54 protein-coding genes and 4 pseudogenes (1 of these 58 running past the window's edge) are annotated in these 57671 nt (G+C 34.1%); 30 read left to right on the forward strand and 28 right to left on the reverse strand.

What is annotated here, in order from left to right:
• Together IPK14_08925 and IPK14_08930 are read left to right on the forward strand one after the other, a co-directional pair.
• A partial coding sequence (locus IPK14_08925) for a hypothetical protein (GenBank protein ID MBK7993534.1) occupies window positions 1-387 on the forward strand: 387 nt, incomplete at its 5' end.
• 109 nt (window positions 388-496) lie between these two features.
• Window positions 497-1996, forward strand: a complete 1500-nt coding sequence (locus IPK14_08930) for a TonB-dependent receptor (protein MBK7993535.1) — start codon at window positions 497-499, stop codon at window positions 1994-1996.
• 58 nt (window positions 1997-2054) lie between these two features.
• On the opposite strand, the gene IPK14_08935 is transcribed toward IPK14_08930, so the two are convergent.
• A complete protein-coding gene (locus IPK14_08935) occupies window positions 2055-2672 on the reverse strand; it encodes a gliding-motility protein MglA (protein ID MBK7993536.1) in 618 nt (205 codons plus the stop codon).
• A gap of 171 nt (window positions 2673-2843) precedes the next feature.
• Window positions 2844-4148 carry a serine/threonine protein kinase gene (locus tag IPK14_08940; GenBank protein MBK7993537.1) on the reverse strand — a complete coding sequence of 435 codons (1305 nt, stop codon included), beginning with the start codon at window positions 4146-4148 and terminating at the stop codon, window positions 2844-2846.
• 364 nt (window positions 4149-4512) lie between these two features.
• Here IPK14_08940 and IPK14_08945 point away from each other — a divergent pair, with 364 nt between their 5' ends.
• The 6 genes from IPK14_08945 (at window position 4513) to IPK14_08970 (ending at window position 10807) form a co-directional block, all read left to right on the forward strand.
• The gene (locus IPK14_08945; protein ID MBK7993538.1) at window positions 4513-5172 is read left to right on the forward strand and encodes a hypothetical protein; all 660 of its coding nucleotides are present in this window, start codon (window positions 4513-4515) and stop codon (window positions 5170-5172) included.
• A gap of 69 nt (window positions 5173-5241) precedes the next feature.
• A complete protein-coding gene (locus tag IPK14_08950; GenBank protein MBK7993539.1) occupies window positions 5242-5757 on the forward strand; it encodes a prepilin-type N-terminal cleavage/methylation domain-containing protein in 516 nt (171 codons plus the stop codon).
• Between the two features lie 29 nt (window positions 5758-5786).
• Window positions 5787-7004, forward strand: coding sequence for a DUF1669 domain-containing protein (locus IPK14_08955; GenBank protein ID MBK7993540.1), 1218 nt, complete (start codon window positions 5787-5789; stop codon window positions 7002-7004).
• A gap of 3 nt (window positions 7005-7007) precedes the next feature.
• Window positions 7008-7781: a thermonuclease family protein gene (locus IPK14_08960; GenBank protein MBK7993541.1), complete on the forward strand. Its 774-nt coding sequence runs from the start codon at window positions 7008-7010 to the stop codon at window positions 7779-7781.
• A gap of 14 nt (window positions 7782-7795) precedes the next feature.
• Window positions 7796-9538: a hypothetical protein gene (locus tag IPK14_08965; GenBank protein MBK7993542.1), complete on the forward strand. Its 1743-nt coding sequence runs from the start codon at window positions 7796-7798 to the stop codon at window positions 9536-9538.
• A 69-nt stretch (window positions 9539-9607) separates the two neighbouring features.
• On the forward strand, window positions 9608-10807 hold the full coding sequence (locus IPK14_08970; protein MBK7993543.1) for a hypothetical protein: 1200 nt from the start codon (window positions 9608-9610) through the stop codon (window positions 10805-10807).
• Between the two features lie 6 nt (window positions 10808-10813).
• On the opposite strand, the gene IPK14_08975 is transcribed toward IPK14_08970, so the two are convergent.
• Window positions 10814-12262 (reverse strand): oligosaccharide flippase family protein, encoded by a 1449-nt coding sequence (locus tag IPK14_08975; protein MBK7993544.1) that lies wholly within the window; start codon window positions 12260-12262, stop codon window positions 10814-10816.
• Between the two features lie 328 nt (window positions 12263-12590).
• Between IPK14_08975 and IPK14_08980 the strand changes: the two genes are divergently transcribed.
• Complete coding sequence (locus IPK14_08980; GenBank protein MBK7993545.1) at window positions 12591-14267, forward strand: alkaline phosphatase family protein; 1677 nt, start codon at window positions 12591-12593, stop codon at window positions 14265-14267.
• A gap of 58 nt (window positions 14268-14325) precedes the next feature.
• Here IPK14_08980 and IPK14_08985 read toward each other — a convergent pair whose 3' ends face one another.
• Window positions 14326-16809 carry an SBBP repeat-containing protein gene (locus IPK14_08985; GenBank protein ID MBK7993546.1) on the reverse strand — a complete coding sequence of 828 codons (2484 nt, stop codon included), beginning with the start codon at window positions 16807-16809 and terminating at the stop codon, window positions 14326-14328.
• Between the two features lie 180 nt (window positions 16810-16989).
• Here IPK14_08985 and IPK14_08990 point away from each other — a divergent pair, with 180 nt between their 5' ends.
• The 3 genes and pseudogenes from IPK14_08990 (at window position 16990) to IPK14_09000 (ending at window position 19533) form a co-directional block, all read left to right on the forward strand.
• The gene (locus tag IPK14_08990) at window positions 16990-17658 is read left to right on the forward strand and encodes a hypothetical protein (protein ID MBK7993547.1); all 669 of its coding nucleotides are present in this window, start codon (window positions 16990-16992) and stop codon (window positions 17656-17658) included.
• A 20-nt stretch (window positions 17659-17678) separates the two neighbouring features.
• Window positions 17679-18650 (forward strand): NAD-dependent epimerase/dehydratase family protein, encoded by a 972-nt coding sequence (locus IPK14_08995; GenBank protein MBK7993548.1) that lies wholly within the window; start codon window positions 17679-17681, stop codon window positions 18648-18650.
• A 14-nt stretch (window positions 18651-18664) separates the two neighbouring features.
• Window positions 18665-19533, forward strand: a pseudogene (locus IPK14_09000) (alpha/beta hydrolase).
• Here IPK14_09000 and IPK14_09005 read toward each other — a convergent pair.
• On the reverse strand, window positions 19510-20037 hold the full coding sequence (locus IPK14_09005; GenBank protein ID MBK7993549.1) for an O-acetyl-ADP-ribose deacetylase: 528 nt from the start codon (window positions 20035-20037) through the stop codon (window positions 19510-19512). The pseudogene IPK14_09000 and the gene IPK14_09005 overlap by 24 nt on opposite strands.
• Window positions 20038-20167: 130 nt before the next feature.
• Between IPK14_09005 and IPK14_09010 the strand changes: the two genes are divergently transcribed.
• The 3 genes from IPK14_09010 to IPK14_09020 all read left to right on the forward strand — a co-directional run bounded on the left by IPK14_09010 (window position 20168) and on the right by IPK14_09020 (window position 21976).
• Window positions 20168-20620, forward strand: a complete 453-nt coding sequence (locus tag IPK14_09010) for a ribonuclease HI (GenBank protein MBK7993550.1) — start codon at window positions 20168-20170, stop codon at window positions 20618-20620.
• Window positions 20621-20975: 355 nt separating this feature from the next.
• Window positions 20976-21665, forward strand: a complete 690-nt coding sequence (locus tag IPK14_09015) for a pyridoxal-phosphate dependent enzyme (protein ID MBK7993551.1) — start codon at window positions 20976-20978, stop codon at window positions 21663-21665.
• Window positions 21626-21976: a pyridoxal-phosphate dependent enzyme gene (locus IPK14_09020; protein MBK7993552.1), complete on the forward strand. Its 351-nt coding sequence runs from the start codon at window positions 21626-21628 to the stop codon at window positions 21974-21976. The genes IPK14_09015 and IPK14_09020 overlap by 40 nt, the downstream gene beginning before the upstream one ends.
• Before the next feature lie 22 nt (window positions 21977-21998).
• Here the strand turns inward: IPK14_09020 and IPK14_09025 are convergent, their stop codons facing one another.
• The 4 genes from IPK14_09025 to IPK14_09040 form a co-directional block, all read right to left on the reverse strand.
• The gene (locus tag IPK14_09025; GenBank protein ID MBK7993553.1) at window positions 21999-23030 is read right to left on the reverse strand and encodes an asparaginase; all 1032 of its coding nucleotides are present in this window, start codon (window positions 23028-23030) and stop codon (window positions 21999-22001) included.
• A gap of 131 nt (window positions 23031-23161) precedes the next feature.
• Window positions 23162-25693, reverse strand: coding sequence for a serine/threonine protein kinase (locus IPK14_09030; protein MBK7993554.1), 2532 nt, complete (start codon window positions 25691-25693; stop codon window positions 23162-23164).
• Window positions 25694-25727: 34 nt separating this feature from the next.
• Window positions 25728-25979 carry a hypothetical protein gene (locus IPK14_09035; GenBank protein ID MBK7993555.1) on the reverse strand — a complete coding sequence of 84 codons (252 nt, stop codon included), beginning with the start codon at window positions 25977-25979 and terminating at the stop codon, window positions 25728-25730.
• Between the two features lie 192 nt (window positions 25980-26171).
• Window positions 26172-26885: a 3D domain-containing protein gene (locus tag IPK14_09040; GenBank protein ID MBK7993556.1), complete on the reverse strand. Its 714-nt coding sequence runs from the start codon at window positions 26883-26885 to the stop codon at window positions 26172-26174.
• Between the two features lie 369 nt (window positions 26886-27254).
• Here IPK14_09040 and IPK14_09045 point away from each other — a divergent pair, with 369 nt between their 5' ends.
• Window positions 27255-27782, forward strand: a complete 528-nt coding sequence (locus IPK14_09045; protein MBK7993557.1) for a rod shape-determining protein — start codon at window positions 27255-27257, stop codon at window positions 27780-27782.
• Window positions 27733-28281, forward strand: coding sequence for a rod shape-determining protein (locus IPK14_09050; GenBank protein ID MBK7993558.1), 549 nt, complete (start codon window positions 27733-27735; stop codon window positions 28279-28281). Before IPK14_09045 ends, IPK14_09050 begins: the two co-directional genes overlap by 50 nt.
• Here IPK14_09050 and IPK14_09055 read toward each other — a convergent pair.
• The 13 genes and pseudogenes from IPK14_09055 to IPK14_09115 form a co-directional block, all read right to left on the reverse strand.
• Window positions 28278-29456, reverse strand: a complete 1179-nt coding sequence (locus IPK14_09055) for a GAF domain-containing sensor histidine kinase (protein ID MBK7993559.1) — start codon at window positions 29454-29456, stop codon at window positions 28278-28280. The two genes, IPK14_09050 and IPK14_09055, sit on opposite strands and share 4 nt — an antisense overlap.
• Window positions 29457-29661: 205 nt before the next feature.
• A complete protein-coding gene (locus tag IPK14_09060; GenBank protein ID MBK7993560.1) occupies window positions 29662-30261 on the reverse strand; it encodes a hypothetical protein in 600 nt (199 codons plus the stop codon).
• Complete coding sequence (locus IPK14_09065; GenBank protein MBK7993561.1) at window positions 30246-31799, reverse strand: hypothetical protein; 1554 nt, start codon at window positions 31797-31799, stop codon at window positions 30246-30248. Before IPK14_09065 ends, IPK14_09060 begins: the two co-directional genes overlap by 16 nt.
• Window positions 31800-32016: 217 nt before the next feature.
• A pseudogene (locus IPK14_09070) lies at window positions 32017-33001 on the reverse strand (electron transfer flavoprotein subunit alpha/FixB family protein).
• 30 nt (window positions 33002-33031) lie between these two features.
• Window positions 33032-33814, reverse strand: a complete 783-nt coding sequence (locus IPK14_09075; protein MBK7993562.1) for an electron transfer flavoprotein subunit beta/FixA family protein — start codon at window positions 33812-33814, stop codon at window positions 33032-33034.
• Window positions 33815-33818: 4 nt separating this feature from the next.
• Complete coding sequence (fabF, locus tag IPK14_09080; GenBank protein ID MBK7993563.1) at window positions 33819-35060, reverse strand: beta-ketoacyl-ACP synthase II; 1242 nt, start codon at window positions 35058-35060, stop codon at window positions 33819-33821.
• Window positions 35061-35132: 72 nt separating this feature from the next.
• The gene (gene acpP / locus IPK14_09085) at window positions 35133-35381 is read right to left on the reverse strand and encodes an acyl carrier protein (GenBank protein ID MBK7993564.1); all 249 of its coding nucleotides are present in this window, start codon (window positions 35379-35381) and stop codon (window positions 35133-35135) included.
• Between the two features lie 55 nt (window positions 35382-35436).
• A complete protein-coding gene (fabD, locus tag IPK14_09090; GenBank protein MBK7993565.1) occupies window positions 35437-36393 on the reverse strand; it encodes an ACP S-malonyltransferase in 957 nt (318 codons plus the stop codon).
• A gap of 24 nt (window positions 36394-36417) precedes the next feature.
• Window positions 36418-36684 (reverse strand): hypothetical protein, encoded by a 267-nt coding sequence (locus tag IPK14_09095; protein ID MBK7993566.1) that lies wholly within the window; start codon window positions 36682-36684, stop codon window positions 36418-36420.
• A gap of 28 nt (window positions 36685-36712) precedes the next feature.
• Complete coding sequence (locus IPK14_09100; GenBank protein ID MBK7993567.1) at window positions 36713-37438, reverse strand: hypothetical protein; 726 nt, start codon at window positions 37436-37438, stop codon at window positions 36713-36715.
• Window positions 37432-38421, reverse strand: coding sequence for a ketoacyl-ACP synthase III (locus tag IPK14_09105; protein MBK7993568.1), 990 nt, complete (start codon window positions 38419-38421; stop codon window positions 37432-37434). The genes IPK14_09100 and IPK14_09105 overlap by 7 nt, the downstream gene beginning before the upstream one ends.
• 22 nt (window positions 38422-38443) lie before the next feature.
• Window positions 38444-38623: a 50S ribosomal protein L32 gene (rpmF, locus tag IPK14_09110; GenBank protein ID MBK7993569.1), complete on the reverse strand. Its 180-nt coding sequence runs from the start codon at window positions 38621-38623 to the stop codon at window positions 38444-38446.
• A gap of 27 nt (window positions 38624-38650) precedes the next feature.
• Complete coding sequence (locus tag IPK14_09115) at window positions 38651-39139, reverse strand: DUF177 domain-containing protein (protein ID MBK7993570.1); 489 nt, start codon at window positions 39137-39139, stop codon at window positions 38651-38653.
• A gap of 371 nt (window positions 39140-39510) precedes the next feature.
• Between IPK14_09115 and IPK14_09120 the strand changes: the two genes are divergently transcribed.
• The 8 genes and pseudogenes from IPK14_09120 to cydB all read left to right on the forward strand — a co-directional run bounded on the left by IPK14_09120 (window position 39511) and on the right by cydB (window position 47693).
• Window positions 39511-40068, forward strand: a complete 558-nt coding sequence (locus IPK14_09120) for a rhodanese-like domain-containing protein (protein MBK7993571.1) — start codon at window positions 39511-39513, stop codon at window positions 40066-40068.
• A gap of 2 nt (window positions 40069-40070) precedes the next feature.
• Window positions 40071-40832, forward strand: a complete 762-nt coding sequence (locus IPK14_09125) for a sulfite exporter TauE/SafE family protein (GenBank protein MBK7993572.1) — start codon at window positions 40071-40073, stop codon at window positions 40830-40832.
• Window positions 40833-40853: 21 nt separating this feature from the next.
• Window positions 40854-42254, forward strand: a complete 1401-nt coding sequence (locus IPK14_09130; protein ID MBK7993573.1) for an MBL fold metallo-hydrolase — start codon at window positions 40854-40856, stop codon at window positions 42252-42254.
• 203 nt (window positions 42255-42457) lie between these two features.
• Window positions 42458-43465: pseudogene (locus IPK14_09135) on the forward strand (transposase).
• Window positions 43466-43540: 75 nt separating this feature from the next.
• A complete protein-coding gene (locus IPK14_09140) occupies window positions 43541-44734 on the forward strand; it encodes an NAD(P)/FAD-dependent oxidoreductase (GenBank protein ID MBK7993574.1) in 1194 nt (397 codons plus the stop codon).
• A gap of 27 nt (window positions 44735-44761) precedes the next feature.
• Window positions 44762-45223 carry a thioredoxin gene (trxA, locus tag IPK14_09145; protein ID MBK7993575.1) on the forward strand — a complete coding sequence of 154 codons (462 nt, stop codon included), beginning with the start codon at window positions 44762-44764 and terminating at the stop codon, window positions 45221-45223.
• A gap of 83 nt (window positions 45224-45306) precedes the next feature.
• Window positions 45307-46632 carry a cytochrome ubiquinol oxidase subunit I gene (locus IPK14_09150; GenBank protein ID MBK7993576.1) on the forward strand — a complete coding sequence of 442 codons (1326 nt, stop codon included), beginning with the start codon at window positions 45307-45309 and terminating at the stop codon, window positions 46630-46632.
• A gap of 17 nt (window positions 46633-46649) precedes the next feature.
• A complete protein-coding gene (gene cydB / locus IPK14_09155) occupies window positions 46650-47693 on the forward strand; it encodes a cytochrome d ubiquinol oxidase subunit II (protein ID MBK7993577.1) in 1044 nt (347 codons plus the stop codon).
• 107 nt (window positions 47694-47800) lie between these two features.
• On the opposite strand, the gene IPK14_09160 is transcribed toward cydB, so the two are convergent.
• On the reverse strand, window positions 47801-48628 hold the full coding sequence (locus tag IPK14_09160; protein MBK7993578.1) for an ABC transporter substrate-binding protein: 828 nt from the start codon (window positions 48626-48628) through the stop codon (window positions 47801-47803).
• 21 nt (window positions 48629-48649) lie between these two features.
• Window positions 48650-49753, reverse strand: a complete 1104-nt coding sequence (gene mqnE / locus IPK14_09165) for an aminofutalosine synthase MqnE (protein ID MBK7993579.1) — start codon at window positions 49751-49753, stop codon at window positions 48650-48652.
• Between the two features lie 223 nt (window positions 49754-49976).
• On the opposite strand from mqnE, the gene IPK14_09170 reads away from it, so the two are divergent.
• Both IPK14_09170 and IPK14_09175 read left to right on the forward strand, forming a co-directional pair.
• Window positions 49977-50441 carry an Lrp/AsnC family transcriptional regulator gene (locus IPK14_09170; protein ID MBK7993580.1) on the forward strand — a complete coding sequence of 155 codons (465 nt, stop codon included), beginning with the start codon at window positions 49977-49979 and terminating at the stop codon, window positions 50439-50441.
• Between the two features lie 22 nt (window positions 50442-50463).
• Window positions 50464-51360 carry a hypothetical protein gene (locus IPK14_09175; protein ID MBK7993581.1) on the forward strand — a complete coding sequence of 299 codons (897 nt, stop codon included), beginning with the start codon at window positions 50464-50466 and terminating at the stop codon, window positions 51358-51360.
• 68 nt (window positions 51361-51428) lie between these two features.
• Here the strand turns inward: IPK14_09175 and IPK14_09180 are convergent, their stop codons facing one another.
• Complete coding sequence (locus IPK14_09180) at window positions 51429-52811, reverse strand: MBL fold metallo-hydrolase (protein MBK7993582.1); 1383 nt, start codon at window positions 52809-52811, stop codon at window positions 51429-51431.
• 260 nt (window positions 52812-53071) lie between these two features.
• Here IPK14_09180 and IPK14_09185 point away from each other — a divergent pair, with 260 nt between their 5' ends.
• Window positions 53072-53839 (forward strand): CHRD domain-containing protein, encoded by a 768-nt coding sequence (locus IPK14_09185; protein ID MBK7993583.1) that lies wholly within the window; start codon window positions 53072-53074, stop codon window positions 53837-53839.
• Window positions 53840-53984: 145 nt separating this feature from the next.
• Here IPK14_09185 and IPK14_09190 read toward each other — a convergent pair whose 3' ends face one another.
• Together IPK14_09190 and IPK14_09195 are read right to left on the reverse strand one after the other, a co-directional pair.
• The gene (locus IPK14_09190) at window positions 53985-55052 is read right to left on the reverse strand and encodes a hypothetical protein (protein MBK7993584.1); all 1068 of its coding nucleotides are present in this window, start codon (window positions 55050-55052) and stop codon (window positions 53985-53987) included.
• 17 nt (window positions 55053-55069) lie between these two features.
• The gene (locus IPK14_09195) at window positions 55070-55816 is read right to left on the reverse strand and encodes a hypothetical protein (protein ID MBK7993585.1); all 747 of its coding nucleotides are present in this window, start codon (window positions 55814-55816) and stop codon (window positions 55070-55072) included.
• A 318-nt stretch (window positions 55817-56134) separates the two neighbouring features.
• Here IPK14_09195 and IPK14_09200 point away from each other — a divergent pair, with 318 nt between their 5' ends.
• Window positions 56135-56644, forward strand: a complete 510-nt coding sequence (locus tag IPK14_09200; GenBank protein ID MBK7993586.1) for a DinB family protein — start codon at window positions 56135-56137, stop codon at window positions 56642-56644.
• Between the two features lie 23 nt (window positions 56645-56667).
• Here the strand turns inward: IPK14_09200 and IPK14_09205 are convergent, their stop codons facing one another.
• Window positions 56668-57261 (reverse strand): HD domain-containing protein, encoded by a 594-nt coding sequence (locus IPK14_09205; protein ID MBK7993587.1) that lies wholly within the window; start codon window positions 57259-57261, stop codon window positions 56668-56670.
• 168 nt (window positions 57262-57429) lie between these two features.
• Here IPK14_09205 and IPK14_09210 point away from each other — a divergent pair.
• A pseudogene (locus IPK14_09210) lies at window positions 57430-57671 on the forward strand (WGR domain-containing protein) (it continues 1257 nt past the right edge of the window).

Raw genomic sequence — 57671 nt, forward strand, 5'->3', positions numbered from 1 at the left:
TTTGGTGTTGGTACAACATCGGTTTTAGCTAGAGTTGATGCCCAAGTAACACCTAGTGATCGGCTAACTGTACGATATAACTTTGGTGGTGGCTATAATGGGCAGTTTGAACCCTTTGGCGGGCGTTTTGGACAAACTAATAGTGCTATTGAACGTGTTAGGGACAACTCTATAGCCATCAATAATACTTATATTAATACAGGGTTAAATTTAACTAATGAAACTCGCTTTTTATATGGCAATCGTAGCCAACGAGTTGCTGCTATTGATAACGGGCCTACGGTTGATATTGTTGATTCTGGTACTAGTAATGTTTTGGACGTAATGTATTTACTCCACAAATTAGAGAAGAAAGAATCTATCAAATTGTTAATAATGTCACCTTAAACCGAGGCATTAACCAAATAAAATTTGGCGTAGATTATAACTACATTGGCGCACCTGAAGGGAAATCAAGTTTTAGTTTACTAATTCTGGAATTGCTTTTTCCAACCACTTGATTTTCTGCTCTTGCAGGAATCACTCAGGACTGCCTAGTTTTACCCCTATAGAAGCCTTAGATCCCACTGCTCGTAGTCCTCAACAACAAGCTTTTCTTCAACTAGCAGCGGCTCAAGCCCCTTTATTGTTTCCAGGTTTTCCAAGTAATTTTCCTCTTACTAGTAGTTCTTTGCCTATAGCCTTTGCTCAAAGTTTTGGTAATTTAAGACAATCTGTTCCTGCTTCTTTATTTGCTGCTTTTGTTCAAAATGACATTAAAATAAGCTCAAATCTCTTGATTAAAACAGGTATACGCTATGACATAAATCGTATACGTTTTACCCCTAATAATAATGGGAATGTCAGCCCTAGGTTAGCAATTTCTTATCGCCCAAGTAAGATTGAAAAATTAAATCTACGAGCATCTTATGGTCTTTATTTTGGAAGTGCTGTATTTGGATCAGCAGTAATTGCTGGTCAAAGCCAAAGAGGTCAATTTCAGTTACCAGTATCTCTATTTCCTTTTTCAATTATTCCTTTTTCTCAACCTGGCAACCGTTTCCCTATTTCAGATACTATTCCTTCAAACTTCCAATTTATTCCACAATTAGCACTTTCTTTTCAATATGACCCAAATTTACGTAATAGCTATAGTCAACAAGTTAGTGCAGGATTTGATTATTTAATTAATAATCAGACCTTATTTTCTGCTAATTATAATTATGTAAGAGGGTTAAAATTATTTGCTGCTCGTCGTATTAATCCAGTAGTGCGACCAGTGCCAAATTCAGTTATTGAAAGCCGCGTGACAGGTAGAGTTGACCCAACTCGTGGAGATGTCACTGAGTTTCAATCTGCTTTTGATAGCTATTATCATGGATTAACTATCCTATTTGAACGTAGGTTTACTAGTAAAGTAGGGATATTTATGAGTTATACTTTGTCTAAAACTATAGATAATTTATTTGATATTCGTACAGATACAGCAGATACAGCAGTAGATACATTAAGCCCAGGTAATGAACGCGGTCTTTCTATTCAAGATGTCCGAAACCGTTTTATACTCTCTGGAAATTGGAAACTAGATTACACTAAAAATCCACTCCTAAGAGATTTCCAAGTTTCTAGTATTATTACTTTAGAATCTGGAAGACCTTATAATTTATTGGCTGGTACAGACTTAAATATGAATGGTGATCAAGGAGATCGTCCTTTAGTTGGCGGTGTACCTATAGGACGCAATCAAGGTATTACCCCGGGTTTTACTAATGTTGATCTACGGTTATTTCGTAGTGTAAAAATCAAGGAAAACTACCAAGTCCAAGCATTTATTGAAGGATTTAATATATTTAACCAATTTAATGTTGCTCGATTTGGCAATCTTTTTCTGCCTGATTCTAATGGTAATTTTAACTTACCAGCAAAAGATGGTCGTCGGTTTAGTTTACCTAAAGAAAGATTTTTAAGTGCTTTTTCTCCTAGACAATTTCAATTTGGAGTTAAACTACTCTTTTAAAACATAGCTAAATAAAACAAGCCTCAAAATATTTTGTGGCTTGTTTTAGATACTTTGTTTAAATACTAGCAAATCTTTGGACTTTTTTCTCGCTTCCTTTTTTTAGATCACCTAAAACTTGCTTAGTAATTTCTTTTAATGTGTCATAAACTCCAATCCCTTTATGGGCTACAGATTCAACAACTGGTTCACCTTTACGAACTAATTCATGTTTTAAGTAATCAACAGGTAATGCAGTTTTTAGATCACGTTTATTTAATTGAAGTACATAAGGCATAGTTGCTAAATCATATCCTTGTTGACCAAGGTTATTTTCTAGGTTCCAAATAGATTCAATATTGGCATCCATTCTCTCAAATTGACTATCTGCAACAAATACAACTCCATCTGTACCACGTAAAATCAATTTACGGGAAGCATCATAAAAAACTTGTCCTGGTACGGTATAAAGATGAAGTTTTGTTCTAAAACCTTTAACTGATCCTAATTCTAGTGGAAGAAAATCAAAAAAAAGCGTTCGTTCAGTTTCTGTAGCTAAACTAATTAATTTACCTTTGGCCTGGGGTGCTGCTGTATCATAAATATAACTAACATTTGTAGTTTTGCCCCCTAGCCCAGGCCCATAATAAATAATCTTACAATTAATTTCGCGTGCTGGATAATTTATAAATGCCATAATTTCCCCTCCCCCTTAGTTGTTTGCAAACAACTAAATTTGTTAGTGTTGAGTTAGTTAACAATTGCTAATTTTTAGCATAGTTAATAAAAAGAGCCTCTTACACCAACTTACAAATACTATTTTGAGAAGAGAAATTTCAATTCCTAAGAGTAGAAAATTTTAAGGCATTCAATGTAAAAATTTACTTTTACTAAACTGAATATAAGAAGATTGCTTATAGAGATATACAGAGTTATTTTCAAGAAACTTCTTATTTTTTATATAATTAAACTCTGCTATAACATCCTCATCACTAATATTTTCAATATCTATTTTAGTAATATCTTTTTTAGCATGTTTTTTTGTTTCTTTTTTATCTAAATTATCTAAGCTATTAACAACTACAGTTTCATTAAGACGCTTTATTTTACTAATTGTTTTTAATTTATTTATTGGTTTTCTTTCTTTTATTTTACTTTTTTTGTATAAAAACTTGTTGAGAAAAATTTTAGAGTTTAATGGTAGTGATACTAAATTATCCTTTTTAATATTAGGTGCTATATAGTTATTATTAAAATAATTTACTTTTTGGTTTTCTATTTTGCTATCAAGTTCATTACGAGTAATTAAAAGCTCATCTAAGACTTCTTGTATTGATTGAGTGCGGTTATCTGGATTTTTCTGCATTATTTTTGCTAAAAGCTGTCGCAGACGAGTAGGCACTTCTTCTGATAATTCTGTTGGATTACTAAAAACAACCTGATAGAGTGATTGCATATCATCTTCTTCATCAAAAGCTAGACGATGGCTTAAAAGTTCATAAAATACTGAGCCAAAAGAAAAAATATCTGAACGACAATCTAATTCCTTACCTCGAGCCTGTTCAGGTGACATATAACGAGGAGTTCCAATAACTAAACCTATTTTAGTTTCAAATTTGCTAAGATTTTCTTTTTCACTAACAGGTTTAGCTAAACCAAAATCTAAAATTTTTAAGTATCCATCTTTACGTAATATAAAATTATCTAGTTTTAAGTCACGATGAATAATACCTGCATTGTGCATAGCTAAAAGTCCTTGTGCTAGCTGTATAGCTATATCTAAGGCTAAAGCTAAATTCATTTTGTTATCATTAAGCACTTCTCTTAAAGTTTGTCCATCTACATACTCCATTATCAAAAATGGTTTTTCATTTTCTATAACTATATCATAAATACTTAATATATTTGGATGGTTAAGAGCCGAAGCCATTTGAGCTTCTCTAAAAAATCTAGCTTTACGCTCACTATTAAGAAAATTGCTTTGGGATAAAGTTTTTACTGCTACTAAACGATTAAGATGCAGATCTTTAGCTAAATAAACTTGTCCCATTCCTCCACAACCCAATAATTCTATAATTTCATATTTATCAACAATCACTGTTCCAAAATCAATAAAACTATCATCTTCAACATAGCCTGCATAAGTATTTCCAATATTATTAGAGTTTTTCATAAAACTTCCTTTAAGAACCTAATTATTTTTTGGAATGTTTTTTTTTAGTATGATTTTACTAAGACGCAAACTTTTTCTAAATCTATACAAATAATTAAAAAATTTTTTCCTAGATTATTTTAATCTATACAGAAGTATCTAAACTCAGTATTTACACATAGTTATTTAACTTTGCATATTTACTTATAAATTAAACAAATGATACAAAATTTTTACATAAAGAAGGTTTTTAATTCTTTATCTTGTCTATTCTATGAGTTACAATAATTTTTCCTGCAACCAAAAATTATTGCTAAAGCACAACTATATTAAAACTATTTAATCAATATCATTTTAATTTTATTAACTATATTAAGGAGTTATAATGAGGCAACTTTATTTAACCTTATTTTTAACCTTAGCCTGTATTGACATAAGCTTAGCACAAGAAAAATCCAAAAGCTTAACAATGGATGATGTATCTCCATCACAAACTAGCACTACAACAAGTTCATCAGATACTTCAACAAACAAAACAAATTCTAAAACCTCTAAAACTTCTAAAACTCCATCAAATGATCCATTAGAAAATATTTGGCAAGATAGAATGAATGAAGCTGAGTTAAAAGTTCTAACGGCTCAACTTAGAAGTGAGCTTGCTAGTAGAAGTTCAGATTCTGTAATAGAGTTAAACCGTCAAAGACAATTTATGACTGAACTTGCTAGTGAAGGTGACAAAAAAAACTATAAAGCTGAAAAATCTTTGGAAGTTACCTATCGAGAACGTTACGTTAAATTACGAATAGAAATGATAGAAGAAGCGCGTATTGATCCTAGTGCTAGTGAAACCCAGTTACTTTATGTGGATGCAAAGAAATCTCGTAAGAAAAAACTTAAAACTCCTAGAGGACAAAATATCCCAAACCTTGATACAAAAGCAGTAAAAGTTCATCAAACCAAAATGGATAAGCTAATAGCTAAAATGGAAGACCTAGCAGAAGAAGGAAGACGCGCAGGAATGCCAGCAAAAATTTTTGAAGACTAATAAAAAAAAAAATCTAAATTCTCTTAATTAAATAACTTTTAATATTTTCAATATTTTAAGGAGATACAAATGTTAAAAGCCTCATCTCAAAAAGGATTCTCTCTACTTGAAATACTTTTAGTCGTAGTTCTTTTAGGCATTCTTACAGCTATTGCTGTTCCTAATTTAATTACTGCACGAAAAGCAGCACATGAAGGAAGGGCAATTGCTCATCTTAAAACTCTAAATAATGTTCAAGCTTTGTATTATCAAAGTCATGATAAATTTGCAATTATAGATAATCTTTATAAAAGTGATTTACTGGCCCCAGGACAATTTATAAGAAATGTTAATAATAGTAATGGTGCAACAGAAATAATATCTGATGGTTTTTATGACTATAGTTTCCGCTATACGGCTGATGCTATGGCTTATACATTAGATGCTGATCCTAAAACAAATCTACGTAGTAGTTATAGATATTTTAGATACCGTGCTAGTCGTGCTACTACAGGTGGTGCAGGTGGTGTAGGAGAACTTATTTTATTTGCTTTACCAAGACCTGATTCGCCACCAACTTCAGCTTATAAAATTTTTAATCCATAAAAATTATTGAGGAATTAATCATGTCTTTTATGACTAGATTTATAGTAATTTTTTTTGCACTAATTTTTATTACTTCTGCCCAAGCTCAAATTTCTAAATCCAATAAACCTACTTCTAGCACTAGTTCAACAACAACTAATAAGCCTATTGAAGTTGATTTTGGGCAAAAAGCCACAAATGTTAATACTATCGTTTTTTATAATTTAATTCGTTTTTTTGATTCTGCAAAAACTTCTCTTTATGGTTCTGCTCATGAAATAGATATGATTGCTGTAGCAGAAAAGCTTATTGAACGTGCAGAAGCCGGTGTTGATGTCCAAGTAGTTGTTGAGTCCAGATGGCTAACTTTACCTAAAAATAGTGCTTCTGTAAATTTATTAAAAAATAGTAAAGTAAAGCTTATACCTGATACTAAAAAATCTGGCCTTATGCACAATAAATTTTTTATTGCTGATGGAAAAAGAGTTTGGACAGGCTCAACAAATTTAACAGAACATTGTTTGCTATTTAATTACAACAATGGTGTTTGGGTAGAAGATGCAAAAGTAGCTCAAAATTTCCTTACAGAATTTTATGAACAACGTGAAGGAAAATTTGGCAAAAAAGGTTCAGGTAAACCAAATACTCCTTACCCTTCACTTACAATAGGCTCTGCACGTGTATTTACTTATTTTAGCCCTGAAGATACTCCAATACCTCAAATAGTTTCGTTAATTACCCGTGCTAAAAAAAGTGTAGATATAATGTGTTTTGTTTTTTCTTCTCAAGAAATTTCTGAATCTCTGATTGCAGCACATAAACGAGGAGTTAAAATTAGGGTGCTTTTTGATAATAGCTTTAGCTCTCCTGGCTCTACGGCTCGCTGGCGTTATGTTCCATTTAAGACATTGGGCGAAGCTGGAATAACGGTCAAATATGATGATGAAGCAGCCAAAATACACCACAAATTAGTTATTGTTGATAGTATAGAAGTTCTAACAGGTAGTTTTAATTTATCTAACAATGCAGCTAAATCAAATGATGAGAATTTGTTAATAATTGCTTCTGCTGAAATAGGAGATATTTATCAAAAAGAGTTTGATCGTCTTTGGGATTTTTTTAATGGCGATCCTGGAGAAGAAGTAGTTCCAGATGAAGAAGACCTTGAAAATGGTGCAGACCCAGCACCTACAAAAACAGATGACGACGATGACGACAATAAAGAGAACAAACCAGAAACCAAAGAAAATAAGCCAAATCTGGAGTAAAAAATGTTAAGAAAAATAACAAGATTTTTAATCACTTTTTTATTAATTTTTTCAACTACTTTTACTACATTTGAAATAAATCTTTTTGCTCAAGAAACTTCTAAAAAGACAATTCAGCAGGGCTTCCAAGCAGAAGTTATTAAAGTTGTTGATGGAGATACAATTAAAATACGACGTAACGGCGCACATAAACAAGAAACTATTAGACTTATAGGTATTGAGGCACCAGAAGTTTCATCACGTGAGCAAACAGGACAAGAACCATTTGGAGTTATGGCACAACAACATTTGTCAGTTGCTATAACTCGTAGAATTATAAGAATTGAACAAGACGTTCAAAAAGAGGCTGAAACAGGGGAAATTCTTGGTTATGTTTGGCTTGATGATAAGTTGATGAATGAAGAGATGTTAAAGTCTGGTTTAGCAGTTTTAGCAACAACTCCGCCAAATGTAAAATATGTTGAGCGATTTCAAACTGCCCAAACAACTGCCCGTGAGCAAAAGAAAGCTATCTGGAATCCAGACGCACCACTAACACAAAGCCCAAGCGAGTTTCGCAGTAATAAGCGAGAAGCAACCGCCGCACAAAGTGAAAAAGAATCTGAACTAGAAATTCCTGACTATATAGCAGGTTGTATTGTTGGTAATCGCAAAACTAAAAAATTCCACGTTCCCGAAGGTCGCTATTACAATCAAGCTAAAGATTCAAAAAACAGAGTATTTTTTAAAACCGCTGCTGATGCTGAAAAATCAGGCTATACAAAGTCGGCTCGCTAAGATTTTATAAACTTATGAAAACCACAATTACTATAGACCTAAAAAAAATAATCCCTGTTTCCCTTTTTCTAGTCCTTATAATTGCTTTACTAGCAAACAAAGCTTATAAAGACACTTCTAGTGCTGCTACAAACACTTCTGTTGTAACAACTTCCACAGCTTTACAGCCAACAACTACATTTATTACTGGCACAAAATGGGTGCCAGGCACATTTGAAATTCACCATATTTATGTTGGTCAAGGTGATTCTGTGCTGTTTATTTCACCTAGTGGAAAAACCTTACTTTATGATATTGGTGAACGTGATTGGCCTTTGCATGAAAATGCTCAATTAGTTTCTGAGTATATAGAGCAAGTTACAGGAAAAAAACAGGTTGATTATCTTGTCCTAAGCCATTACCACCAGGATCACGTAGGCAATAGCAAAGTTACTGAAAACGGTGGACGTTATGATGGGGGGATTTTTTGGCTGCTTAAAAACCGGAAGCTAAAAATAGGCAAAGTAATTGATAGAGGTTTTGAACCAATACTTCCCAAAACTCCAATAGCAGTAAAATATAAAGAATTTGCAGAAAGTGAAGACGGCCAAAAACTACTTACTAGAGAAACCGCCCGTTTAGGTGTAGGTCAAATTGATTTAGGTAAAGAACTAATTGTTGATGTAGTTGCAGTTAATGGAAAAACTCATAAAGATGGCAAAGAAATCATAGTTCTTCCAGAATCAGAAATTAAAGCCGATCCTCCACCATCAGAAAACGACTTATCTTTATGCCTAAAAATATCCTGGAATGATTTTGAATATTTTATAGGTGGGGATCTCTCAGGCCAAGAACATACTTCCAAATATGGCTATAAATATCATGACGTTGAAAGCGGTATAACTGATGCTATTGGAAACGTGGAAGTTTACCGAGTAAGTCATCATGGCTCAGATCATTCAAGTAATGAAAAATTTGTAAATGCTTTAGATCCTGAAGTTTCCATTAACTCTTCTGGTACAGCTAATCGATTTGGGCATCCTCGCCAAAGCGTAGTTGATCGGCTACTTGCAACAGGAGATCTTTTTATTACTTCTAAAGAAGGTGGTGTGTCTACAGCACAATATAAACGCGCTGTAGAAGGTGGAACTTCAATTATTAGAGTGTTTAACCAAGGTTATAACTATGAAGTTTCAATGGTTAGGTCTTATCGTAGTTTTTCTGAAAAGGACGAGGAAAAACAATTAGATAAAATCCTGGATTATGAACAAGATCGGGTTCGTTATGAAGAAGCCACAGGAACACGAAAAATAGAAGAAAATGATGAAGGAATGGAATCAGGAGATGTAAAAGCTGGAACTAGTGGACTTAAAGAAAAAGGGGAAGCTATGGGAAAGGCTGCTAAAGAGCCTGACCTTAGCAATGAACCTAAAGAAAAAAATGGCTTTCCACGCCTTAGAGCTAAAGAACATAGTAAGTTACAAGAGTATATTGGTAAGAAAATTTATGTTTGGGGAAAAGTTACCTCTACATTTACTCCTGCTTCAAATAAAGTAAAATTCTTAAATATAGATACTGAAGACTTAAAACAGTCTTTTACTGTAGTAATTTTTAACAAAGACTGGCCTAATTTTTTTGAAACTCCTGGCGTAGGTGATCCTTGTAAGTATTACCAAGGTAAATGGATTGAGCTTAGTGGTTTAATAATAGCTTATGAACCTGGTGAAAAAAACAAGGAAAAAAGCAAGACAGATGAAGCAGATAAAGCAAAAAACTAGAAATGATTATTTCTAGGCCAGATCAAATAGAAGTTCTTCCTTTCCGTGAAGAAAACCGCTAGAGGCCCTATGCAAGATAATACAAAAAATAAAGTTAATGGAGCAATTATTAGCTCAAGGTTAACTTTTGTTGAAAAACGTTGGGGTAATGCTGTTAAACAAAAGCTTATTAACCAATTGCCCTTAAAAGATAGAAAATCTGTTGATAGCCCAGTTTTTGATAATATTTGGTTTGAATTTAGCACTTTAGAGCTTTTTGACAAGATAATTCTTGAAGATTTTGCTAATGGCGATTCTGCTGTACTTCGTGATTTGGGCCGTTTTAGCGCGGAATTTAATTTTTGGCGGCTTCCAGATTCAGTAACTAGCCAAAAGGCTGAAGATATTTTTAAGAATGCTCCTAGAATTAATGTAATATTTCAAAATTTTGGAGATTGTCAGGTTGAAATACTTCCAGATAAAGGCGGAATAAAACAAGTTGCTCTAATTTATCGCTATGAAACAGCAGTAAGTGAAAACTATTGCGCTAGTGCATTAGGTTATTTTGAAAAGCTTCTTGAGCAACTAGGTTTTAGCGTAGTGGAAATAAAAGAAACTGAGTGTCAATCAAAAGGTGGTTCAGCACATCGCTACGAAGTTTCTTGGGTAGCTCAACAGTTAGCAGAAAAAGTTATTACTAAAGAAGAAAGCTATAAATCCTTTAAGGGGACTAGAGAATTAAAACTTCCTTCTACAGTTACAAATATTTCCAATACATCTGAAGATTTACTTACTTCTAAATCTAGCAAGCCAGAAATTTCTTACACAACTCTTAAAGCACCTCTTACAATAGATAGAAAAGATTCTCCAAAATTTAATTGGCGAGTACCTATATTAATTGGTCTTATATTAATTACTTCTATTGTTGGACTTGCTCAATGGTTGTTTACTCCTAAAATAGAAGACCCTACCCTCAAAGAAAAAATATATACTTATAATTGTGTAGGTAATTTATCGCTCACCTTAAGATTAGATAAGCCTTATTTGCTAGTTAATTCAAAGGAAGAATTAACTAACTTAGTAACTTCTTTTGAAGATAAAGGAAAAAAATATTCTCTAAAAACAAAAACTATACCCGCTAATGCAGTTATAGAGCTAAGCTTAGGTGAGTTTATTAATACTAATAACAAAACCTTAGAAGCAGAATTAGTTCCCGATGTCGTGTCTTTATCAGCCGAAACTGTAGCAGAAAAACAAGATTGTGTTTGTAAATCTACAGGTGGAAATTAAGCAAAATTAGACGTATTTAGCTAAATATGTTTGCATTAGTTGTTTTGCTTGTTCAGTAATTTGCTTAATTTTTGATTTCTCTTTTTCATCATAAAAATTAAAAGGTATCAATAAAAAAGGTAGGATTATTGCTAAAGGAAATTTTGCAGCAAAAGAAATTATTGGTCTTTCAATAACAATTAATTTGCTGATAAAAAATAGTAAACCAGCCAATACAGCTATTTTTAGTATTCTTCCCCATTCATAATCAATGTGCATTAACCTATTGGAAACAAAATATCTTAGACAAGTAATTATCATATAAGACAGTAGTGTTGCTAGTGCTGCGCCCTTCATCCCCATTCTTGGAATTAGTAAAAAGTTTAATAAAATATTACTTATAGCTGCAATAGCAACAATAATTGGACTAAGGTAGGATTTTCTTAAAATGCTAATACCTACGCCTAAAGTCGGGTTAGCAACATCAAACACAGCAGACAAAGCCAGTAAAGGCACAATTGTAGCTGTCTCCCAATATTTAGCAGTAGCAAAAATTCTTAATACATCTTCTACAAGTATTGACAAAGACAGAGCTAAAAATGTTGAGCCATAAACTACATAAGTTAACATTCGGGCATAGTATTCTTTTGCGTCAGGGTCTTTCATTACTGACACCTGCATATTTGACCAAATCATTCCAAAAGGCATTGTTATCAATAAATTAATTGGAGTCGTTAGCTGATTAGCTAATGTATAAAGACCTATTTGGCGAAAATCTGCATAATATTTTAGAAAAAATCTATCAATCCATTGAAAACAAATAGCTGAAAGTCGGCCAAAAATCAGCGGAGTACCAAAAGCCAACATTGTTTTTAATTCAGCAAAATTAAAACCCCATTTCATTTGCTTAAGCGAAATAGAAAACATCAAAGCATTTTCTAAAATAGCTCCAACTAAATTAGCAATTAGAATTCCTTTTATTCCCATTTGCCAATAAACAATCAAGCTAATATTGGTAGATAACTGTAAGATAAAGCCTATTGTTTGACATAAAGAATACTGTATAGAAGCATTACGTATTCTTAACAGAGTTTCAGGAACTACATTAAAAATTTCTAAAAAAGCGAGTAAATAAACAATTCGTAAATGGCTTGTATAAATTTCTGTATCTAGTAAATATAAAGATGCTTGGGGAGCAAAATAATTTAATATAGCAAGTATTGGAATAGAAGTTAGCAATAGAAAAGTAAATACAGTTGTAGCTAATTCTGGCCGCTGGTCTTCCTTATAATCATACCAAGATCTAAGTAGAGCATTGCCAAGCCCCATCCTTAAAACTAGCGGAATAGCGGCTAAAACAATCATTAGTATTGCTAGCACACCATATTCTTTAGGTTTAATATAGTAAGTGTAAACAGGAATTAGAAAAAAACCTAGAGAACGGTTGATGATTCCAGTTACACCAAAAACCAACATATGTTTGAATGTTGTTTTTAACTTCTCGTAAATAGCTAAATACCCCTTTAATTTCTACCATTAACCAGCAAAAACTGGCTAATTATATAAAAGTTAATCTACAAAACAACTAAGTTTGCTATAAGAAAGCAAGAAGAGTTAAACCAATTAACAGGAAATTTGGTTAAACTTTTTGCTAAATTTTTAAGCAAAAGCGCGGCTAGTCGGCTTTGTTCTTACAAAGAAAAAAGTGTTATAATTTTTGTTTTCTAAAAATTGCTATATCTTCATTTATTTGATTTATTTAGCATAAGTTTAATTTTTTTTGCCACATAAAGGAGATAAAAACTTGAATACCAAAGTAGCCATCATTGGTCTTGATGCAGCAACATTTAATTTAATTAATCAATATATTGGTGAAGGACTACTTCCCAATATGCAGCAAATGATTGCTAACGGTTCATCAGGACTACTACTTTCTACTCCTAATATGCACAGTGCATCTTCTTGGACATCAATAATTACAGGCAAAAATCCTGGAAAACATGGTCTATTTGTTTTTTCAGACCGTTCATTTGCTAGCAATAAACAAGTAATTTTTACTGGTGGAGATCGCAAATGTCAAACAATGTACCGAATTTTAACAAGTGCAGGCTATAAAGTTGGTATGATGAATGTCCCAATGACTTACCCAGCCGAACATAGCGCGGGTAGCTTTATGATTTCTGGTCTTGATGCACCAACTTTAGATGAAAAGGCTTTTAGTCCAGCCAGTTTAAGAGAAGAAATTTTAGCTAAATTTCCAGACTATGCACCTACACCACAAAACTTGTCTAAAGTAATGGAAAATAATGATTTAGATGCTGCAATTGATATGTGGTTAAAGCTTTCCTACACTCACACTGAAGCAGCTAAATATCTAATTCAAAAATATAATCCTGATGTATTTATGATTGTTTATACTGCAACTGATTGGGTACAGCATTATTTTTGGAAATATATTGAGCCTCGACATCCTGAATATGTTGAGTCAGAAGCTATGCTTTATAAAGACACAATCAAAAGATTTTATAGCGTAATGGATGACATAATTGGTCAATTACAAGAAACCATAGGCCATCAAGCTAACACAATTATAATTTCTGATCACGGAATGGGACATAATACCCAAGGCTCTTTTCATGTTGTTGAATGGTTAGAGCAAGCTGGTTTTATGACACTTAAAGCTGATACTGCTGTAGCATCTGCATCAAAAGCCCAAGAAACCGCACAAGAATTAAGACAAAGCGTTCAACAAGTAGTTAAAAATTTTCTGCCCGCTTCAGTACGTAGCACAATAAAAAGTATGATTGGCGAAAAAGCAGCCCCAATAGCCAGCAAAGACCGTTTTTATGGTCGTATTATTTGGGAAAAAACTATTGCTTATTCTGAAGCAGGACGCAATGTTATTAACATTAACCTAAAAGGACGTAATAAATTTGGCATTGTTGAACCTGCTGATTATGACCGAGTTTGTGATGAAGTAATCGCAAAAATCAAAGAATGGCGTGATCCCGATAGCGGGCTACCTGTAGTCAAAGATGTTAAAAAACGCTCGGAAATGTATCACGGGCCTTATGCTGATCTATCTAGTGATATGTATGTACATTGGAATCCTAGCGTTATTTTACAACGCCCTACCCCAGAAATAATTCGTAAGAAAAAATTTTGGTGGAATGGAACACACCGCCCACAAGGAATAATTATTTGTGATGGGCCACAAATTAAACACAATGAACTAGAAGGAGCTTGTGTTTATGACATTGTGCCTACAGTCTTGTATTTAGCAGGTGCAACTGTTCCTGGTGATCTTGATGGAAAAGTTTTAGCAGAAGCTTTAACAACTTCTATCCCTGCTCCTACAATAAAAGTTGATAAAAATGACCAAGACACATCAGGCGGTCAAGTAGTAGAAAGCTCTACAGATTTATCAGACGATGACGAAAGCAAAGTAGCAGAAAAATTACGTGGTTTAGGTTACTTATAAAAATAAAAATAACCTAAGATAAACTAAATTTATCTTAGGTTATTTATTTATATTTAATCTATTGAATTACTAAAGTTAAGACTGCTGTTTTAGTCTTGCCGCTATCATCCTTGGCAGTAAATGTTATTGGAGATGTTCCTTGTAAGGCTTTTTTCTTAGCTTTTAAGGAAAAAGTTACTTTATCGCTAGTGCTTGATAAAACTGTAGGAGTAAACTTTAACTTTAATAACTTGGCTCTATCATTATCAGGCATAACAGTTACGTTTCCAGTAAATCCCCCTACTCTAGTAATTGTTACAGTTATGTCAAGTTTATCTCCGCGAGCAAAACTAATTTGTGTTTGGGTAAAGCTAATAGAAAAATCTGGGTTGGCTGGTGGTGGAGGTGGCAGAACTTCTTCAACAAAACTAACTACAAAACCATCACTAATTTTTTTCATAAAGTCACAACCGCAACTATTTTGCAAAGCTTTTGTCATTGGAAAATCCATAGAATTAGTAATTCCTGTCATAAAAACATTAGCCTTGCTATCTATGACAATACTTAATCCACTTTCACTTCCTATGCCTCCAAGATAAGTTGAAAAGTCAAGTGCTATGCCTAAAGCATTTAGCTTAGTCATAAAAGCATCCTGATCGCCACCAATAACTTTTTGTGTTGCATCTTTTAAGGGAAAATTTGTTGAGGTGGTGATGCCTGTTAGGTAAACATTATTATCAGCATCTAAACTTAAGCTATTTGCTTGGTCATCTCCATTTCCACCAAGGTAAGTTGAATAAACAAGGTTGCTGCCTGTTGAAGTTAATTTACTAACAAATGCGTCTAGGCTAGTGGATTTAGTTGATTGCATTGCATTTACAACTGTAAAGTCTCGTGAATTTGTTACACCTGTTAAATAAATATTGTTGGTATTATCAACAGCAATACTAGTAATATTGTCAAAACTACTTCCACCAAAATAAGTAGAAAAATTAACTATATTTCCTGTAGCAGAAATTTTTGTAATAAAGCCATCGCTATCACCAGAATTTGTTGATTGTAAAGGATTAATGGCAGGAAAATTTCTAGAATCTGTAACACCTACAAAATAAGCATTTCTATCTTTATCAATTGCTATTGCATTACCAAAATCATTATCCGACCCACCAAAATAAGTTGAATAAACTAAATTACTACCCATAGGATTAAGTTTAGCTACAAAAGCATCAAATCCGCCGTTGCTTCTGCTTTGAACTGCATTTGCAACAGGAAAGTTAGCTGAATTAGTAAACCCAGTAACATAAGCGTTATTTTGTGAATCAATAGCAATGCTGCTAGCTAGATCATCTCCCATTCCACCAAGATATGTTGAATAAACCAAGGCGTTACCTTGAGAGTTTAGCTTTAAGATAAAAGCATCTCCTCCAGTATTTGCTATCGTGTTACCGTTTTTTGGTTGAACGGCGTTAAAAACAGGAAAATCACTAGAGAAAGTATACCCGCTAACATATACGTTTCCAGCCGTGTCAACAGCTATTGAGTTACCAAAATCATTATCTAAACCGCCAATATAAGTTGAATAAATCACACGATTTCCATCGGGAGCAATTTTAGTGATAAATAAATCATTTTTTACCTTGTTGTTTTGCTGTTGAAAATTGGATACAGGAAAGTTAATGGATGCGGTATGGCCGACTAGGTAAGTATTTCCTTCTGTATCAACAGCAATAGCATTGCTAAAGTCGTTATCTGTACCGCCTAAAAATGTAGAATAGCCAATAACAGGGTCAATTACTAAGGCTTTAGTGCTGTCATAATCCCCTATTTGAAAACTAATTTGATTACTTTCTGATAGTTTATAATTACCTTTTATGGATTTTTTATTTCCATTAATATATTGATAAATATCAGGTTTTTTTTGATAAATTATTTGACCATTAACATTAATAATTAAGTCACCTTGTTGATTAATAATTAGATTTGTTGCTTCAGAAAAAGCTAATTTTATTAAATTAGGATTGGCATTTGGAGCAACAATAAAATCATATTCTAGTTGTTTTTCATTACCATAATAAATAATATCTATTCCTTTATAAATACTTTCATACTTTATTTTTGTAAAATTTTCTATATTTATTTGTGATTTATTATTGATTAAGTAATTAGTTGTTGTTACTGATTTTTCAAGAGCTATAGTTTTAGCATTACTGTTTGCATTGACTAATTCCATTGTTAATTGAGAATCTAACTTTGTGTTATTTTTTTTGTTATTAAGATTATTATTACTATTTGCTTGATCAAATATAAAATTTAATTTTGTAGCAGATAAAAACATAATTGAAGCATTACTATGAATAATAAAATCTATATTATTGTCAACTTGTCCAATATTTTTTTCAAAATTTAATAATAATTTATTATTTTGTTTAGTAAGTTTATTTATATTGTTTTTAGCGATATTTATAAAACCTTTTGTATTTGCATTAGTAAAAGTAGTAGTTAATTGAAATATTATTACAGCAAATAGCAAATATCGTAGTTTTAACCAAATATTTAGTTTCATAAATAACACTCCTAGGAAGATTCTATAAATAAATTTGCGCTAGCGTTAAAAGGCAAGAGAAAGCTAGATTTTTCTAGCATAACAAGAGTATGATCTACAAACACAAAAAAAAGTCTTTTAACTTTTTTTAGCAATTCCAAAATTTTCTCGCTAAATAAAATAACTTAAGGTAAATAAAATATGGCACATTGGGAAAATCGACCTGAAGAAGGTTGGCAGAAATTTCAATTTAACCAACCTTATGAAAAAGGCTTAAAACGCTTAAAAGAAGAAGTTTTAGCTAAAACCGACTTTGACCCTGCAACGCTTTGGCAATGGGGAACAATGCAGGCAATGGCAATTATTGAAATTCTCAAAGATTGTGAAGAAAAATTTGGTGTAGAAGGACAAAAATTAGTTTGTAATGCCCTACATAAAATAGGCTTAGATGTTGGACGACAAATCTTAAAAAACACTAAAAAAGATGAAAACACATCTGAAGCAGAGTTTATTAGTTTTTATGCTACTGTAATTAACCGAATTGTTTATGCTTCCCTAGAAGCACCTAAAATTGATCATACTGAGCAAGTTAGTTTTGATATTTTATGGTGTCCTCATCAAAATCATTATCAAGCCTTTGATTGTCGAGTCCAACGCTATTTAGTTCAAGGTATGTTAGAAGCACTTAAAGAATTTGGAGTAGCAGAAAACTTTCAAGTCAAATTTGATACAACAATACCAGCTGGTGCGCCAACTTGTCATTTTACTATTTGGAAAACTGATCAAGCTTCGGGTCAGGCTTGGAAAGAATACACTGATCTAATAGAGTTAAAAGCTTTACAAATAGCTAGCAAAAATAAATCTAAATAGCAAAATTTTGAGGGTAATTTATGCCAAAAGCTTTTGTTACTGGCGGTTCTGGCTTTGTTGGCCGTAGTTTAATAAAAATGCTGATTAGCCGTTCTTGGGAAGTTAATGCCTTGGTTCGCTCTGAAAAATCAGCCAATACAGTAAAAAAACTTGGAGCGACTCCAATAACAGGCGACCTTGACAATAAAATAGCAATGCGTGATGGGATGAAGGGCTGTCAAGCTGTCTTTCACTCTGCTGCATATGTTGGCGACTGGGGAAAATACGAAGACTTCTATAAAGATAATGTTTTAGGAACAGAAAACACGCTAGCTGCTGCACTTGAAGCTAAAGTAGCAAAATTTGTTCATGTAGGGACAGAGGCTGTTTTAGTTGGAGGCCCACCTATAATAAATGTTGATGAATCCCGACCAAAACCAGCAAAACCACTTGGTCTTTATCCTCTAACTAAAGCAATGGCAGAAGATCGCGTAATAGCAGCAAATTCCCCTAGTTTAATAACCGTAGTAGTTAGACCAAGATTTATTTGGGGAAAAGACGATACAACTATACTTCCTAGGCTAGTTAAATCCGTCAAAGATGGTCAATTTAGTTGGATAGCAGAAGGAAAATATTTAACTTCTACTTGTCATGTTAGAAATGTATGTGAAGGAATGATTTTAGCAGCAGAACGCGGACGAGGAGGAGAAATTTATTTTTTAACAGATGGAAAACCTATTGAAGTACGTGAATTTTTTACTAAACTATTGCAAACACAAGACTTAGATCCCGGCAATAAAAATCTACCTCGCTGGTTTGCTAAAATTATTGCTTCAGGAATTGAAGCTTTTTGGAAGTTTTCACATTTACAAATGGAGCCACCTATTACTAAAACAGCACTTAAATTAATGGGAGAAGAAGTAACTGTCAATGACAGCAAAGCCCGTCGTGAACTTGGTTACAATAGCCCTGTGACAATTGAAGCAGGACTAGCAGAAATGAAACAGCAATAAAACTAATAAAACTAATGAATTTAAGTAGTTGGCAAGAAACAGGAAAAGTTTTTCAATATCAAAATTACCAAATCTTTTACCAAGACTCTGGTCAAGGTGATGTTTTAGTTTGTGTTCATGGTTTTCCAACTTCGTCTTGGGACTGGCACTATCTTTGGCCTAACATAACTGCAAAATTTAGGGTTATTGCTCCTGACATGATTGGATTTGGATTTTCAGATAAACCATATAATTATAATTACTCAATCATTGACCAAGCTATTTTACACGAAAACTTACTGCAAAGCTTGAAAATAAACTCCATCCGCATTTTAGCGCATGACTATGGCGACACAGTAGCACAAGAACTTTTAGCCCGTTATGAAGACAGAAAAAAACAAAAAATCTCTGGTATAGAAATTAAATCTGTTTGTTTTCTTAATGGTGGATTATTTCCTGAAACTCATCGTCCGCGCTTAGTCCAAAAGCTATTAATTAGTCCAATAGGTTTTTTAATTCCCTACTTAATGAGTCAAAAAAATTTAATCAAACATTTAGAGATATTTTTGGTAAAGATACACAACCATCAGACAAAGAATTAAATGAATTTTGGCAAATAGTTACTAGTAAAAATGGCTTAAAAATCTCTCATAAACTTATTTGCTATATGACAGAACGTAAGCAATACCGTGATCGATGGGTAGGTGTTTTGCAAGAAACTAAAGTACCTATTAGGCTTATTAATGGCGGTGCTGATCCAGTTTCAGGGGCGCATATGGTAGAGCGTTTTAAGCAACTTGTTCCTAATCCTGACGTAGTTCTTTTACCAATAATTGGGCATTATCCACAAGTAGAAGATCCTAAAAATGTCTGGGAGTCTTTAGAAAGCTTTTGGCAGAAATGATTTTTCTACAATTCTAAGTATTTGTTTATAATCACTTTGTCCAAAACAAGCTAGAATAATTTTTTCTATAGAATCATTTTTAGCTAAAAATTTTTGAATTTCTGTCACAGCAATTTTTGTAGCTCTATCTAATGGAAAACCATAAGCACCTGTACTAATTGCAGGAAAAGCAATTGTTTTAATTTGATTTTCTACAGCTAGTTTTAAGCTATTGCGATAACAACGTGCTAAAAACTCTTCCTCTTGATGAGTGCCTCCTCGCCAAATAGGGCCTACAGTATGAATTACCCATTTAGCAGGCAATTTATAACCTTTAGTGATTTTAGCTTCTCCAGTTTCACATCCATTTAACTTTCTACATTCCTCTAAAAGTTCTGGCCCTGCTCCTTGATGAATTGCTCCATCTACTCCACCTCCGCCTAATAAAGAGCGATTAGCAGCATTAACTATTGCATCTACGGACAGTTTAGCAATATTTCCTTCAATAACAGTAATTTTATTTATCATAATAATTGTAATAAATCTTAAGTAATCAATAAATTTTCCAGCTTTAATTTCTTTCTTTAATTAAAGCAAAGTAGAATAACGCCTGCAAATAGTATGGGTTAAAAAATATATTCTAGAAAGAAGGTTTATGAAAGAGATTTCATTAGTTTGTGATGGTTGTAGCCTAGGTAATTCTAATTATCAAGCAGGTGAAAGCCGAGCAGCAGCAGTAGCAATTTTGACATATAAAGAAGTGCAAAAGATTTTTGGTGAATATTTAGGAAACGCTAGTAATCAGCAAGCAGAAATTGTTGCTGTTTGTATAGGTTTAGAACAACTGCGCGAACCTTGCAAGGTGACAGTAGTTTCTGATTCACAATATGTAATTAAAACTATGACCGGAGAATTTCGTAAGAAAGCCAATTTTGATTTTTGGGATAGGCTTAATAAAGCTTGTCAAAAGCATCAAATCACTTGGACTTGGACAAGAGGACACGCTGGACATCAATTACAAGAATGTTGTGATCGTGCAGCTAAATTAATTGCATCAACAGGAAAAGTAAGCCAAGCTGATTTAGATAAAATCTTATCGGAACAATAACTATTTTAGTTTTCAATAAATTAAAATATGTTTACTTGATTAAAAAGGCAATAACAATCCAAAATAAAACAAAGGCTATTAAAACGCTGATATTTCTCATTTGTGCAGAAGGCTCTATCATATTTTTATCCCCATTAAAAAGTTATTTAGTATTTTGTAGAGCCTTTAGGCAATGTTTATGCCAAATTTATAAAACTTTTATGCCAAATTTATCAGAAAACCCTATCTACTTCCTAAACAATAACTTTTCGTCCGCCATTAATTTTTATTTATCTTTTTTTGTTTTAATCTCTATCCCATTTAGTGTAATTGGAATACCAAATAGAAAATTGATAATTAAGGACTGTCCTAAAAAATGAAAAATTTAGTTAAAAGTTTAAAATTTAAGACAATAGAAAAAACAGTTAAAGGAATAAAAAATCATGTTTTAGAAACTCCCTGCACTAAAAATTACTGGCTAACTGATCTAGTAAGTTTAGCTACTAATAAAAATTTTCCAAACATTTATATCAAGTGGGAAAATCAACAACTTACAGGCTCTTTTAAGCTTCGAGGAGCATTTAATAAATTATTAAGGCTTAGAAAATTAGGGATAAAAGAAGTTTTGGGAGTTTCAGCAGGTAATCATGGTCTTGGAATGGCTTATGCTGCTTCTAAGTTGGGTATGCAGCCAACTATTGTTGTACCAAAAACCGCTGTAGCAACAAAAATAGCAGCAATCAAACGTTTTGGAGCTAACTTAATAATTGAAGGTGAAGATTATGACCAGGCAGAAATAATTGCTCGACAAATGGCAAAAGAAAGAAAAATAGAATTTGTTTCGCCCTACAATGATTTAGAAATTATCGCTGGTCAGGCTAGCGTAGCCGTAGAAACGCTTAAAAATCGCTCTTTTGATTTACTGCTTGTTCCTGTTGGCGGTGGAGGACTCTTAGCAGGCTGTGCCATAGTTGGAGCAAAACATAAAATAGATGTTATTGAGTACAACCAGCTAATTCAACAGCTATGCAAAGCTCTTTTCAAGCAGGTGAAATTGTTAAAGTAACAAAATTACCAACCATTGCTGATGGTCTATCAGGGAATTTAGAAGATAATACTTGCACTTTTCCAATTGTCAAAAAATATGTTAAAGATATTGTTACAGTTACAGAAGAAGAAATTGAGCAGACAATTTTTAATTTTCTCCTAAATGATCACCAAATTATAGAAGGCTCTGGAGCAGTTGCCGCTGCTGCGTTACTAGCAAATAAAGTAAATCTTGCAAAATATAAAAATATTGGTGTTATTGTTTCAGGCGGTAATATTGACTTAAGTAAAATTAAAGGAATAATTGATAAATATATCAATTATCTATAACTTAAGAATCAAAATTTTCAAATTATACACTTAATTTAAGTGTTGGCTTTATTTCCCCTACATACAAACCACGATGGTTTGTTATTGGTGGCAAATATTTAGCTTTTAAGCTTTCCATATTTGAATTAGATAAAATGCCTAGCTGCTCAACAGTAGCTAAAATAGCTGCGTTACGCGCTCGTCCAATGTCGCCATCTTCAATTTTAATTGCAATACATAAACCATAAGGATATTTTTCACTAGGCAGTAGCCCAATTGTATAAACACCTTCTGCCCCTGCTTTAGCAACTAGTTGACCAGGCAAAGCACGCATTAAATCTGTGTCAATTCTATCTGTGTCAGACGCTACCATTTCAGGAAATTCTAGCATCGCGCTAGTTATCAAATTTGCTGCTTTTTGCAACTGTGGGCTTAAATTTTCTGGATTTACTAAACGAGCATAAATCAAAGCCATTTGTCTAACGCTAATAGCAAAAGTCGCCGCGCTACAACCATCAATTGCCATAATTAAATCTTGGCGACTAATTCCAGCAAATTCAGCAACAACATTAGCTATAGCTTGTTGAACAGGATGTTCTATTTTGTAGTAGTCTTCTAAGCTATATTTTCCAATAATTGCACTAGCTAACATTCCAGCATGTTTGCCAGAGCAATTATTATGTAGCTCATTTACTTGTTTTCCTAAAACTTTAGCAGCAGTGTGACTAAAAGGCTTATGAACACCACAACATAAAGCTGTATAAGGTAAATTAATTTTAGATAAAATGCTAGCGGCACAATCAGCATGATAAGGTTCTCCGTTATGAGAGCCAGCCATTAAAGCTAATTCAGCTTTGGTAAAGCCAAAATGCTCACTAGCACCACTTAAAATAACAGAAATTGCTTGATGAGGTTTAGCAGAAGACCTTAAGTAAGTAATAAAATTTATATCTCCCAATGAGCTAATTAATTCATTTTTAGGATTAACAATTGCAATCATTCCTCTATGCCGGGATTCAACAATGCTACCTCTAGTTATTTCAACTAATACTATTGATTCATTACTATTAATCAAGATTTTATACCTACTTTAATTTAATTAATGCTTTGCCTTAAATGACAAGGCTATTATCATATGCCCCTACAGGGCATTAAGAAACATTTATTTTCAATAATTTATAAAATACCTTCAGGTAATATGCTTAATTATTGAACTGGAACTAAATCATTATTTTGATTTAACTCTAAAGATCCTATTAGCTCAATGCTATATTCTTTAATACTTTGAGGATATGTATTAGTAATACGCATTAATATATTTTGCTTCTCTTTAACTAACAAAGTTATACTTTTTTCTGAAACTTTATTACTAGTGCTACTTACAGAAAAAACTGTACTTTTATCTATGTAAGCTATAGGATTATTATCTTTATCAAAAAATTCAACAGCAATTGTGCTTCCATCAGACATTAGACCAAGTGTTAGGTCAATTTCTCCTGCTTCAGCAACAAAAGTGTAATATAAATCTTTTTCGCTACCTGTTTGAGCAGATATTTCATTGCTAGTTAAAGGTTTTGGGTTATCACGGTCATTAAATAGTTTAGACAAAGATTCAAAAGCTTTATTTGCGCTAGGATCTGGTTTAATAATTTGTATTGCTCCAGTTAAGCGCAGTCGATAAGCTTTTAAGTCTTTTGGGTAACTGTTACTAATACGCATTAAAATTGATTGGCTACGTTCATTGATTAATGAAAAATTTCTTTTTTCATGATGATCCGCAGTAGCAGCAAGGGAAAATTCACTACTATTATTGTTGAATTTAATAGGTTTATCTTGATCATCAAAAGCTTGTATTGACAATGTGCTACCGTTAGAAATTAAATCTAAAGAAAATTGCAATTCTCCTGGTTGGACTCTAAAAGTATAGTAAAGGTCTTTTTCGTTACCACGTTGAATTATTTCATTGCTAGCCAAAACAATTGGATTATCCCTAGCTTCAAACTCTTTTAAGAGTGATGCAAAATTTGTTTTTTCTTTCTCTTTGCTATATTTTATTGGCCCAGTTAAAACTAAGCGATAAGCTTTTAAGTCATTTGGATAGTTACTAGAAATTCTCATTAAAAGTTTTTGCTTACGTGTATTATTTATCGTTGTAACACTCTTTTCATTATGAAAAGCAACCGCAGCTAAAGAAAGATCTGTAGTGTTATTAGAAAATTGTATTAGATTGGCAGATTCATCAAAAATATTGACTACCACTGTTGAACCATTAGAAATAACATTTAAAGCCAATTTAATTTCCCCTGGATCAGCATCAAAATTATAGTAAAGATCCTTATCGTTGCCTTTATTAACTATTTGGCTGCTAGATAAAGGAGTTGGATTATCCCTATCTTCAAACTCTTTTGCTAGAGCAGATAATTTATTAACATCACTAACTTCTTTAGAAACAGCTAGTTCTAAATTACCATTTATTTGCAGTCGATAAGCTTTTAAGTCTTTGGGGTAGTTATTAGAGAGTTTTAAGATAATTTTTTGTTTTGCAGAGTTAATAAATGTAATTGTTTTTTGCTCATTATGATTAGATAAAGAACTTAAAGATAATATGCTACTAGGTAAAGGCTTAAGATCTTTGTCTAGGGTTTCTAAAGTAACTGTTGCACCATTAGCAATAACATTAAGGGTTAGCTTTATTTCACCTGCTAAAGCTAAAACTTCATAGTAACGAGGTTCATTTAGCCCATAACCTAAAATTACTTTTGCGGATAGTGGGGTAGGTTTACGCTCATCTTTAGAAGCTAGAGAAATATCTATAGCTTGGCTAGCTGAAAAGTTTGTTGTACTAGGTTTATTTTTTGATAAAAAGAACAATCCTACAACTATTGCAGTAGCAAAAATAAAAATACTTGCTATTGCTACTAAAAAAGGCAATTTACTAGACTTTTCTGGTAAATTATTTAGTCTATCTGCTGGTATTTGTACAGTATCATTAACCCTTGTAACTAGTTGTGTTTGTTCTGCTTTAGCTTGTGGATTTGTACCAGGGTTAGTCTGAGGTATATTATTATTACCGTCTTTTACTAATGTAGCAATATTATCATTTTCATTAAAAGGAACCGTTTTTACTTGTAAAGATGGAGACGTTTGTATTTTATCGTTTGATTTATTTGCAGCAGATAAAACTGTCATTAGCTGTGGGTCTTGAGTCTTTTTTATTGCATCGTTTAGCTCTTTTTTCATTTGAGCAATGCTAGCTGGGCGTTCATCCCGTTTCTGAGATAATGCCCTAGATAAAACTTCTGAAATAGCAATTGGGATTTGTGGACTAATTTCACAAGCTGGACGCAAAGGATCACTATTACCATTAAGTACGCTTAAGACCCTAGGCATTGCATCAGCAGGTTTTACACCTGTTAATAAATGATAAATAGTTGCTGCTAAGGCATAAATATCGCTTCGTTCATCTGTTCCTGTGCCTTCAATTTGTTCTATTGGGGCATAATGTGGGGTATAACCATAAATACTTGCATTTGTATTGCTTTGGGATTGATTGCCTTTTGCTAGTCCAAAATCTAGCAAAATAATTTCGCCACGTTCAGTTAGTTTTAGATTGCTGGGTTTAATATCTCGGTGAATTATTGGAGGGTTTTGGCTATGAAGATAATCTAAAGCATCTAGCAAGCGTTCTGACCAATTAAGTACATCAATAAGTGGAAAAACTTTTTTTTCTAATAGCAATTCCCTAAGTCTTTACCATCAATATATTGCATTATCAAATATTGCCCATCGCCTTCAAAAAATAATCACTTACAACAGGCAAGCTGGCATGTCTTAGTTTTGCTAGTAGTTTAGCTTCTCTTTCAAAAGCCTTATGTAAAGCTTCTTGGTTTACGATAGTTTCCTTAAGTGCTACAGTCACACCTAATCTTTGGTCTTTGGCTTCATAAACTGCACCCATACCGCCTTGGCCTATTTTATTTACTATTAAATAACGGTTTTGCAGCACAGTTCCAACTGCTAGCATTAAGTAAATACTCCTTAGTTACTTATAAAAATTTATAAGAATAAGCAATGATTATATTGATTAGCTATAAGAAAGAAAACCTATGCTAGTCTATTTCCTAATGCAATTTCTCAGCCTTCTAACTTACAAAATAAAATAGCTTGGCAAAGCACCAAGCTATTTTAAGTAATAGAAAATTTACTAATATAAGCTTTATTGACCTTGGGCGATTTCTTCTAATTTATTTCCATCACCCCAACCATAACGAACTATTTCCACATGTATTTTACGACGGCCAAAATTTTTAGCTTCTTTACGACATGCCATATAAATATCTAGGCGGTTGCCACGAATTGCAGGGCCTGTATCCATAACCCGATAAAGTCCCGAGTATTTACCCGCTTGAATTTTTACTATTGACCCTAAAGGCAATATTTTTGGATCTGCTGCTACTATTCCACTACGAACACGCGCACCACAAGCCGTTACACCTTTTATACTATATGCAGTAGCTTCAAAATTTTGAACCAATGAAACATAACTATCATAAGTCCCATTGATTGGAAATTTAGGGAATTTAGCAATTCCCGCGCTTTGAGATAAAAGCTGTGGGAGTTCATCTGTTACTGATTTACGTAAATTTGGTAGGGTAATAGGTTTATTCTCTGTTAGAGAATGGTTTGCATTTATTATTGATTCGCTAAGTAATAAATTAGGAACTTTACCAACATTGGGGAATTTTAAGTTTTGAGATAATTCTGGAGAAAAAGAATTATCTTTACCTCTAATAGATGCTTTTTTACTTTGCACGGACGGGTTTTGCCATCCTAATACTTTACTTTGTCCCCAACCAAATAATGCTGTAGGTAAAGCTAAAGCCATTAGAAAAAGCTTTGCTACTCTAAACCGTGAATTATCAAAAGACATTTAACCTCCAAAAACTAAGAAAATTGATCTAAGAAAATTGTTTAACTTTTGCTCGCTAGTTTATTAACTCCTTGTAATTTATAGATAAATAAAGTTTTACAAAACAATTTTTAGAAGTGCAATCTTATTAATAAAATAAGAGTTCGAGACTATAACAGAAGAAAAAATTTAGAACAAGGATAATTTGCTATTTCATAGTTAATAAACGGTTTATAGCAAAAAGTCCTGATATCCTATTTAAGTAAAATAAACAGTCTTTTAAGTTTAGCTAAATTAAAGGATCTTTTGATCGACAAAATATAACCTAATTGTTTATTATTGTTGAAGATCCAGCCACTTCCCAAGCCAATAAATTCTGAGGTATAAAGCGTGCTACAATCTGTTTTCTCTCAACTGCGAAAAGTAGTAGCAGATCCAGACATAGCTATAGATCTAGGGACAGCAAACACTCGTCTCTATGCACAGGGCCGAGGAATTATTGCTGATATTCCTTCTGCTGTTAAAATAAATTCAAATAAGGGGAATGTTGAAGCTGTTGGTAAATCTGCTTTACCACCTGTTAAAAATGATTCTGGTTCATACTCAATTCTTCCCTTACGCGGTGGAGTAATTAAAGACCTAGATGCTGCAACACACCTTTTAACCCCACTTCTACATAAAGCTAAACGCTTTGGCCTAATAAAACCTAGAGTTTTAGCTTGCGCTCCAACAAATGCAACAGATGAAGAAAGAGCAGCCATAGTTGAAGCAACTTTGCGAGCTGGAGCATCAAAAGTGAAGCTTGCTCCAGAACCTTTAGCTGCTGCCATAGGAGCAGGTTTAGACGTTTCTTCCTCCTTATGCCCAAATGTTAGTAGATATTGGCGATGGTGTAACAGATATTGCTGTTATTCGTAGTAGCTCTTTAATTTCCACGGCTGCAACTCCTATTGCTTGTAGTGATATTCATAGAGCAATACAAGATATGATGTTGGCTCATTATAATCTCTCTATATCATTATTAGAAGCAGAGCGATTAACTCAAAAAATTGGAGTATTAGCTGCAAAATCACAATTATTAGAAAAAGTATCTGCTATTGATTCTAAGACAGGAAAAAGCACTATAGCTGAAATTAAAACAGAAGTTATTTCCCAAGCAATGTCCCCTGTAATAAATAAAATAGTTACAATTATTTGTGATGTAGTTCGTGATTTACAAATAGAAGAAAGCTGTGAAGTTATAGAAAGCGGGATTTGTTTAACAGGTGGAGGTGCTTGTTTACCAGGGATGTCAGCCTTAGTTGCTAGAAAAACATCTTTAGACATTAAACTAGCTGCTAATCCAATGCATGCTGTAATTAATGGTGCATGTCAAATGTTAAGTTTTAAGGCTACTATTGGTTTTTGGGAAATTTAACTTAACTTTTCAGGAACCAACAAATGAAAACTACTGCCTTTTCCAGGGCCGTCAGACTCTGCCCAAAGTCGTCCTCCATGAATTTCTGCATAGTTTTTAGCAATAGCTAGTCCAAGACCTGTACCACGCGCCCCAAATTCATATTTCCCAGAACTATGTTGCATTGGGTCTCCACCTGTATAAAACTTATCAAAAATTCGCTCTAACTCTTTTTCCACAATACCTATACCATCATCTTTAACAGTTATATGAATAAATTCTTTTTCCCGAATTAACTCTAAACTTATTTCACCTTTATCTAGGGTAAATTTAATAGCATTTTGTAAGAGATTTAATAGTATTAACCTAATCTTTTCTTTATCTAAACATACTTCTGAAATATCACTATCAATACTCAAATGTAATTTTTGATCACGTTTTTCAATAAATCCGCTTAAATCATTTATAACTTCACTTACTAAATCTTTTAAGTTAAAACTACTAGGTTTAAGCATTGCTTTTCCTTCAGTAATTTTTAGCATTTCTAAAATATCATTAGCAATAATAACAAGCCTATCTATGGTTTTGTGACAAACAGACAAAGCTCTTTGCTGACTTTTAGTTAGCGAGCTACTTGAAGCATTAAGTAAAACATCATGATAGCCTTTTAGAATAGTTAGCGGAGTGCGCATTTCATGAGAGGCTAAAATAACAAAGTTGGTCTTCATTTTATCTAGATCTTGCAAAGTTCGTGTTATTTGCTGTTCATTTCGGTAGAGTTTTTCAAGTTCACCATAAAGAGCGGCATTTTCTATTGCTACAGCAGCTTGATTAGCTAAAGACTCTATTAGTTGACGATCTAATTTAGTAAAAAGAGGTTTACCCATACGACGGCGAATATCTAAAACTCCTACAACTTTACCCGTACGAGTAATTATTGGTACATCCATAAAACCATTCTTATAGTAAGGCTTTAGGTTATTAGGAAAATTTAGTTCTTTTTCTGTAGGCTCATTAATAACAATTGTTTCAGCTTTAGTTACAGCTTGACCAACAATGCTATCTTCAATAGAAAATTGTAGTAAGTCATTTTGCCAGTGATCTTTTAGCCATAACCGATGAAAAACAATATTGTTATCTTCAACTAAACCAATACCTCCTGGTTCAGCACCAATAAGTTTTGCACTTTGTGACACAATATCTTGTAAAACTGTCTCTAGCTCAAGTTGTGAGTTAATAACTTGTATACTCTCTAAAAGCTGTCGTAAGCTAGCAATACGGCTTTCATGCCTACGCCTAAAAGCCTCAATACGCCAAGCATAAATACCATAGGCTAATAAAGCAATTACAACTATAACTAAAAAACGAAACCACCAGGTTTGCCAATAAGGTGGAAGTACCTCAAATTTTATTGCAATGGGTTGGCTCCCAAATACCAGCGGCTGAAACAGCTTTTACTAAAAATGTATATTCTCTTGCAGGCAAATTAGTAAAGCGTGCTAATCTTTGTTCACTAGGTTCTGACCATTTATTATCAAAATTCTCTAATAAGTAACTATAGCGTATTGATGTTTCATCAGTAAAAGACAAAGCAACAAAATCAAATTTAACAGTATTTTGCTTGTAATCTACACTAAAATAATCTGCTAAAGATATTTGCCCTTCTCCAGCTAAAATGCTTGTTATATGAACTATTGGAGCTTTGGCTACTAGTAATTGTTCTTTAGGCTGATATCGTATTACTCCTTCAATAGTGCTAAACCAAAGACTATTATCTATTTTTGATTTAATTCCATTAGTTATCCCATCATTAACTAAACCATTTTTGATTGTATAATTAGTAAATTTTTTACCATCAAAAACCGAAATTCCTCTTAAAGTACCTATCCATAAAGCTCCATTATAGCTAGTAATTGAACGGATAGCATTATCTGATAGTCCATCTTTTTTTGTATAATATTGAAATGTCTTTCCATCAAATCTAGCTATTCCAACACCCATGCCGACCCAAAATAACCTTGTTCATCCTGATAAAACCGATGAACATATTTATTAGGTAATCCTTCTTTTTCTGTATAATTAGTAAATTCTTTACCATTAAAACAACTTAAACCGCCTTCAGTACAAATCCATAAATTACCTTTATTATCTAAAGCAAAACTATTAACTTGATTTTTTATCAAACCTTCTTTAGTAGAATAAAAAGTAAACTCATTATTATCATAAACAACAATTCCATCACTTGTAGAACTATCTGAGCCAATCCAAATTCGCCCTTCTTTATCTTCAATAAAAGCTGTTATTCGTGTCTTTATCCCAATTTGACTAGGTAAAAAATTAGTAAATCTCCCTTTTTCATAACAAGAAATTCCTTTATGTCCACCTGTCCACACTCGCCCACGGCTATCAGCAAGCACTGCCCAAAGTTCTTCTTCCATTAAACCATCTTTTATTCCATAACTTTGAGTTTTACCATCAGGACTAAGAGAAATTAAGCCGTTGCTAAAAGAAGAAAACCACATTATCCCATCTGAAGCTTGAGAAACGGCTGAAATAGTACCTTCTCCTATGCCGTTTTTTTCTGTGTAGTTACTAAAATTTTCATTTAGAAAGTAAAAAACTCCACTACGTTGAGTCCCCCACCAAATATTACCCTCATAATCTTGCATATGGGAAATAATGTAATCGTCTGGAAGAGCATTTTTACGGTTAAATACCGTAAAATGTCCGTCCTTTTCTAATCGAGAAATTCCACCTCCATAAGTACCACACCAAACACGTCCAAAACGATCTAATCTTATAGAGCTAACTCTTTCACTACCTAAACCGTCCAAAGAAGTATAAGGACGGAAATTTTCTTGAGAAAAGTAGTAAACTCCCCCTCCTGTAGCAATCCAAACACCATTATTAGAGTCAAGAGCTAAATCAAAAACATTTTCATCTAAAAGCCCTTGTGCTTTGCCATAAACAGTAAATTTTTTACCATCAAATTTTGCTAAACCTGCTCCCCTTAAGCCCAACCATAAACCTCCTGATTTAGCTTCTAAAATTTTCCAAATAGGGCTATTAGGCAATCCTACTTCTAAACCATAATTAATAAATTTCTCACCATCAAAATGACTTAATCCCTTACTAGTACCAAACCATAAACTCCCATTTTCTGCACAAAGACCTGAGCGAATTTCATTTTCTGGTAATCCTTCGTTTACGGTATAATTAGTAAACTTACTTCCATTATAACGACTAATCCCGGAACGAGTTAAAAACCATAAATCCCCTTTTTTATCCTCTACAATTGCACGTACTGAATTATCAGCTAGACCTTGTTCCATAGTAAAAGACTGATATTTAACTCCATCATAACGACAAACCCCATCATTGGTAGCAAACCAAACATAACCTTTACTATCTTGAAGAATGTAGTAAACTGCATTATTAGGTAAACCACTGCTAGTATTATAAATCTTAAATTTATAGCTCTGTGCTAATACTGAAGGGACTAACAGTAAGATAAATAATATAGTTATGAGATATCTCATAGGGGCAAAATTGGTTAATTTACAAAATTAAAATAAGTTTAGAGGGTGATAGATTCTTTAGTTTGCACTTGGTAATTAAGCTTGTAAAGTAATATTTATAGATGTTTTTAGGAAAAATCCTAATAATATTTTAAGCTAAAATTTTTAGTAAAACAAAAGCGAGCCAAAGCGTTTTTAAGCTCTGCTCGCCTTTATTTTTAGAATTTTTTAATTAAATCTAGCCTTCAGCCTTTGCTTTTTCAACTTCATCAACTATAGCAGGTACAAGCTCAAATAGATCTCCAACAATACCAAAATCTGCAATATCAAAAATTGGAGCATTAGCATCTTTGTTTATAGCTACAATGGTTGACGCATTTTTCATTCCTACTACGTGTTGAATTGCTCCAGAAATGCCAACAGCTAAATAAAGTTTTGGTGCTACGGTTTGACCAGAACTACCAATTTGGCGATCCATTGGCAACCAGCCAGAATCACAAATTGGACGAGAAGCACCAATATCAGCTTCTAAAGCTGTAGCTAGTTTTTCTACTACAGCAATATTTTCTTGGCTCTTGATGCCACGACCAACAGAAACAATAATCTTAGATTGAGTTAAATCTACAGATTGTTTAGCTTCTCTAAATAATTCTTGTGGCTCTAGGCGGATTTGATCGGCTGAAAGAGTTACTGCTAGTGATTTTACTGAAGCACTGCCTGCTTCAATATCATCTCCTCTAAAAGCTCCTGCTTGGAATGAAATTAAAACTGGTGCGCTGTCATGAACGCTAACATCAGCATTAATTTTTCCTTGGAAGATTTGTCTTACTAAAGTAAGTTTTGAGCCGTCCAATTTATAGCCAACACAATCAGCAATCAAAGATTTACCCATTGATGTAGCTAATTTAGGAGCAAAGTCACGCACTAAGTAAGTATGTGAAAGTAAAACATAGCTAGGTTGAAGTTGTTCAATGGCTTGGCGCATTGCTAAAGAAAAGCCATCAGGAGTGTAATTTTTTAAATGTTCATTATCAACTAGATAAACATTATCTACTTTTTGTTGCTAGTTCTTGAGCAATTGCGTCTACTCCAGAGCGTAACAAAACTACTGAAAGTGGCTGGCTCAAGCTAGCTGAAAGGCGTTGACCAGCTACAACAGCTTCATAGGTGACACGATTAAGCTTACCTTCGCGTTGTTCTGCAAATACAAGTATTCCGCTCATTAAATTTCGCTCCTCTTTATATGCTAGCGACTAAAGCGCGCGCATTTGCTTTAATTTGTTTACTAATTTGGCCGCTGCTTCTTTAGCTGAACCATCAATGATTTCTGTTTTCTTACTTTTAACTGGAAAGTAAACTTTCTCAATTCTTTGCTTAGAGCTTAAAAGTTCTGCATTAAGAGAGAGATCTGCTAAAGTAACTTTGCGAATTTCCTTCTTTTTAGCATTCATAATTCCCTTTAAGGTAGCATAGCGAGGTTGATTAAGCCCTGATTGAATGCTGATAGATGCTGGCATAGGCAATTTGTACCATTGGAACCAACCTGCTTCTAGTTCTCGCTTAACTCTTACAGTTTTGTTAGCTTCATCAGCTTCTACAGCCATTGCAATGGTAGCACTTGGAACGCCCAATAATTCCCCTAAAATTACACCTGTTTGAGCAAAGCCATAGTCATCTGATTGAAGACCTGTAAAAACTAAATCAAAGCCTTCTTTAGAAATTACCTCAGCCATTGCTCTAGCTTGACCTAGTGCATCTAGGTTATCTAGGGCTGGGTCACAAATATGAATTGCACGGTCAGCCCCTTTAGCAAGTGCTTCTTTTATAACCATTTGAACACGTTCTGGGCCTAGTGAACAAATAACCACTTCGCCCCCTAGTTTTTCTTTAATTTGCAAAGCTTCTTCTACAGCATAAGCATCTGGCTCATTTGTATCATAAGCAATATCACGATCTTGTATCCAATTACCTGTCTCATTGATACGCAAAATCGCGTCACGAGAAGGAACTTGTTTAACACAAACTATTATTTTCACGATTTTACTCCTCAAAACGCTTAAAGATTAATGCAGCATTTGTTCCACCAAATCCAAATGAGTTAGAAAGCACATATTGCATCTTGGCTGAACGCGCTTTATTTGGCACATAGTCAAGGTCACAGTCTGGGTCTGGTGTTTCATAGTTAATGGTTGGAGGGATAAGCTGGTGATAAAGTGCTAACACACTAATTCCTGCTTCTAATCCTCCAGCAGCACCAAGTAAATGTCCTGTCATTGACTTAGTAGAACTTACTGGGATTTTATAAGCATGTTCACCAAAAACTTGTTTAATAGCAAAAGTCTCTATTTTGTCATTAAAAGGGGTTGAAGTGCCATGAGCATTGATATAACTAATATCTGTTGGGCTAAGTGCAGCATCTTTAAGAGCATTTTTCATAACCCGAATAGCACCATCAGCATCTTCTGAAGGTTGAGTAATATGGAAAGCATCTGAAGACATACCATAGCCAACTACTTCAGCAAAAATTCTTGCTCCTCGTTGGCGAGCATATTCATATTCTTCAAGCATTAAAATTCCTGCACCTTCACCAATAACAAATCCATCTCTTTCTTTATCAAAAGGACGGCTAGCTGTTTGTGGAGATTCATTTCTAGTTGAAAGTGCGCGAAGGGCAGCAAAGCCAGCAACACTCATTGGAGTAATAGCACCTTCGGCCCCGCCACAGATCATAGCTGTAGCGTCACCGCGCTGAATAATCTTAAAAGCGTCTCCTATTGCATGCGCTCCTGAAGCACAAGCTGTTGCAGTAGCAGAGTTTGGCCCTTTTGCACCAAAACGAATTGAGACATTACCAGAAGCAAGATTTACAATTGTGGATGGAATAAAGAAAGGTGATACTTTGCCTGGCCCACCCTGTAGTAATTTAGTGTGTTCACGCTCAATAATGCCAAAGCCACCTATTCCTGAACCAATATAAGTACCTACTTGGTCAGCTATTTCTGGAGTTATTTTTAGCCCAGAAGAATCAACTGCTTCTTGTGAAGCAGCAATGGCATAGTGAATAAACACGTCCATTTTCTTAACTTCTTTTTTAATAATAAACTTTTCTGGATTAAAATTTTTTACTTCTCCAGCAAATCTTACTGGATATTCTTTAACATCAAAATGAGTAATATTTTCAATACCGCTACGACCTGCAATCAAACTACTCCAATTATCTTCCGCAGTATTACCGAGCGCGCTAACTAATCCAACGCCTGTAACCACTACTCGACGATTCACACAGCCTCCTAACTAAAACTTTTACTTAATAAAAATTTAAGGTTTTTAAGTTAGTTAATTTAGCTTAATAGCTTATTTTGCTAAATGACTCTCTATATAAGCAATTGCATCTCTAACACTAGTAATTTTTTCAGCATCTTCATCTGGAATTTCAATACCAAATTCTTCTTCAAAGTGCATTACTAGTTCAACTGTATCTAAAGAATCAGCACCTAAATCATCAATAAATCTAGCATTAGAAGTTACTTCTGCTTCATCTACACCTAATTCTTCAACAATAATTTGTCTTACTCTTTCTTCAACATTTGATACTTCTGCCATGACTTTTCCTACCTTTCAAATATAAATATTAAATTAGTTTTTCAAAATAATTTTCTTAATTAGCACTCACACTATTACTACAAGTGTTATTACTAATAAATTGTTGTAGAGTTTTATCGTCTTCTATATTAGCTAACGAGACGTTATCAACAATGTTTTTTATTAATCCTATTAAAACATTTTTTGGCCCGACTTCAATAAATCTAGTTACACCATTCTCAGCTAATAATTTTATAGATTCTGTCCATCTGACAGGAGCGCAAACTTGTCTAATTAAGCTATCTCTTAGCTTTTTGCCATCCATAATAATCTGAGCATCAACATTATTAACTAACGGGATTTTTGGACTAGGAAAATCTACTGCTTCTAAATCTTTAGCTAAGTTATCTGCGGCTGGTTTCATAAGTTGGCAATGAAATGGTGCGCTAACAGGTAGAAGTTTTACACGTCCAGCTTTACGCAGTTTTAGTTCTGCAATTGCTCTTTCTATAGCTTGCTTTTCACCTGCAATTACGGTTTGTGTAGGAGTATTTAAGTTAGCCGTGCTACAAACTTCTGAGCCTGCTACTTGTTGGCAAACTTCTTCTACTATTTGAAAGTCTGCCCCAATAACTGCCGCCATAGCACCAACTCCAGCCGGTACAGCCGTCTGCATATAAAGACCTCGTTTATGAACTAGTTGAACGGCTATAGCTAAATCTAGCACCTCAGCAGCAACTAAAGCAGAATATTCTCCTAAACTATGGCCGGCTAAATAATCCGCCTTTATTCCTAAACTGGCTAAAACTCGGTAAACAGCAACAGAAACAGTTAAAATAGCAGGTTGTGTATTAGCAGTTAATTGCAGTTCTGTATCTGGCCCTTCAAAACAAAGTTTACTAATAGAAAAACCTAATGCTTGATCAGCTTGGTCAAAAACTTCTTTTGCTACTGGATATTTTTCATAAAAGTCCCGCCCCATTCCTACATATTGTGAAGCCTGACCGGGAAAGACAAAAGCTGTTTTTGTCATAACTAAATCTACACTCCTAAATTTTTACTGGTCTTCATATAATTGAGTAAATACATGCTCTCGATTTTTTAAGAAATAGCGAATCATTAAAATATCAATAAGTAAACCTAGTATAAGGCTTATTACTAGTAAAGCTGGAGCAAGGAAAAAAGAAAGATTATTAAGTAATCTATATGTTCCTACAAAACCAATACTAAGAAAAACTGCCCCTAAGCCAATGCCCAAAAAGAACTTAGTTAGAAAGCTAGATATTGTTATTTTCTTTTCTACTTTATTTAAGTTATCAACCACATCAAAAAACTATAGTTTTTTATTTCAATCAAGGGTTTGAGTCAAGGAATTTGGCCGTAATTTGACAATCTGTTAGGATTTGATCTGTAAAACGTCCTTGTTCTGTAGCTTGTTTTTCTAGCTGCTCTCGCTCATCTAAAGAAGGATTTCCACGTCCCTGACTATAAACAAGTAATTGCTTTAATGTTACTTCATCAACAACACGCCAAATAGCGTATTGCACTGGAGTTAAATCTACTTTTGTTTCTGTTTCTGGATGGCGAAAACAGAAACATTCAACTAATCTTCGTAAATCACCACTAGCTATATTTCCTAGCTGATATTCTGCCGGTTTATAGGGGTAATGACGGCGCATTTGTAGGGAAAAAACTTCCAAATTACCAGTCCATTCACCATATGCAACCACTTCAACTTGAACTGAGCGAGTAACAACTAAGTCTTGATAACGAGCCACTAACGCGCGTAAAACTGTACCACAATCAACTCGGAAAGTTTGAGTTTGGTTAGTTTCATTTTTGATATGCAGTGCAACTACTTCCCCAAAGGGTTGTGCTTCATCTAGTTTTTCTGTTAAAGCAGAAATATTTTTAATAGTTAAAGAACCTTTAGCAACTAATTCTGCTATCTGAGGTTTTTGCTGACCTTCATACCTAGTTGGCGTGCCAAAATCAATGGGTTTACTAACATTATTAGCATTTTGGCAAGCTATTAAGCTAATTAGAAATATAGCAAAAAAAAATTGTTTCCTTACCATTTAACTAAAGTCGCGCCCCAGGTTACTCCAGCACCAAATGAAACAAACATTACTATATCATTCTTCTTTATGCGATTTGCCTTAAGACATTCATCTAGAGCTATTGGGATTGAAGCAGAAGAAGTATTACCAATACGAGCAATATTACCATATACTTTTTCTGGTGGAATTCCTAAACGCTCTGCTACAGCATCAGCAATACGTTGATTAGCTTGATGAGGAACAAGTAGGTTAATATCATTAGCTTTTAAGCGAGCTTCATCAAAAACTAAATTAGAGATTTCACACATATTGCGGACAGCTATTTTGAAAAGCTCATTACCCTTCATTTTTATATAGTGAAGCCCAGAGTTAATACTTTCGTATGTAGCTGGATGACGAGTCCCACCACCAGGAATATAGAGATATTCTGCATAATCTCCATCGCTTTGCATACGTGTTGCTAAAACTCCAGAACCATCATCCTTAGGTACTATTACAGCCGCTCCTGCACCATCTCCAAATATTACGCAAGTAGCACGATCCGTATAATCAACATAGCGTGAGAGTAATTCTGCACCAATAATTAATATTCGTTTAGCTGTACCACTACGAATAAATTGATCTGCTACAGTTAAGCTATAAATAAAGCCAGAACAAGCAGCAACTAAATCAAAAGCAGCAGCACGTTTTGCTCCAAGTTGTGTTTGAATTAAACAAGCTGTTGAAGGCAATGCCATATCTGGGCAAACAGTAGCACAAATAATTAAATCTAGTTCGCTTGGCTTTACACCAGCCGTTTCTAATGCTTGACGAGCAGCAGCAACGGCAAAAGTAGAAGTGTATTCATCAGGACGAGCAACATGACGCTCTCTAATACCGGTACGAGTCATTATCCAATCATCAGTTGTTTCTACCAACTTTTCTAAATCTTCATTGGTAAGAATTTTTTCTGGTAGAGCATGCCCAGTACCAGCAATGCTGGCTCTTAATAGATTACCCATTTTATTAAACCTTTGAAATTACTTACTCTTCGGTTTCAAATACTTGAGTTTCACCATAATAGCCACATTTAGAGCAAACACGGTGAGTTTCTTTTGGAGCTTTACAATGAGGACAAGCCATTAAAAGTGGGGCTGTAATACCATCATGTGCGCGGCGTTTACCTCGGCGTGCTTTAGAATGTCGTCTCTTTGGATTTGGCATAATTTTTTCTCCTTAATTTATTAAGTTTTATTGTAGTTTCTTCTTTAAATCTGTCAAAGCTTGCCAACGTAAATCAACCGATTTATTAGGACAATTGCAAGCATTTAAGTTACGGTTTTGCTTACACTCACTACATAAACCCTGGCAATTTTCTTGACATAGTTTTGACATTGGTAAAGCAAGCTGTATTTGTTCACAAACTAAATCATCTAAATTAATTTGGTTATTTTCATAAAAATGAAAATCCAACTCATTTTTCTCTAAAATTATCTCATCAGTTTTACTTAAGTTAGCTATTGATAAACAAATTAAATTAAATATTGTATGAACTGGTATTTTTACCTCTACTAAACAACGATCACAAAAAGTTTCTACATCTGTTTCTACTTGACCTCTTAAGTCTATTTCTCGCCCACGTCGCCTAAGTGTTAAAGTAACAGAACAATCTGAAACTATCTTGGATTCATCGTCTTGCCAATCTAATGTATTTATTGGATAAAGATGTGCTAACTGTATCTCTTCTTTTTTTGTAGCTCAGCTAAATCAATGAGCATAAAGCACAACTTCCTTTCTTTGCACCGAAACTAGCAATTATATTAAGGGGTTAGCTTTTGTCAACCTGATACTGCTCTATATTTAGACATCTAAATTTAGGAAGCTTAAAAATATTAAGTTGCAATTAAGATAAAATGGTTTTTAATTTGCAAAATTGCTTGTAATTACCTCAAAAAATCTCTGCTAAAGCCAATTAAAATAAAATTCCCTTACCTTAATTTTTAACTAACTTTCTTAAATAAATAAAAATATTTGGTAAAAAGTATTGACACCATTCCTATATGCTTTTATAGTTATATATGAAAATAATTAAAAACTATAAGGAGTTTCTTATGTTAGCCCAAAAGTTTGAGTGTGAAATAAATGAGCTTGATAGAGTATTAAGTAACAAGGAAAATTGTTTATTAGTTGATGTTCGAGAGTATCCAGAATATGCAGCAGGAAGAATTGCTCAAGCGCGTCTTATTCCATTAGGAGAATTAGAAACAAGAGCAAGTGAACTAGATAAGCAAATGCCTGTTTATTTAATTTGTCGTAGTGGACGACGAGCAAGCCAGGCTCAAGACAAACTTTTATCACTTGGATTTAGAGATGTTTATAATGTTAGAGGTGGGATGATGGCTTGGCAAGCAGCCGGACTCCCTATAGAAAGTAGTCAAAATGCTCCTTGGTCACTAGAAAGACAGGTAAGACTTGTAGCAGGTTCTTTAGTTTTACTTGGCACTTTATTAAGCATCTTTGTTTATTCAGCTTTTATTTATTTAGCAATGTTTGTTGGTGCTGGGTTAGTTTTTGCGGCTCTTACTGATAGTTGTGCCATGGCAATGCTACTTGCTAAATTACCTTGGAATAAAACAAATAGTCAAACTTGTTCTATACAAAGGGGTTAGTTATGGCTACCTCACTTGTCATCGGCCTTTTACTAAGTGCAGCAATAGGTTTTTCTTTAGGTTTAATTGGTGGTGGCGGCTCAATTATCACTGTTCCTGTTTTAGTTTATGTAATTGGCGTTTCAGCACATCAAGCAATTGGTATGTCTCTAGCTGTAGTAGGAACGACTAGTTTAATAGCTACTTTTCTACATTACAAACAAAAAACTGTAGATCTAAAGATTGCTGCTATTTTTGGTATTACAGGCATGACAGGTGCTTATTTTGGTTCAGGGCTAACTTATTTATTTAGTCCAACTTCATTGCTTTTTATTTTTGGCAGTGTAATGCTAGTAATTTCACTAGTGATGCTACTAAAAGATCAAAAAGATATTTCTCAAAATGTTTCTCAAAACAAGCTAGTTAAATCAATAATTGCAGGGTTAGTAGTTGGGTTACTAACGGGTTTTTTAGGTGTTGGTGGAGGCTTTTTAATTGTTCCAGCTTTAATATTTTTTGCTGGTTTAGAAATAAAAAATGCTATTGGCACTTCCCTTTTAATAATTACAATTAACTCTTTAGCTGGTTTAATTGGTCATCTACAACATACTTCTTTTGATTTGCGCTTGACAATACTTATAACAGTGATTGCCGCCATAGGTACAATTTTAGGTACTAAAGTTGCTCATCAAGTTTCTGCTACTACATTAAAAAGCGGGTTTGCTACTTTTGTGCTGGTAGTAGCTATATTTTTAATTATTAAAAACTATCATTTCATTTTCTAATTGATTGATTAAGGAGGAGTTATGTTTTTCAAGCAATTTTATCTAGGATGTTTAGCACATGCTTCATATTTAATTGGTTCTGAGGGAGAAGCCGCAGTAGTAGACCCACAACGTGATATCGACCAATATCTATCAACCGCAGCAGCAGAAAACTTAAAAATTAAATATGTAATAGAAACTCACTTGCACGCAGATTTTGTTAGCGGACACCGAGAGCTAGCTGCACGTACAGGAGCAGAAATTGTTTTTGGTGCAAAGGCTGGCGCAACATTTCCCCATTTTGCGGTTAAAGATGGCGATGAAATCAAACTAGGAAAAGTGTTATTAAAAGTTCTAGAAACCCCTGGTCATACGCCAGAAAGTATTTCTATAACTGTTACAGATAAAGAAGTTTCCAGTGAACCTCAAAAAGTTTTAACTGGAGATACACTTTTTATTGGTGACGTTGGACGACCTGACTTAGTAGGCTCAAAAGGTTATACACCTCAAGCAATGGCTGAAATGCTTTATAACAGTCTACATGAAAAACTCTTAAAGTTACCTGATGCAGTGGAAGTTTACCCAGCACATGGAGCCGGTTCACTTTGTGGACGAAGTATGTCAAAAGAAACTTCATCAACTATTGGTGAACAAAAGAAATTTAACTATGCACTAAAAGCAATGGACAAAGATGAGTTTGTTAAAATGATGACGGCTGATTTACCAGAAGTCCCAGCTTATTTTCCTAAAGATGCCGAAATCAATCGCACTGGAGCAAAAGCTCTAGCTGAATTACCTAACCCTTTAGCAATGACACCTGAAGAAGTAAATAAATTTATCCAACAAGGCTATCTAGTTTTAGATATTCGCTCGTCTTCAGCTTTTGGAGCAGGACACGTTCCAGGCTCGCTCAACATTGCACTTAGCGGACAATTTGCTTCTTGGGCAGGAACTTTTATTTCCTTAAATACTCCTATCATCCTTGTAGCTGAAGATTTAGACAATGTAAAAGAAGCTATTACTAGGCTTGCTCGTGTAGGAATAGAAAATGTTAAAGGCTATTTAGATGGACAAATCTTTGCTTGGGATAAAGCTAATTTAGCCATAAGCCAAATAACTCAAATCTCTGTAGATGAACTAAATACACAGCTTAATGAAAATAATCAATTACAACTTATTGATGTACGTAGACCAGGAGAATATCAATCAGGTCATGCAACTACTGCAATTAATTCACAACTGGCATTTTTAGAAAGAGAGCTTTCAAAATTTGATGCCAAGCGTCCAACTGCTGTAATTTGTGCTAGTGGTTATCGTTCTGCGCTAGCAACCAGTTTGCTAGCTCGTCATGGATTTTCAAAACTTTACAATGTAGTTGGTGGCACTACAGCTTGGATAAATGCTGGCTACAAAGTAGAAAAATCCATAGCTGCAAACAACTAAGACAATTAAAGACTTAAAAGGTAATTCACCAAGAAAACGAGCAAGGATGCCCTGTCGCGCTGCGGCAGGGAGGAATTGCCGCCTTATAAAAATATTTCTTCCATATTTTGCCGTAAGTTGTTATAATGTAAACAACTATGAAAACAGTATTGAAAATCAAGCTAGAGCCAACAAAAGAACAAAAAGAAATGTTGAGACAAACAATGTTTCAATACAATGCTGCGTGTAATTACATAGCTGAAGTTGCATATGAGAAGAAAATATCAAGTAAATTTAAGTTGCAAAAACTTGTTTATAATACTGTAAAAAAAGACTTTAATCTATCAGCACAAATGACTGTTAGAGCTATTGCTAAAGTTTGTGAAGCTTACTCAAGAGATAAAAAGATACTTCCTAAATTCCGCTTAGATGGAGCAATCGTCTATGATGATCGCATTATGTCTTTTCTTTCAAATCAAAAAGTTAGTATTTGGACTATTAATGGTCGCCAAAAGATACAGATGATTTTTGGTGACTACCAAAGAGACAATTTCCAATTTAGAAAGGGACAAGCTGATTTAGTATTAGTTGGTAATACTTTCTATCTATTTGTTACTTTGGATATTAAGGAACTTCCTAAAACTACTCCACAAGAGTTTATAGGAGTAGACCTTGGTATAGTAAAACTTCTAGTAGATAGTCTTGGCTATGAAGCTAGTGGTGAAATCATTGAAAGAGTTAGGCTTAAATATCTTAAACTTCGTAGAGATTTGCAAAAGTGTCGTTCAAAAAATGCAAAACGTAAACTAAAAAAGATAGCTCATAAAGAAAAAGAGTTTCGCCGTCAAATCAACCACATAATATCAAAAGCATTGGTAAAACGCGCTAAAGACACAAATTCTGCTATAGCCTTAGAAGAACTAAAGCATATACGCAGTAGGACAACGGTTCGCGCCAAAGACCGAGCTAGGATAAGTGGATGGGCTTTCGCTCAACTTCAATCTTTTATTCTTTATAAAGCTAGAATTGCTGGAGTAGTTGTTATCTTTGTAGATGCTCGTAATAGTAGCAGAGAATGTAACGTTTGCCATTTTGTTGCTAAACGTAATCGCCCTAATCAATCTACATTCTCTTGTGCTAAATGTGGTCGTAGCGATAACGCTGATCACAACGCGGCTAAAAACATTGCTGATCGTGGCAAAATTCTTTGGGCATCTGTCAATATGCCTATCGCAGTCCATGTTGATCCTACAATTGCTGCCTCTCTGGAACTGCAAGCTCGGCTTTTCAAAGCCGAGTAGTTGACTATGACTAATACTAACTCATACAAAATTGTTATTGTTGGTGGTGGTACAGCAGGTATTACAGTTGCTGCTCAACTAGCTAAAAGGCTTGATAGCAAAGAAATAGCAATAATTGAGCCTTCCAGCAAGCATTATTATCAACCTTTATGGCCATTGGTTGGTGGTGGAGCAGCAACGAAAGAATCTACTGAAAGAGATGAAGCAGATTATATTCCTAAAGGAGTAACCTGGATTAAAGATAAAGCTATAGAGTTTTACCCAGATGAAAACTATTTGCTAACTTTGTCAGGTCAACGAATTAACTATAATTTTTTAGTAGTAGCAGCAGGAATACAAATTGATTGGGATAAAATTAAAGGCTTAAAAGATAGTTTAGGCAAAAATGGTGTATGCAGTAATTATTCTTATCAATATGTAGATAAAACTTGGGAATATATTAAAAATTTTTCTGGTGGAACAGCAATCTTTACTCAACCGCCACCGCCTTTTAAGTGTGGTGGCGCACCTCAGAAAATTATGTATTTGGCAGATGATTATTTGCGTAAATCTGGAGTAAGAGAAAAAAGTAAAATTATTTTTACCTCAGCAGCCGCAGGCAGTTTTCAAGTAAAAAAATATGCTGACACTTTAGATAAAGTAATGGCACGTAAAAGTATTATTACCAAGTTTCGTCACAACCTAATAGAAATAAAGTCAGAAACTCAAGAAGCTATATTTGAAAATTTAGACACAAAAGAAAAAACTACTTTGCATTATGATTTATTGCATGTTAGCCCTCCGCAAAGTTCTCCTGATTTTATTAAACGTAGTCCGCTAGCTAATGCTGATGGTTGGGTGGATGTTGACAAAAAAACTTTGCAACATAACCGCTACAAAAACATTTTTAGCCTTGGAGATGCAAGCAGTTTGCCTACTTCTAAAACTGGTGCTGCAATTAGAAAACAAGCTCCTGTGCTAGTAAAAAATCTTATTGCAGCAATTAACGGAAAGCCATTAGTAGCTAATTATGATGGTTATACTTCTTGTCCTTTAGTTACTGGTTATGGTCGTTTAGTAATGGCAGAATTTGATTATGACCTTAAACCAACAGAAACATTTCCTATTGACCAATCAAAAGAAAGGCTAAGTATGTATTTGTTAAAAAAATATTTGTTACCAGAAATTTATTGGCATGGGATGTTAAGAGGCAGATTATAAATTTAAGGCTAAATATAAGGAGGTTTTATGTTTAACCCTACTCAAAAACATTTATCACAAATTCAATGTGTTCATTGTGGAGCTAAAAATAAAATAGATGCTACAAAACTAGCTCAACATTTACGCCCAATTTGTGGTAAATGCCAACAAGCTTTATCAACATCCCCTGCTCAAGTAGTAAAAGTTACAGATGCCAACTTTGTTGACACGGTTGGGAAATCCCATTTACCTGTTTTGCTAGATTTATGGGCGGCATGGTGTGGCCCCTGTAGGATGTTAAGCCCTACAATTGACCAAATAGCTCAAGAATTAGCTGGACAAGTAAAAGTAGCTAAACTTAATGTTGATGAAAATCCTCTTACAGCAGCTAAATTTAATGCTCGTAGTATTCCTACTTTATTAATACTAAAAAATGGACAAGAAATAGCTCGAATTGTTGGCGCACAACCAAAACAAGAAATACTCCGCCAATTAAGCAAGGTTTTATAATAGCTACACAAGATTACTAGCAACATCCGCTTGTGCTAACATTGCTAATTGCTTTAGTGAGAAATTAGGAGAATTTACTGCTTATGGATGACTCACTACTACTTCATAGGTTACATTTTGCTTTTACTATTACTTTTCATTATCTTTTCCCTCAACTAACAATGGGGCTTGCACTATTAATTGTTGTTTTTAAGACTTTGGCTATTTGGAAAAAAGAAGATAGCTACAATAATGCTGCAAGATTTTGGGCTAAGATTTTTGCTATAAATTTTGCAATGGGCGTTGTAACTGGCATTCCAATGGAATTTCAGTTTGGCACTAATTGGGCAAGATTTTCCAAAGCTACAGGTGGTGTCATAGGTCAAACATTAGCAATGGAAGGACTTTTTGCTTTTTTTCTGGAATCTTCTTTTTTAGGGTTATTTCTTTATGGAGAAAACCGATTAAAACCAATTGTCCATTGGTTAACATCAGTTTTAGTTTTTCTTGGTTCTTGGCTTTCAGCTTATTTTATTATTGTGACTGATGCTTGGATGCAACATCCTGTTGGGTATACCAGACTTGCAGATGGCTCTTTTCAGCTAACAAGCATTTCTGCATTTCTGCTAAATCCTTGGGCTATGTGGCAATATGCCCATAATATGAGTGGTGCGGTAATTACAGGGGCTTTTGTTGTTACTAGTTTAGGTGCATTTTACTTACTTAGCAATAAACACCTAGAACAAGCTAAATTATTTATAAAATTAGGTGTTATGGTTGGAGCAATTTTCACTGCCCTACAAATATTTCCAACAGGTGATCAACAAGGCAAAATGGTAGCACTCCATCAACCTGCAACTTTAGCAGCAATGGAAGCTCTTTTTACCACTGAAGACGGCGCACCACTAGTTATTGTTGGACAACCCAATGTAGCAGAACAAAAATTAGATAACCCCATTGCCGTCCCTAAAATGCTCAGTTTTCTTACTTACCAACGTTGGAATGCTCAAGTCAAAGGATTAAATGAATTTCCTAAAGAAGATTGGCCTGACAATATCCCACTTCTTTATTATAGCTATCATATAATGGTTGGTTTAGGGACAATGTTTATTGCCATAATGTCACTATCAGCATTTTTACTTTGGCGAGGTAAATTATTTGAATCCCGTTGGATGTTATGGATTTTGATGCTTAGTTTTCCTTTTCCATATATTGCTAATACAGCAGGTTGGCTAACAGCAGAACTTGGTAGACAACCTTGGCTAGTTTATGGGCTACTTCGTACTTCAGAAGGATATTCTGCAAATGTTTCTTCTGGTAATACCCTTTTTACCTTAATTGGCTTTATGGGACTTTACTTAGTTTTAGGCATACTGTTTTTATTTTTTGTTTGGCATGAAGTTGAAAAAGGCCCGGTAGAACCCGCTTAAAAAGGAAGGAAAGCCAAATGGAAACCGTCTGGTATATTATTCTAGCACTTATGCTTACAGCCTATGTAATTTTTGATGGCTTTGATTTTGGAGCAGGAATAATTCACTTTTTAGTAGCTAAAAATAATGAGGAAAGAAGCCTTATTCTTAAATCTATTGGCCCGGTTTGGGATGGAAACGAAGTTTGGCTACTTGCCGCGGGAGGCTCATTATATTTAGCTTTTCCTCCACTTTATGCTATTAGTTTTAGTGGTTTTTACTTACCTTTAATGATGGTTGTTTGGCTGTTAATTTTTAGGGCTTGTGGTATTGAATTTCGCATGCACCTTAATAATAGCCTTTGGCAACAATTTTTTGATGCTGTTTTTTCTATTTCTAGCTTGCTTATCACTATATTTTTAGGTGCTGCTTTAGGTAATGTAATTCGTGGTGTTGCAATAGATAAAACTGGTTACTTTTTTGCTCCTCTTTGGACAAATTTTCTTACAGGCGGTAGTCCTGGCATTATAGATTGGTATACTTTACTTACAGCTATATTAGCAACAATTGTTTTAACAACTCATGGTTCACTTTATGTTGTACTTAAAACAGAAAGTGAAATAAATTTACGAACTAGAAAATTAATAAAAATCCTTTGGCCCTTGCAAATAATTCTTTCTATTGTTTACCTAGCAGCAACTTTTTTTATTCGTCCAGAAATTCTTAATAACTATAAAACTTATATTTGGGGCTGGATTTTTCCCTTAATAGTAATAGCTAGTTTAATAGGAATAGTTTTTTATTTAAGCAAAAACAAAGAATTTTTAGCTTTTCTGTCTTCATGTGCTTATATTATTGGTATGTTAGGCGGAGCGGCATTTGCACTTTATCCAAATTTGCTTCCTGCAATTGACCCTACAGCAAGCTTAACGGTTTATAATAGTGCAGCTAGTTTTTATAGCTTAAAGGTTGGTTTTGCTTGGTGGATAGTGGGTTTTTTGTTAGTAACTGTTTATTTTACTTATCTTTACCGCCATTTTGCAGGTAAAGTTACTTTAGATAATGCAAATAGCACTCATTAAGCTTCTTTATCTAAAATTTTCTCTAGAAAACAATAGCTAGTAAATTTAAGGATTTTGCAATTAGGCACAATAGCTTAACTATTATGCCTAATTTAAGAATAAAAATTTTACTCTACAAATTCTATATCTACTTGATTAGGAATGACTCCAGCTTTGTAACCTTCTGCTAATAAAAGTTTTACAGCTTTACGTCCGGCCTCACCATAATCTAAAGTTAGCTCATTAACATACATTCCAACAAATTTATCGGCTAGACTAGCATCTAAATCACGGGCAAATTGTAAGGCATAATCTAAGGCTTCTTTGCGATGATCCAACGAATATTGAATGCTAGCTTTTAACAAATCACTTACTCTTTTGCGTAATGCTGGCTCTAAATCCCGGCGAATTACATTTCCACCTAATGGAAGCGGTAAGCCTGTACGCTCAAACCACCATTCACCCAAATCTACAATTTTATGTAGCCCTGAACGCTCATAAGTAAGTTGTCCTTCATGAATAATTAGCCCTGCTTCAAATTTGCCTGATGAAACTTGGTCTATGATTTGGTCAAATGGGACTACTTCATATTCAAATTCAGACATGTAAAGTCTTAAAGCTAAATAAGCTGTGGTCATTGTTCCAGGAACAGCTATTTTTTGATTTTTTAGCTCTTCTTTAGTGAATGGTTTACGAGCTATTACCATTGGCCCGTAATTATCCCCCATACTTGCCCCTGAAGGTAGCAGTGCATATTTATCAGCTAAATAAGCATAAGCATGAAAAGAAATCGCTGTAACATCATATTCAAGGTTAAATGCAGCGCGGTTTAAGCTCTCAATATCTCTTAAAACATGACTAAATTTTAGTTCTCCAGTGTCAATTTTATCCTTGGCTAAGGCATAAAACATAAATGCGTCATCAGAATCAGGACTATGTGCAACTTTTATTTCCATTATTTTTTTATTCCACCTTAATTAAACTACCATTTCTAACATAGGCTCTACAGGGTTATAAAGCGTATCGCGTTCTACAGCTTGAAAGCCGGCTTCTTGGATTAAATGAACAATTTCATTACGAGAGGCTTCACGCTCAGAAACTTGCCCAGCAGCAAAAGTTATCCTCTCCTCCATTACTGTCCCATCCATATCATTAGCTCCAAAATGTAATGCAACCTGGGCCAAATGCTTACCTAGCATTACCCAATAAGCTTTAATATGGTCAAAATTGTCTAGTAGCAATCTTGAGACAGCTATAGTCTTTAAGCTATCAACTCCTGATGGGCCAGGCAAATGAGAAAGTTCTGTATCTTTAGGATGAAAGGCTAGTGGGATAAGACATTGAAAGGCTTTTGTTGCATCTTGTAATTCTCGTAGTTTGATCAAATGATCTACACGATGATGATAATTTTCAATATGTCCATAAAGCATTGTTGCATTAGAACGTATACCCGCCTGATGAACTTTTCTTGACATATCTATCCAGCGTTTAGCAGAGGTTTTATGCTTACAAATTTTCTTTCTTACTTCTTCGTTAAAAATTTCTGCTCCGCCTCCAGGACAAGAATCTAAACCCGCTTCCCGTAGCCGTCTGATTATTTCTTCGTCTGTTGTGTGAGTTATTCGCTTAAAATGGTCAAGTTCAACCATAGTAAAAGCTTTTAAGTGTAAGCTTGGATAAGCTTTTTTGATAGAAGAAAGAACGTCTAAATAATACTCAAACTTTAATTTAGGATGTAGTCCGCCAACAATATGAACTTCTGTTGCACCTGCTCTGTAAGCTTGTCCTGCCATTTCAACACATTGTTCTACTGTAAAAGTATATGCACCTTCCTGGCCGGGTTTTCGGTAATAAGCACAAAAGGCACAATCCCAATAACAAACATTTGTTGGGTTTAAGTGGCGATTCATATTGTAGTAAGTAACATTACCATGTCGTCTTCGTCTTACTGTGTTGGCAAGTCGGCCCAAGGTAGGCAAATCATCTGTTTCAAAAAGCCTTACTCCATCCTCAAAGCTAAGTCTCTCACCTGCTAACACTTTTTCTTCAATATCTATCAAATTATTTTTATCTCTATCCATAAATAAATTGTTCCTAAAGTCTTAATCTGCGGGTGTTTCTATTTTATGAGTGCAAAGTGATAAGTACAAGCCAGCCTAGCTAATGCCTAGATTTTCATTATTAAAATTATCATAACCATAGAATCTAAGGCATAAATGATCTTTAACAGTAAAAAATATGGTTTTTTAATTTGATTCGGAATTTTATCTTGTTAAATAAAATTTTAACTTTATAATCTGCGGTATGGACAAACTTGATGCACAAATAATTCGCTTATTAATAGCAGATAGTCATATCACCAACAGCAAGTTGGCTAAAAAAATAGGCTTATCTGAATCTGCAACTTTAGAGCGTGTTAAACGCCTAGAGGCAATGCAAGTTATTCGTAGATATACGGTTGAAGTAGATCTGGAAAAAATTGGACACTCTTTAGAAGTATTTATGACTTTTACCTTAAAAAATCAGGACGTTACAGAGCTAGAAAACTTTATGAGCGCAATGCAAAACCTAGATGAAGTGCTAAGTTGCGCTCAAGTATTGGGACGTTTTGATTTTATCGCACACATAGCCGTTAGAGATGTTAAAGATTTGCAAAGCTTTATTAATGAGAAATTAATCCCTTTAGGTTGTATTGCCCGAATGGAATCGCTAACAGTTTTGAAAACCATAAAACGTATTCACCAACCAAACCCATTTGTAGAGGAATAAGAAAATGTTAGAGCAACAAACCATCACAAATAATTTAGTAAATCCACTAATTAACGATTTTGCACAAATAATTAATTCAAAAGCTAACAAAGGCGAGTTAGCTAAAGAAAAAGCCAACGACTTTTTAGAGTTTTTATCAGAAGTTGAACAAAATTTCCTTCAACACTCAATAGTTACAAAAAATGATTATACAAATTGGTTTGAAAAAGGTGAGGTTACTTTAGAAGCATTACGTTATTTTACTATACAATTTTCTGTATTTTCCAATCAGTTTTTAATTGCTCAATTAAAGAAAATGATTAACGCCGAATCTTTAGCAGCAATGAGATCTGCAAAAGAAATTCTTGCTAATGAAATTGGGGTAGTATTTCGTAGCCAATCCCCTAAAAAACAAACAACACTCAATGAAGAAGAAAAAGAACAATTTGGAGATCCTGAACTAGTTAGCACATCTGGAAGCATTGATGGTGGAGTATTTCGCTTTACTGCTGGACATTTTGAATGGCTACTAAATTTTGCTTCTGCTTTAGGTTTAGCTTTTAATGACATAGGCAAACCTCGCCATGCAAATGAGACAACCAAGTTTTTCTGTGATGAACTCTGTCATATTTACGGTAGCGAAGATGCTAATATAGCTGCTGGAGCTAGTTTTGCAATTGAAAACTGGGCAGCAGCAGGTTTTTGGCAACAATTAGTAGATGGATTAGCAATTATTAAGCAAAATCAAATTCCTAAACTACCATTAGCGTTTTTTACCTGGCATAATCGCCTAGAGTCACAACACGCTGGGAACACATTTGCAGAGCTAGAAACAATTTTCTTTGAGCCAAATTTTGACAAGGAAAAATTTTTAACTGGTGGAATAGCAATGCTTAATGCTCTGGAAGTATTTTGGAATGGTTTATTTATAAATGAGTAAGCCTTACGCTTAGTAGCGTAAGTTGCTTGCTTACGCTACTAGCGTTTTCTAAACTATTTTTCTAATTTCTATAAATTAAAACTGTCTGCATAATCAGGAACTACTGTTTTCCAACCAAATTTATCAACAATTTTTTCTTTTAGTGCGTTGGCTGCTGTTTCTTCACCGTGTGTAACAAATATGGTTTTAGGCTTATGTTCAAAGCCTGAGAGCCAGCGCAGAGTTTCTTCATAGTCGGCATGTGCTGATAGGTTGGATATAGACATTATTTTTGCATTTACTGGAATCATTTCCCCATGAATTTTAACTTCTGGCTCACCTTGGAGTATCCGCCAACCCCTTGTCCCATAAGCTTGAAAGCCAACAAATAGAATTGTAGCATCTGGATTTGGTAAGCATTCTTTTAAGTGGTGCAAGATATGTCCACCTGTTGCCATACCTGAACCAGCAATTATTATATAGGGCGCAGATATTCCGGGTCGATCTTTTTCACGATAGCTACCAAAAGCAAAAGAATGAGTGACTAAAGGATTAACATGTTGAGTTATAAGTTCTTGCATTTCCTCATCATGGTCTTCTTTGCCTCGTAAGTATTTTTGTGTAGTTGACTGGGCCATAGGTGAATCTAACCTAACGGGTAAAATAGGAATGCGTTTTTCATCCTCTAATTCACGTAAGTAATAAAGTATTTCTTGAGTTCGCCCTACAGCAAAGGCTGGAATGATAACTGGCCCGCCTCGCTCAACAGCTTGATTAATTACTTCTGCAATTTGATCTTTTGCAGGTGTTTTGTCATGTAATCTATCACCATAGGTTGATTCCACAACTATATAATCAGCCTTAGCAACTGAGGTTGGATCATTTAGAACTGGAACATCATAGCGGCCCAAATCCCCACTAAAAAGCACTGTAGTTTCTCTATCATGTTCATTTATTGTGAAATACACAAAACTAGATCCAAGAATATGTCCAGCAGAAATTAGCCGAAAACTACACTTATCACTTAGCTTAATTGTTTCTTCATAATGAATTGGCTGAAAAAGTTGTAGTGCTGCCCTTGCATCTTTTTCTGTATAAAGTGGTTTAGCAGGATGATGCTTAGAAAAACCTTTTTTATTAGCATAACGCGCATCTTCTTCTTGTAGTCTAGCGGAATCAGGCAATAAGATTTTACAAAGGTCTGTTGTACCTCGGCTAGCATAAACTGGCCCACTATAGCCTAAACTAACTAATTTAGGTAAATAACCGCTATGATCTATATGAGCATGAGTCAAAATAACTGCTGATATATCACTAGGATCTATTGGAGGATTGTCCCAGTTACGTAGTCTAAGCTCTTTTAACCCTTGAAACAGCCCACAATCAATCATAATGTTTAAGCCGCCAACAGATAAAACATATTTAGAGCCGGTTACAGTTTTTGTTGCACCAAAAAATTTAAGTTTTGCCATAACGCTTTACCTTTCTTTGCTATTAAAAGCAAATTTTGCTTTTTATTTAGTGCAATAAACGTGCCAAGTGCTTTGGTGGGGAAATTTCCTCATATAGCTGGAATTTCTTCCTAGGTATCAGGTAATATTGCTGTCTAAAATTTCAACTTTTCGCGCCTTACTTATCAAACACCAAATTAATAATAACAATGTAAGTTTGTCTTGCCCTATTCAATTTTTGAAATATCTAAAAAACATTAATCTTAAGGAGTCGTTGCACTATGCGCATTAAATATGTACTTGTAGCCGTAATTTTTTTGGTCTCTTTATTATCTCTAGTAAACTTAAGTAATAAAGAAACACAATTTAGTTTTAATAAAAACAAATCTTCCATAACACCAACATTTCCAACTACATCTGTTATGGCTAATTCTGGCACAGAGCAAAATAATTCTTCAAAACCTAGCCTTAATGCTAACCAAGGCGAGGAAATTGGTTTTATTTATGAAGCATTTCTTAGACGTCAACAAGAACCCGGAGAAGAAGAAGACACGCCCTCCACAACTCCAAAACAATTTAAGTCTACTGCCCCTTCAGTGCCTAGAAATCAAAGGAAATCACGCGGACATGCAATTTTAAGATTTACTAAAGACCTTAGCAAAGTTTATGTAGATGTAAAAGTTGAAGGGGTAAAGGTTGAAGATGTCACAATGTTTCATATTCACTGCGGAAAACCCGATATGTTAGGGCCAATTTTAGTTGATTTTGCTCTTTCTGGAGACATTCAAAACAATCTTTCTGATGGAATTCTTTCTGTAGAACTTGTAAATGAGGATATAGAAAAAGTTGTTACATCCAAACATAAACATAGCATAGTAGCAGCTTTTACTTTGGGATGTCCTATAGTTCCAGGCACCTCAGACAAAGTAAAAACTATCGCCGGTATGGAGCATATTGCCCGACGTAGTGAGCTTTATTTTAATTTACATACAAAAGGCCAAACATATTTTGGAGATATGAGAGGCCAAATTCATCCAGTAAAAAACTAATCTATAAGCTAAATTTATATCTGCAAAGGAGTTTACTTAATAGTAAACTCCTTTTTACTTTTATTAATTATTATTTGAAAGCTAAAAAGCTAGTGTTTGCAATATGTTACAAACACTAGTCTTTAATTATAAAATTTCTCTATTTTTAGATATTGATACTTTGGGGGATTCTTGAAGGGAGCAAATATTCATAAGGTGAGCGTGTTTTGTTTCGTTCGTTAATTTCTGATTCAATCTTGGATAAATCTTGTTGAAACTCTGCTAAATATTTTTGAATGGTAGGATCTTGGAAATAATTGTCTCCATAATCACCAAGTGTTGTATAGTAAACTGTGCCTAGAGTATAGACTAACTCTAATTGTGACTGTGCTTTATCTAATGAAGGTAACAAGTTTACGTAATCTGTTTGGCTAGCTCCTTTTTGGCTAGCAGGTGTGTAAGCGGCCAAGGGCATAGCAGGCGTAAAAGTCATAAGATCGCCTTGAGGAAAATTTACTGCTGCATGTTGTGCGCTAGCTGTAAAACAAACTAATGTGGCTAAATCAATCAATTCAGTAAGTTTAGTTATGCTGTTATTTGTACCTATATTATTCATTCGACCACCATCATGCGCTACTAGTTCAGCAACCCAAAGTTTTAATTCTTTATCATTTTTTACTTCATCATCAGATTTATAATAATAGCCCAGATAATTGGACATCCAGTTTTTAATAGCATTCCATAAAAGCAAAGCGTCATCTCGATAAGGATAATTTGGCAATATTGTCTGATCATCAACACCTCGTTTTGCTAATGTTTGAGGTAAAGTTACAGTGTTAGCATTTAACAAGTAACTTTGCGCTCCTTTTATAGCAAATACTCGTGATTGATCAATTGAACTAGATAACAATTTATCTACCCCTCCACCTGACGCAATCAATGAGCCTTGTGCCGCATTATTAATTGCTACTGTGCCTTCAAAATGAGGTGTTAATAAAATACTTAATGGATGTTTAACTGATAATTGATTATGAGTAGCTATAACAAATGGCTCTACAAATAAATGTGTGCGTCCTAAATGGCTAACTGCCTCATGAAAGTTACCATCAGCAACTTGGACAATGGTTTTAGCAATCAACCAATCATAACCATCTTGAGGAGTAAAAATTAGTATTTCACTAGTGTAATATGACCTATATTGTATTGCTAGAGGCATTAAAGCTTTTGTAGTCAAAGTTACAGCAAATAAAGCTAATGGGGCATGATTAAATTTTGATCATTTGGAAAACTTCCATTAAGCGCACCTTCAAAAATGCTGTAATCTGCTAAATAAAGTCGTCCTTCTGCTAAAGCTTTTTCTAAGCTGTCGTCTGCTCCCATTACTTGCTTGTATTGTTCTTCAGTAATTTGCAGGCGTTTATCTAACACCTGTAACCGTTCAATCATTACGGGATTAGGCCCGGCTAATCGCATATTTGCAAATTCTGCATCTGTTTCAAAATTTTGGCTAATTTCTGGTAAAGGAATAAATTGGAATAGTTTTTCATAATCCTTCAGACTAGTAGCTTTACCTGATAGCGTCCCCAATTTTATGATTATCCCCATAAGATCATTTAGAGTTTCTTTTGTAATAGAGGTAGCAAAACTTGCTATTACACCCTTTAAAAAACTTTCTAATTTAGTTGGAGATATAGGAAAACCTTGTTTTTTTAGTTCTTGTTCAATAGCTTTTAATAAAGCTTCTTTTGCATCTTTGTTAAGTTCTTGCGAAGTTTCCTTTAATGTAGCTAGTAATTTTTCTACATATCTTGGCACTCCTTTTTCTTCTTCAATACCTATCATAATAGAATTTATCAAAATATTTAGGACTGACTTTGCAACCTTTAAAATCCAGCCTGGACGAGCAGAAAAATCTTCTGTCTTAGGTAAACTATCTAGCATAGCAAGTGGAGGTAAATAAGTGTAATTATATTGGTATTTATCAGTATTTGTTGACATATGATTCCTTTCTGATTAACTATAAAATTTCCCTAGGTAAAGCAAATATACTATAACTAAAATAATTATGGTATTTAATTAAAGCTAGATAGCTTTAAGGTTATTTTAAGTAAAAAACTTCACCGTAATTATTTTTGTGTTTTAATAGGTAAGGCGTATAAGAAGAAAAAATCAGCCAGAGTTTTTGCTAAAAACTTCCAGATTTTGCACTAGTAAGAGTTATTTATTGACCCAAAATAATGTAAATTAAACAAATTAACTAAATTTTCTTAAAAGAACCATTAATAATTTCTTACTGTAGGGAGTAAATTAATTTTTATGGAAAAAGTTTTGTCTAAATTAGAAGAAACACGTGAAAAGGTGTTATCTTTGGTTAATCCAATGACAGAAGAAAAGTTTTCTAATCGGCTTGTACCTGAAATGTGGAGTATAGCTGAAAACATCCATCATTTAACTATTGTTGAAAACAACTATATAGCTTCTATGCAAAAGGCTTTAGAAAATCCTGTGCCTCCAATGAGTGCTTTAAGGCGACTCTTTCAAGTGCCTGGTTGGATGGCAGAAGTTCGTTTAATTAAAGTAAAAGCTCCTAGAATTGCCCAACCTCTTAATCCTCCAGCAAAAAAGGAAACTTTAGATAACTTTAATAAAACTCGTGATTTACTAAAAAAAATATGCAAAGAAGCTGGCTATGATGGTATGTTGAAATTAACTCTTAAACACCCATTTTTTGGAGATATGGACGGAGTAAATACTGTTGTTTTTTTAGGAGCGCATGAAGTTCGCCATCATAAACAAATTTTAGAAACTCTTGATAAAGTTAAGTAGGATAGCTAGTTATCCTACTTAAACTATTCATCAGTTGTAGCGGCTAGATGTTCTAACTCTGTAACTACTCGGTCAAGTTCATCAACAATTACCCCACCGCCAGTTTCTTGAAAAGCTTTTACCATTTCGCGGTAATACCAAAGCGTACCTTCACGCCCACCGCGAAAGCGTTGCCAAACTTTATGACCATGTTGGCGAAAATCTATTAAAACCGACCTTGCATTATGAAGTTTATCAGCCATAGATACCCTACGTACTTCTATAGGTGCAGTAAGAATATGTGCAATATAACGCTCTTTTCTTTCTCTCCAAGGTGGTTTTGGAAATGTGTCTGTATCAGTACAACCAATAACTATTTCTGTGACTCGCTCACCAAAACGCTTTCTTATTTCTTCTTGTGTAGGCAGTCCGCCTTGATCCTCAACTGCATCATGAAGTAAGGCTGCAATTGCCTCATCTTCATTTCCACCTTGCTCTAATACAAGTGCTGCAACCGTAAGTAAATGAGCAACATAAGGAACATTTGTTCCCTTACGTTTTTGTTTTGAGTGTAATTGAGTAGCATAAACTAAAGCTTGTTCAAATCTTTCAGTTAATTGATTTTCGTTATCAGACATAAGTTACCACAAATTTAATTAGTTTAAGAAAAAAGCTAAATTATTAATTGAAGTTAGGCAAAGAATATCATATAACCTTGTCGGCTAAGATAAAAATTTAGTAAAACAGCAAAGAATTTATAAAGTCATTATAAATATGTAAAAACTCATTAGTTTAGGAGTAATAAGATGTCTCTAAATGCTTACTTAGAACTATCTGAAGGTGTTGCACATAAATTCTACGAAGTGGTAGTAAATGGCGTAGAAGTATCTATTCGTTATGGTCGTATAGGCGATCAAGGTCAAAAACAAGTAACCACTTATCCTACAGTAGAAAAAGCCTTAGCAGAAGCAAACAAAAAAATTAATGAAAAGTTAAAAAACGATATGAACGATTCCTTCAAGGTGTAAGGAAAAAACGTGCTGTAACA

This window comes from Blastocatellia bacterium, assembly GCA_016713405.1.
Classification (GTDB): domain Bacteria; phylum Acidobacteriota; class Blastocatellia; order Chloracidobacteriales; family JADJPF01; genus JADJPF01.

Coding starts and splice junctions, on each gene's coding strand:
- IPK14_08965 (MBK7993542.1), top strand. CDS start 7,796: ATGAAAACCACAATTACTATAGACCTAAAAAAAATAATCCCTGTTTCC.
- IPK14_08960 (MBK7993541.1), top strand. CDS start 7,008: ATGTTAAGAAAAATAACAAGATTTTTAATCACTTTTTTATTAATTTTT.
- mqnE (MBK7993579.1), bottom strand. CDS start 49,753: ATGGATAGAGATAAAAATAATTTGATAGATATTGAAGAAAAAGTGTTA.
- IPK14_09065 (MBK7993561.1), bottom strand. CDS start 31,799: ATGAGATATCTCATAACTATATTATTTATCTTACTGTTAGTCCCTTCA.
- IPK14_08985 (MBK7993546.1), bottom strand. CDS start 16,809: ATGAAACTAAATATTTGGTTAAAACTACGATATTTGCTATTTGCTGTA.
- IPK14_08940 (MBK7993537.1), bottom strand. CDS start 4,148: ATGAAAAACTCTAATAATATTGGAAATACTTATGCAGGCTATGTTGAA.
- IPK14_09120 (MBK7993571.1), top strand. CDS start 39,511: ATGTTAGCCCAAAAGTTTGAGTGTGAAATAAATGAGCTTGATAGAGTA.
- IPK14_08935 (MBK7993536.1), bottom strand. CDS start 2,672: ATGGCATTTATAAATTATCCAGCACGCGAAATTAATTGTAAGATTATT.
- IPK14_09015 (MBK7993551.1), top strand. CDS start 20,976: ATGAAAAATTTAGTTAAAAGTTTAAAATTTAAGACAATAGAAAAAACA.
- IPK14_08955 (MBK7993540.1), top strand. CDS start 5,787: ATGACTAGATTTATAGTAATTTTTTTTGCACTAATTTTTATTACTTCT.
- IPK14_09020 (MBK7993552.1), top strand. CDS start 21,626: ATGCAAAGCTCTTTTCAAGCAGGTGAAATTGTTAAAGTAACAAAATTA.
- IPK14_09205 (MBK7993587.1), bottom strand. CDS start 57,261: ATGTCTGATAACGAAAATCAATTAACTGAAAGATTTGAACAAGCTTTA.
- rpmF (MBK7993569.1), bottom strand. CDS start 38,623: ATGCCAAATCCAAAGAGACGACATTCTAAAGCACGCCGAGGTAAACGC.
- acpP (MBK7993564.1), bottom strand. CDS start 35,381: ATGGCAGAAGTATCAAATGTTGAAGAAAGAGTAAGACAAATTATTGTT.
- IPK14_09050 (MBK7993558.1), top strand. CDS start 27,733: ATGTTAGTAGATATTGGCGATGGTGTAACAGATATTGCTGTTATTCGT.
- IPK14_08975 (MBK7993544.1), bottom strand. CDS start 12,262: ATGTTGGTTTTTGGTGTAACTGGAATCATCAACCGTTCTCTAGGTTTT.
- IPK14_09040 (MBK7993556.1), bottom strand. CDS start 26,885: ATGTCTTTTGATAATTCACGGTTTAGAGTAGCAAAGCTTTTTCTAATG.
- IPK14_09180 (MBK7993582.1), bottom strand. CDS start 52,811: ATGGCAAAACTTAAATTTTTTGGTGCAACAAAAACTGTAACCGGCTCT.
- IPK14_09130 (MBK7993573.1), top strand. CDS start 40,854: ATGTTTTTCAAGCAATTTTATCTAGGATGTTTAGCACATGCTTCATAT.
- fabD (MBK7993565.1), bottom strand. CDS start 36,393: ATGACAAAAACAGCTTTTGTCTTTCCCGGTCAGGCTTCACAATATGTA.
- IPK14_09140 (MBK7993574.1), top strand. CDS start 43,541: ATGACTAATACTAACTCATACAAAATTGTTATTGTTGGTGGTGGTACA.
- IPK14_08990 (MBK7993547.1), top strand. CDS start 16,990: ATGGCACATTGGGAAAATCGACCTGAAGAAGGTTGGCAGAAATTTCAA.
- IPK14_09125 (MBK7993572.1), top strand. CDS start 40,071: ATGGCTACCTCACTTGTCATCGGCCTTTTACTAAGTGCAGCAATAGGT.
- trxA (MBK7993575.1), top strand. CDS start 44,762: ATGTTTAACCCTACTCAAAAACATTTATCACAAATTCAATGTGTTCAT.
- IPK14_09185 (MBK7993583.1), top strand. CDS start 53,072: ATGCGCATTAAATATGTACTTGTAGCCGTAATTTTTTTGGTCTCTTTA.
- IPK14_08995 (MBK7993548.1), top strand. CDS start 17,679: ATGCCAAAAGCTTTTGTTACTGGCGGTTCTGGCTTTGTTGGCCGTAGT.
- IPK14_09150 (MBK7993576.1), top strand. CDS start 45,307: ATGGATGACTCACTACTACTTCATAGGTTACATTTTGCTTTTACTATT.
- IPK14_09160 (MBK7993578.1), bottom strand. CDS start 48,628: ATGGAAATAAAAGTTGCACATAGTCCTGATTCTGATGACGCATTTATG.
- IPK14_09060 (MBK7993560.1), bottom strand. CDS start 30,261: ATGGGTGTTGGAATAGCTAGATTTGATGGAAAGACATTTCAATATTAT.
- IPK14_09200 (MBK7993586.1), top strand. CDS start 56,135: ATGGAAAAAGTTTTGTCTAAATTAGAAGAAACACGTGAAAAGGTGTTA.
- IPK14_09100 (MBK7993567.1), bottom strand. CDS start 37,438: ATGGTAAGGAAACAATTTTTTTTTGCTATATTTCTAATTAGCTTAATA.
- IPK14_08945 (MBK7993538.1), top strand. CDS start 4,513: ATGAGGCAACTTTATTTAACCTTATTTTTAACCTTAGCCTGTATTGAC.
- IPK14_08970 (MBK7993543.1), top strand. CDS start 9,608: ATGCAAGATAATACAAAAAATAAAGTTAATGGAGCAATTATTAGCTCA.
- IPK14_08950 (MBK7993539.1), top strand. CDS start 5,242: ATGTTAAAAGCCTCATCTCAAAAAGGATTCTCTCTACTTGAAATACTT.
- IPK14_09170 (MBK7993580.1), top strand. CDS start 49,977: ATGGACAAACTTGATGCACAAATAATTCGCTTATTAATAGCAGATAGT.
- IPK14_09195 (MBK7993585.1), bottom strand. CDS start 55,816: ATGTCAACAAATACTGATAAATACCAATATAATTACACTTATTTACCT.
- IPK14_09035 (MBK7993555.1), bottom strand. CDS start 25,979: ATGCTAGCAGTTGGAACTGTGCTGCAAAACCGTTATTTAATAGTAAAT.
- cydB (MBK7993577.1), top strand. CDS start 46,650: ATGGAAACCGTCTGGTATATTATTCTAGCACTTATGCTTACAGCCTAT.
- IPK14_09010 (MBK7993550.1), top strand. CDS start 20,168: ATGAAAGAGATTTCATTAGTTTGTGATGGTTGTAGCCTAGGTAATTCT.
- IPK14_09105 (MBK7993568.1), bottom strand. CDS start 38,421: ATGGGTAATCTATTAAGAGCCAGCATTGCTGGTACTGGGCATGCTCTA.